Raw genomic sequence first — 57,671 nt, 5'->3', positions numbered from 1 at the left:
CCTTTGTAAATTTTAGCCTGTACCGAATCGATCACTTCCTGCACGGTATCCAATGACAAGTCAGGAATTAAACTACAGTAAGGATCTGATTTTAAATCGGAAAGTTCTAATTTGGGGCCGTATTTATTAACTCGCTTACACAGATCGATAATGGCTCTTTCTTTTTTTTCCTGCGTCCACTCTCCTGTTCGGTAATAAGCATCAATACTATCGTCAAGTTTAACTCCAGAACTTTTGGTAATATAGAACCTGCTGTTTGGAAGATTCTGCAATACTGTTGCCGGATATAAAACCGAAGGATCACTTTCGAGAGCATTTTTCACCACTGGTGCCTTCGCTTCTCCTGCAGCAAATATCAATGCCACTGCTTCCTTGTTGTAGGTTATTGATTCAAGACCGATGGAGATCACAAGTCGATTTTTGGAGATTTCTATCCCCCCCAAATCGCCTGCCGCCTGCGCCTGAGTTTCGAAGTTTGTTTTGGTAAGGCGTGTGGTCGAATAATGATCAGACCCCCGGGTGTTAAAAGCAATATGTCCATCGGGACCTATTCCTCCAAGAAAGAATCCTATTCCCCCTTTTTCCCTGATTTTACGCTCGTATTTAACACACCAGTCGTCAATCATAAAGATAGACGCCTGTTGTTGCTTTTCTTTTTTAGTTTTTGCTTCGCGATAACGCAATGACAAATCAACAATACTATCCGGGAAAACCTCTGAAAAGGGTTTCCCTTCGGCCAATGGAATTTCGTCGCAATTAATCAGCAAGGCACGTTCCGGGTCCAGCCCAAAACCTTTGATGTAATATTCATTTACATAGTGGTAAAAACTGTTTTTTTGAGTAGAACTGATTGGATAAAACTCGTCAATCTGCACAAAGTGCAACTTGCTTAAATCGGGTTTCTTTTCCACTTTTAACCCATTCTCCTCCCTAATCTTTTTACCTTTAGCGTTGTTCCAGTTTTCCAGCAGGTATTGTGTCCAACGGATAAAGTATTCAGGGGTTTTACCGGTGGGTAAACTGATCACCCCTTCAGGATTTTCGGCAACCCATTCCAAAAACCTTAACGCGGTAAACATTCCCAGCTGTGGAAAGTTATCCACGGCGATATAAGGTATTTTGGCACTCATTTTTTTTACGCCTGATTTCTGAAAATAGAAATCTTCAACGGGCGATAAAGTAGTTTTCATTATAAATGATAGTTTTTTTTTGGTTGTTAATTTGAATCAACGGTAAAGGTTAAAGCAGTTACTATTTCAGATGCCGCACCTGCAGTGCCGGTTCTTTATATTCAACACACCTAAGGTAAACACCCCAGGCTTTTATAAGTTGAATTGTAAGAACAATTAATTTTCTTACAACTCCTGATAGGCATTATTGCTTTAATTTGAAATATAGCTCTCCCCCACTCATTACCTGTTGATGGGTGATAGTTAGCCCTTTGAGCGGTGTTCCGTTGAGCGTTACTTCATCAATTAGCGCATTCCCTTTCCCAAAGTTATCGGTTTTTATAGTAAATTTCTTTCCATTTGGCAGGTTTAAGGTTGCCCCCGACATCCACGGGGAAGTGATATGATAAACGCCATCAGCCGGATTTACCGGGTACATGCCTAAGGAAGACATCACCAACCAAGCCGACATCTGCCCACAATCCTCGTTACCACAATATCCGTCCGGCTTGTCGGTATATTGAGATTCTATGATCCTTCGCACTGTTGTTTGGGCTTTCTCCGGTTGGCCTATCTGATTGTACAAATATGCCACATGATGGCTTGGCTCATTGCCATGCGCATATTGCCCTATCATCCCTGTTGAGAATATGGGCAACTCTTCGTCGGGATCATCGTAATACGTAAACATGGAATCCAATTTGGCAGCAAACACCTCTTTTCCTGTAGTTTCAATTAATCCCGGAATATCGTGCTGTACATGCCAGAAATATTGCCAGGCATTACTTTCGCAGAAAAACTCTGTGTATTCCTTTGCCACAAAGTGCTTAATAAACTGACCGTCCTTTGCCCTGGGGCGGAAGAATGTTGAATTCTTGTCGTAAAGATTCTTCCAATTATCCGCTCGTTTGCTGAAATAATGGTAATCATCTCCTTTTCCTAATGCCTTTGCCATCTCAGCAATACACCAATCGTCATAAGCATATTCTAAAGTTTTGGAGACGCTCCAATGCCCTTTATCTTTATCGTTCAGAGGTATATATCCATATTTCTTATAATCCGGCAGGCTCCAGGCATCGCTCATCGCTGTAGCTTTGCATGCTTCATAAGCTTTTTCGGCATCCATAGCGATTCCTTTAAAATAAGCATCGGCGATGACCGGTACGGAATGATAGCCAATCATCATATTGGTTTCGTTTCCTGCGAAGCTCCATACCGGCAACAATCCCGTTTCGTTATAATGGCTTAGGAACGAGGCGACCATATCCTCTACTTTGTCAGGAACAACTAATGTATAAAAAGGATGTGCCGTTCTATAGGTATCCCAAAGTGAGAATGTTTCCAGTTTATCATAGCCCTTAGCCTGGTGCATTTCTCCATCCGCTCCTTTGTACCATCCATCTATATCGGAATGTAAGGATGGCGTTAAAAAGCAATGATACAGGTTGGTATAGAAAACTGTTTTTTGATAGCTGGATCCCCGGATATCGATAACATTCAATTGCTTTTCCCATTTTTTATCCGCACTTTCCACCACTTTATCAAAATCCCAATGCGGGCATTCTGCCTCCATGTTTTTTCTGGCTCCTTCGATAGAATATGTGGATAAGGCTACCTTTATCAAGACCTGTTCTTCCTGATGGGATACAAACGAAATTTCAGCTTTCGTTTTCTTAGCTTTTACTTCTCGTCCTTCCACCTTTTCTTCGCCTTTGAAAAACCTGATATCCTTAATTGGCTTAGACATCTTCAAGACAAAATGCTCTCGCTGGTCCGGTGCCCATCCCTTTGAATAACGATATCCAACAATGGTATTTTCGTCTTCCAGTTTAAGATAGGTTTCAGTTGGGTTATCCCAGTTCAGTTTGTAACCTAAGTCTATCAGAATTTTTGATTCTTTATCTTTAGGAAAAGAATATCGGTGCACACCTACCCTTTCTGTGGCTGTTAGTTCTGCTTTTATGCCGGAACTTAACAGGTTTACCGAGTAGTATCCTGGCGAAGCCATCTCTTTGTCATGACTAAACATGGAATACGGACGATAGTCTTCCTGATCCGGCCACAAATCATTGGTAAACCTACTGTTATAAGGCATCACCAAGATATCATATAAATCACCGGCCCCGGTTCCGGTAAGGTGTTTATGACTGAAACCTGCAATGGTGGAATCCTGCCAGAAATAACCGGCTATCCTGTCCCAGCCCGGCAACCCGTTATCGGGACTTAGCTGAACCATTCCGAATGGGACAACAGCACCAGGGTAGGTATTTCCCGGCCCGTCAGTACCGATAAATGGATCGACATAGGACGTGAGCGATTTGGTGTCGTTTACCGCCTTTTTCTTTTGTGTTTGACAAGAGAAGAGAACGGGTATTAATATTAATGCTATGTATTTAACTTGAATCATTGTTCCTTAAAATTAGAATATTATCAATTTAGTTTGGCGAACAAGATTTGATTGATTTCCCTGCCAGCCGTTAGGCTGGCCACGCAATATTTCGTTGGTCATAATTCAACGTACGTGATACGTCGGATAATTTGTATTTAGATACCCGGGAATAATAGCCCGGGTTAAATGATTCTTATATCGAGTTTTTCTTTAGCCACTCGATAATTTCGGGGATACGACCGAAAGCGATGCCTACTACCGTATCGGCAGCACCATAATAAACCGCTACTTTTCCTTCTTCATCGTGCAAGGATGCACAGGGAAAAATTACATTGGGCACATCCCCATTCTGTTCATAATCAACTGCGGGAGCCAACAAATATGGTTGAGAACGTTGCAATACCTTATCCGGTTGCTCCAAATCTAACAATGCAACGCCCATTGAATACCGATATCCGCTGCAAGTTTGGATCACGCCATGATAAAACAACAACCAACCCTCTTCTGTTTTGATGGGTACACCACCTGCCCCCACTTTTAAGCATTGCCAGGCACTGTCTTCGAAAGGGGTTACTTTTAAAACTGAACGATGTTCACCCCAGTAAACCATATCCGGACTATAACTCATAAAGACATCTCCAAAAGCAGTATGTCCGTTATCGCTTGGGCGGCTCAACATACAATACTTACCATTGATTTTTTCGGGAAACAGAACACCGTTTCTGTTAAAAGGTAGGAAGGCATTTTCGCACTGAAAATATTCCTTAAAATCGAAAGTGTAAGCAATGCCAATGGTAGGGCCGTGATAACCGTTACACCAGGTAACCCAATAACGATCTTCGATAAAAGTAACTCGCGGATCGTATTTGTAAGCTGAATCAATCATTTGGGTGTTTCCCGCTTTCATCACGATGGGGTCCGGTTCAATTTCCCAGTTGATACCATCCTTGCTAAAACCGGTATGGATATTCATCTGAACGGCCTTATTATCACATCGGAATACTCCGGCAAAACCATCTTTGAATGGAACTACCGCACTATTGAAAATACTGTTTGACGTTGGTGTTTCGTACCGTCCAATAATTGGATTTTTGGAATAACGCCACATTACGTCGGTACAAGCTTCCGGTCTTTCTTCCCAGGGAATTGTATTTTTACTTATCATATCTCAAAACTTTAGTATTGTTTATATTTCTTTAATTTCTTTTTCTGGTTCGTTATAGGTAAATGGCACAAAGTAAGCAGCCAGCAAGGCTGGTATAGTTGCAATAAGTACCCAAATAAAGAATATTTTATACCCTAACCAATCACTTAAATAACCACTCAACATAGAGGGTAACATAAAACCGAGATTCATGATACCTGATGCGAATGCATAATGTGCTGTTTTATATTTACCCGGTGCTATTTGTTGCATCATAAACAGCATAAGACCCACAAAACCAAATCCATATCCAAAATACTCCAAGATAACCGCAACGGAAATCACAAAGATGCTATCGGGCTGGTTCATGGCCAGATATGAATAGACCGCAAATGGCACATTAAAAACCAGTGCCAGTTTGAAAAGTGTGTGTTTTAATCCTTTGGCAGAAATATAGTACCCGCCCAATATGGAACCTATTACAAAAGCTCCAGCTCCGAATGTTCCGTACACCAGCCCAATTTCGGAGGTTGTCATTCCCAATCCTCCCTCGGCCTGCGCAGCTTTAAAAAACAGGGGGGCAATTTTTATGGCAAAACCTTCCGCAAATCGATAAAGAATGATAAAAACAATATACCAGCCAATGAATTTTTTCTGAAAGAAAGTTTTGATGACATCCCATAAAGTGTCAAACCCCTCCCGAAGGGATTTAACTTCAGAAGCTTCGCCTCCTCGTGGTAGCATGCGGATATGGTATAGGCCCAGAATAAACATCACGACCCCATATGTGCCCATAACAACCATCCACGCATGTTTGATGCCCATGGTCTTTTCGAGTTCTCCGGCCAGATAAACAAATCCGCCAGCAGAAACAATTTTCGCAATATTATAAGCGGCACCTTGCCATCCAATGTATTTGGCTTGTAACTTTGGCGATAATACACTTAGATAGACCCCGTCGGTGGCTATATCGTGCGTAGATCCGCTAAAAGCTATAATTGCCAGCAGTGCTATAGAGTAGGTGAAGAAATTATGTAAGGGTAATGAAAGCGCCACCAATGCAAATAACATTCCTGTAACCAGTTGCGTTGCCACAACAAAGTGCTTCTTGGTTTTAAACATTTCCAGAACCGGACTCCACAACGGTTTTAATGTCCACGGTAGCATGACCAATGAGGTCCATAACGCAATTTGTGTGTCGCTAATCCCCATGTTTTTGTACATGATAGCCGAAGCTTGCGCAATGGCCACAAAGGGTAAACCCATGGCAAAATATACAGTAGGCACCCAAAGTGCAGGATTCTTAAAATTCGATTTTATTTCAGTCATTAGTTTTAGTGTTTTCTCTTATTAATTATTCTCCATCGAATGATTTATATAGCCAGGCCTGGGATTTATCCTGTATATAATGTTCGGGATCAAAACAGACTATTACCGATACACTTCTTAGGTTACCCGCCCGCGCCGCATAGGAAACTAGTATACTATTTAGTATTATATGCGCAGAGCATTGCCTACGGTTACTATGCAAAGCCTCCAAATTATATTCGGAACAGTCTATTCATCACTTTATTTCCTGTTAACCTCTTTTTCCAATTTTTCTATTAAACATCTAATCCTTTTTTTACTTGAAGTTTTAAACTGATTCTCGGGCAAATCATTTGTACCGTTAAACTTTACCTCATCTCTCCAAAAACAAGGTTCCTGTGAACAAACATCTCTTAACGAGGCATGAAAGGATTTCACACCCGTCTTCTCGGCAAGTTCTACAATATTGTGTTCATTGATTCCGCCACCGGGCATAATTGTCAACTTATCCCCCGTCATTTCATGTAAACGGGTTATTAACCCGGCTCCTTCCGTAACTGTGAATTTTTGGCCGGACGTCAACAGTCTTGATATTCCCAATGACATCAAGGTATCCAAAGCTTCAAACGGTTCCTTGCATTGGTCAAAAGCACGATGAAAAGTAACAGGCAATCCGTTGGCAGCTTCTATCATTCGTTGACATTGATCAATATTGACAGAACCATCCTTATTCAATGCGCCAATTACAACACCGTCTGCGCCAGCAGAAATCGCTTCCTTAATATCCTGCAACATAATTCTTAGTTCCAACTCATCGTACACAAAATTCCCCCCTCTTAGTCGAATGATTGGAAAAATATCAATATTTGAAACTTTTTTTGCCATGGCAATCGTTCCACCAGAAGGGGTAGTTCCTCCTTCAATGAGGTTGTCGCATAACTCTACCCTATCGGCACCTCCCTTATCGGCTTCAATAACCGATTGGATATTGCCTGCACAAATTTCTATTTCAAAGTCGTTTCTGTTCATTATTTTTTGTTCACGAATCACACGAAATAACACCAAATGGTTTTTCTGGGGAAAACACATTATTTCCGAATCGGATCACATCTATTTACTTTACAATCCTATACCCTTCAGAATCTATCAAGCAGTTCCCCGAACGCTTTTAAATCCAGGTTAACGCGAGTTTATATTCTGATGGGGATATAAACGCAGGATCAGTTCCTATCTGCCCAAATAAACCTCTAGTCTACCTCCTTTAACCATGTCGTGGTGGTTGATAAAAAATGAATGGGTTGATTTTTCATTCCACTTGATATCCTTTATAAATCCTTTTTTCTCTTTTTCGTGTTTTATAATCTCCAACTTTGTATTGGAATAAAAGCGATCATCCAGCTCAACGGTTACTTTGTCGAAAACAGGTGCTGTAACGGTATAATTCATATCGCCCGGGCAAACGGGATAAAAACCCATCATAGCATAAACCACCCATGCACTCATAGTTCCGCAATCATCGTTCCCGGGAATACCGTCGGGCGTGTTTTTAAAATAGGTATCAATCAATCTTCGTGTTTCCTTTTGTGCTCTCCATTCCTGCCCTTTCACATAGTTGAATAAAAATGGATAGTGCATATCCGGTTCATTGGCCATATCGAAAAGTCCATCCTCAAAGACTTTTTGAAGTTTTTGGGTGAACTTGTTACCTCCTCCATTGAGTTTTATCAGACCTTTGATGTCATGCGGAATACCAAATGTATATTGCCATGCAGTTCCTTCGTGGAAACCATGAACCGGTTCAAAGTCCTTTCCTTGCAAAGGATCAAAGTCCTGGATAAAAGTGCCGTCTGCTTTTTTAGGGCGGAGCATCTTAAATCCCTTTTTATCGAAATAATTCGTATATCTTTTGGATTGCCTATCGAAACGTTTATAATCCTCATCCTTTCCCAGTTCTTTCGCCAAGACACCCAGGTTCCAATCCGCCAGATACAATTCCAGGGCAATGGAAACCGAATTGTCATACTCTTCGGCAAAGGGCACATAACCGTTTCGCAAGTAAAAATCATTGTTGGTTCTTATCTTATTTTCCTTCTCAGGTGTGGTCGCAGATTTCAGCATGGCCTCGTAGGCAGCCTGAACATCGAAATCTTTTAATCCCCGAAGATAAGTGTCGGTTATCACAGGGAAAGCAGGATCACCGTTCATGGTGTAAGTTTCTTTGCTGTTTAGTTCCCATTTTGGCAGCCATCCGCCTTCTTTGTACATATCCACCATAGACCTAACCATATCCAACTGCTTTTCAGGATACAACAAACTCATCAAAGGGTGGAAATTACGGTAGGTATCCCACAAAGAAAAGACGGTATATCGGTCTCTGCCTTTGACTTCTCCAATACCAAACGATTCCATCATGGGGTATTGACCGTTCACATCGTTAATGATGTTTGGATGTATATTCATATGGTAGAGCGCAGTGTAGAAAACTGTTTTCTGATCCAAAGTACCACCTTCAACTTTCACTTTAGAAAGAACAGATTCCCATTCTTGCAGAGCTTCTCTCCTGGCTCTTTCAAAATCAAAACCTACAGACTCAAAATCAAGGTTTTGTCGCGCGTTTTCGATACTTACATAGGAAACACCAACCTGAACCATTAGGGCTTCGTTCTCCTCTGTTTCGAATGAAAAGTATGCACCGATACTATCTCCGGCCACAGGGTGTAGAAATTCTTCGTAGTACTTGAACTTTCCTGATGTTGCAGACCAGTCCTTTTCCGCCTTCATTGGAGGCATTTTTTTAAAGGCACCAAATGAAGTTGCCGGTTTGCTAAAACGTGCCACAAAATACACCGGTCGCTCGGAATGGCCATGATAACAAAAATTACCCGTCATACGCGAGCCTTCCACTTCCTGATTGCTGATTACTTTGAGGCAAGCACCGGATTCGTTGGTTAGGCTATTGCCTAAATCAATCAGGATATTTGATTGTCCTTTGGGAAAGGTAAATTTGCTTAATCCGGTTCTTTGGGTTGATGTTACCTGGGCTTTTATTCCATATTTATCCAGCATGCAGCTGTAATATCCCGGTTCCGCTTTTTGGGCAGACATATTGCTTCCAAACTCCTTCAAGGAGGCATTGACCTTACCCGTAGTTGGCATCACCATGATAACGCCTAAATCCGGGCATCCAACCCCGCTGAGGTTCACGTGTGAAAAACCTGTCAGGAATTTGTTATCCCACGAATACGGTGTAGACCACCAACGGGCATCTTTATCCCATTTGTTATCATCGGAACCCGTTACATTAAAAGGAACAACCGAAACCATTCCTTGTGGCACTATTGCACCGGGATTCGTGGTGCCAAAATTGGTTGTGCCAATAAAAGTATTTACGTATTGGGTATAATGCTGGCCGTAAGCCGATACCCCAAATACCGCCAATAAAATCGCTATATGTTTAAGTTTTATCATACTTGTTACATTTTGTAGGTTACAACCCTATTGCTTTTGCTTGCTGTCAAGGCCAAAGGGGAGAACCGTTGCCACTCTTATAATATACCTGTTAGTTGCTAATTGATTAATATTTCATCAACAAACAGCCAACCTTTATGACCTGCTGCGGCATGCCAATCCGGCACCAACCCAAAATTATTTACCTTAACCTTTAAGTATCTAGCTTCCGTTCTACCCAATTGGAAATCTTGCCTCCTTAAAAAAGGTTTTCCCATCTCTTCCTGCGAGAAATTAAGTTTTTGATAACCAATCGTATTATAATTATCATTATCCATTGAAACGGAAATTCTCACTGATGAAGGAGGAAAAATCCACACTCCTGTATTTGACAGATATCCTATGCTTACATTATTAATGGAAATTGGTTGACCAAAATCGATAGTTGCAACCATATCCTCACCATCAAACCCTGTCCATCTGCTATCATTAAAACTTTCCGATCCAATTTCCAGGTCCAACAGCATACTTCCATCCGCATCGCCAAACTTCTTTGATTCATTCAGCAACGTAATTTTAGGAAATCCCTTTTCCAGTTCTGCAAACCTTCTCCCAGCATAATAAGTACGCTCGTATATAAAACTTTGCTCCATTCCATTGGCATAAGCAATCGCTTTTAAATTAGATGTTTTACTAATTATGATAGGCTTTTTATACGCCCCGCTTCTTTTGTTTGGAGTCCTTCCATCCAGGGTATAATATATTTTAGCATTCGAAGTATGGCACGTAAGCTCAATCCTCCTAGACCCTTCAAATACCTCACTGTTATCTTTATCATAAGGTTTATAGGTTATCTTGGGCAGAGCGCTTTGGTTTTTATTTAAATCCACTTTTGCGTATGGCAGATCACCCTGTTTTGTACCCCAATCCTTATTGGGCGTTGACCCCATAATACATATCAATTCCCCGCCATCCATGATTTGATCATGCGTAAGATAGGTCTTTGTATAAGGTTTACCGTTTAACATAACGGACTGGATGTAGATGTTCTCCTTTGGTTTATTTTTGGCTTTTACCTTAAACTGTTTCCCGTTCTCCAGGTTTAATACCACCTCTTTAAACAACGGGGAACCAATAATGTATTTCATATCTCCCGGACAAACGGGGTAAAAGCCCATCGAGCTGAAAATATACCAGGCCGACATTTGTCCCAGATCATCATTATTGACAAGGCCATCCGGTAAATCGAAATAAAAATCATTTATTACCTGACGCACCTTCTCCTGGGTTTTCCATGGTTGACCAGCATAATTATACAAATATGGCATATGTTGCGATGGTTCATCACCATGCCCGTATTTTCCAATAAAGCCGGAGATATCCACATGGGTATGCCCTCCAATTTGGGTGGTATCCGCAAAAATATCATCCAACCAGAGCGCAAACACTTCTTTTCCGCCCATGAGTTCTATCAAACCGTTGACATCATGCGGTACATAAGCCGAATAGCCCCAAATATTTCCTGACACATAATTGGCGATTAAGTCATCCCAAACTTTCGGATTCATTTCGCGCCACTCACCCGTTGTATATTTAGAATATAAAAACTTTTTTACGGGGTGATAAAGATTTTTGTAACCCATACTTCTTTCGGCAAAAAGTGCTGCATCGTTTTGATTCCCCAACTTTTTTGCCAATTGCGAAATACACCAATCGTAATAGTTTTGTTCGGTTGTTTTGGAGACTGCACAGTTTAATTCCGCCGGAACATAGCCCAGCCTGATATATTCTGCCATCCCGTTTTTGTCGTAATTGGGAGAATGTTTTTCCAGGGACATGGCCGCTGCACGAACAGCCTGATATACTTTTTCCTTGTCAATTCCAGGAATATCTTTTAAGGCTGCATCAGCCAACGGTGAAACCGCATTGTAACCAATCATGCAAACATTATCGTGACCCAGGCATTCCCAAACGGGCAGCCCTACTTTTGTTTCAGTATATCGGCTCGTCAGTGAATTGACAAACTCAGCGGTTTTTCCCTGCTCTATAATGGTAAATAAAGGATTTAATGCCCGGTAGGTATCCCAGGTAGAATAGTTGGAATATTGGGGTATTTTCGATGGATAGGCTTTCCCCTCCAACCAATATTTTCCATCTACATCCGAAACTAAATTGGGCGAAATAAAGGAGTGATACATTCCTGTATAGAAAATTCTTTTATCAGATTCCGATGTACCCTTCACATGAATCTTGTTTAGTTTCTCGCTCCATTTATGCTTTGCTTCAGCAAGGGTTTCTTCAAATGAATTACCTTTTACTTCCGCTTCGTAATTAGCTTTAGCCCCTTTGTAACTCACAAACGATAAGGCTACCTGAACTTCTAGCGCTTCATCCGACTGAAGGTCAAACTGTACAAATGCCTTCGTATTATTACCATTGAGCTTAAAAACCTCCGTTATTATTTCATCATCCTTCGCCAAGCCATAACCGGATACCGGTTTTGAAAATTTGGCATAAAAATATACGGTACGCTCCCCCGCTTCCCCATCACATTTTTTGTATCCTCGAAATTCCGTTTCCGAAAGAAATTCCACTCCTGTATCTAATACCTTTTCCATGATATTGTGGGTAGGGTCGATAATTACATTTAATCGACCTTCTTTACCCAAGGTATATCTATGGCAACCTACCCGTTCTGAAGCTGTCAGTTCCACATGGACATCATAATCATCCAACACAACCGAATAATAACCTGCGGATGCTTTTTCCCTGTCATGCGAGAACCGGGAGCGATAACCAGATTCAGGATCCTCCTCTGTTCCAGGATTTAATTTTACTTCCCCTACCATTGGCATCAATAAAATATCCCCCAATCCTGCCAATCCTGCTCCGCTAATATGGGTATGTGCAAATCCTTTTAAAACACTATCGGAATAATGATATCCTGAGCACCAGTTCCATGATTTAAAATCGTTGGATGGGCTCAGCTGTACCATTCCAAAAGGAACCGTTGCTCCGGGAAAGGTATGGCCAATACCGTCGGTACCAATCATAGGATCCACATAATCGATGGGCCGTTGAGATCTGTTTTGGCAGGCCCAGAATCCCAGGATTAATGTGCTAAATATTATAATGTTTTTAACGTGCATACATTCTTCTTTAAAAGAAATCTTAATAAAATATAACTTGAATCACCCCCATCCCTCCATGTTTAATGGATTACTTCCTCCTTAATGTAAGGGTCAAAGGAAAGAGCTATTCTACCATGTAAAAAAACTAATATAGGGCAACCTTAATTTCACATAACACGGATGACTATTGACCAATAACTATTTCGACATCGAATAAGGTGCAGCTTTTTTGCTAACCCCTCTTTCTTTATTTGGGGTCGATGACATCTCAATTGTTATTTTACCACCATTTTGCAATTCTTTATGTGTATAATAATTGCGATCGATTGACTTTCCATTAAAATTAATATGGTTAACATACATATTTTCTTCGCTATTATTATTGGCTTCAATACATAGTTCCTTTCCATCTTCCAGGATTACGGTAACCTTATTGAATAATGGTGCTCCAATTACATACTGATCGGTTCCCGGGCAAACAGGATAGAAACCGAGCGAACTAAACACATACCAGGCTGATGTTTGTCCGTTATCCTCATCCCCACAATATCCATCAGGATTTGGTGTATATAACTTGTTCATCACCTCACGCACTTTCTCTTGGGTTTTCCACGGTTGGCCGGCATAATTATACAAATAAAGCATATGCTGTATCGGTTGGTTACCATGTGCGTAATTACCCATTCCCACAATCTGCATCTCACGGATTTCATGAATAGTAAAACCATAATATGAATTATCAAAAATGGGTGGTAAATTAAATACGGTATCCAATTTGCTCACAAAGGCATTTTTTCCGCCCATTAATCCAATCAATCCTTCCACATCCTGGAATACGCTCCAGGTATAATGTACACTGTTTCCTTCGGTAAAAGCATCGCCCCATTTAAAAGGATTAAATGGAGATTGAAAAGTTCCATCCTCGTTGCGGCCGCGCATCCAGCCTGATTCTTTATCAAACACATTCTTATAATTTTGTGCGCGTGACTTGTACAGATCAATTTCTTCTTGTGGTCTGCCTAATGTCTCTGCTAGTTTCCAGAGGCAGAAATCGGCATAGGCATATTCCAATGTACGTGCCGTGTTTTCATTAATATCCACATCGTAAGGAATGTACCCCAACGTGTTATAATATTCGTGACCATATCGTCCTACAGAATTAATTTCATGGTGCACATTGGCACTGTTTTTAACAATGGCTTCATATAATTTTTCAATATCATAGCCTTTTATTCCCTTTAAGTAAGAATCGGCTATTAAAGAAGCAGAGTTAGATCCAATCATACATCCACGGTGACCCGGGCTAGCCCACTCCGGCAGCCACCCACTCTCCTCGTAAGTATTTACCAGACCTTCCATAATTTGGCTATTTAGCTCCGGATACATCAACGTAAAAAATGGGAAAACTGCCCGGAAAGTATCCCAGAAACCATTATCCGTAAACATATATCCCGGTCGCACTTCTCCGTTATACGGACTGTAATGAACTATTTTATGATCCCTATCCAGCTCATAAAATTTACGTGGAAACAGCAAAACGCGGTATAAGGTAGAATAGAATGTTCGTATTTGATCTATATTATCGCCTTCTACTTTTATCCTGCCTAATTCTTTATTCCACTCATTCTTACCATCATCTTTGATTTGGGCAAAGGTTTTATTACCTAGTTCACGGTCCAGGTTTAACTGTGCCTGTTCCGGAGATATAAATGAAGAAGCCACTTTTACATTTACTTCTTCTCCTGCCTCAGTTTTAAAGCCAACAACAGCTCCTACATGGTCATCCTCGGCAAAAGTTTTTCCCCTCAACAGTGTAGAATCTATCCAGGTATGAACGATTTCAAAATCCTTGTCGAACTCAGCCACAAAATAGTTATGAAAATTCTCCGGTACACCTCCGCTATTATTTCTGCAATAGCCAATAATCTTTCTTTCTTCCGGGATTATCTTCACCATCGACCCTTTTTTAAATCCATCCAATAAAACAAAAGACTGTTCGTTCTTGGGGAAAGTAAACTTAAAGGCTGCTGCTCTTTCGGTTGGAGTTATCTCTACTTTTGTATCATAATCAGCCAGATAAACACTATAGTAATAAGGCCTTACTTCTTCTGCTTTATGAGAGTACCACGAGGCTCTTTTCTCTTCTTGAAATTGTAAGTCTCCCGTAACGGCCATTAAGGCAAAAGCAGCATAGTCATTTATCCAAGGACTTGGTTGATGTGTCTGTTTGAACCCTTTAATTTGGTAATCGCGATATTTATAGGTCCAGCCGTCACCAAAATTGGCCGTCATGGGTGTCCAGAAGTTCATTCCCCATGGACGTGCAATCGCCGGATAGGTATTCCCGTTTGAAAGGGAAAACTCGGAATCGGTTCCCATTAAAGGGTTAACATACGCTGCATAATCGATACTTGATTTGGGAATTACATACCCTTGTGCATATCCGTTTAAAACAAGCACAATCATGGTCGAAAAGAACAATAAACTCTTCATCATTTTATATTTAACACGCAAATTATTTTTCCTCCACCGCCTCTAGAATTCCGATGGCAGTTGTTTCCTTTAATTTGAGTTCAAAGTTAAATCTAAACAAAGAGCAGTGCAAAAAGATGTGTTATGTCGCAACTGACATTTATTGTGCTATTCCGTTATATCTCGGAGGCGATTAAAAGCCAAGCATTTTACGCCATCATTTCTTTACATGACAAAATAAAAACCTCGTTTTAACAAATGATGTTAACATTTGTTATTAAAATAGGAAATTTAAAAATGATAGGATTAACATTTTATATATATTTGATATATAAAGCTAAAATAGCAGAGCTTAACTTAATTGTGAAACACTGTACACTGTAATGACACCTGAAAATAATATCAGAATCAGTCTGCCATCTTTTTTGATTGAGCCGGGTGATGTTTTTCATATTGTTAGAAGAACAATAACGGCAGATGAAAACCTGGATTACCACGACCATGATTATGCCGAAATATTCTGGATCAAGGAAGGTACCGGTATTCACTATATCAATGGAGAAAAACACCCCATCGAGAAAGGGACATTAGGTTTAATACGTCCTTCAGATACACATACTTTTGTATCATCAGGTAACAATACCGGTTTGGTGGTTACCAACATTGCCTTTTATTTGGAAAGCTTAAAACTTTTTAAGGATAGATATTTTCCGGATTCGGAAACATTTTTTTGGACCAAGGATAAAATGCCATACATGGTTCACCTGAACGCCGACCAGATAAACGAAATTTCATCGCTGACCGATTACACGCTTTCTAAAAAACGGGACTATCTTCATCTGGACATCATGATATTACAGATATTTAAAATGTTGACTGAGTCATTTGAAGCCAAAGCCAAGGGCATCCCCCATTGGCTGGCACTTGCATTGGAACAATATAATTCGCCGCAATTATTCAGGGAAGGAGTCCCCGGTTTTGTGGCACTCACCAACCGTACCACGGATCACGTGAATAAAATAATCAAACAACACCTTAACCAAACTCTTACCGAAACCGTTACAAAAATTAAGATGAGTTATGCCGCACAAAGGTTAACCATGACCAATGTGCCCATCAAAACCATTTGCTATAACTGTGGATTTAACGCGATCGGGCATTTTTACAAAGTATTTAAAAAATACAATGGCATGACACCCAATGAATATAGAGCAGTAAACCATAGGGTGTTTTAATCAGCCTGCAGTGTGTGATTGGCTAGTGTTCGTTAATCGGTGCATTGGCACAATGGTTTCGGTATTCAGTAAAATTGTATCCGTTCAGTTTTCGAAATTAGGTGTGTCCAAGGTGCAAATCTCCAACTTCACCAAAAAATATATCATACAATTCGGGTATTCTTTTTTGAATATACACTAATGACTAAAGGCTGCTGCCTGATAAAGAAAAAACCGCAAGCCCCTCAAAGACGAGAAACTTGCGGTGACGAAACACAGTCAACCTCTTTAGGATGACATTATGTACAACCTTTTATTTTAGTCTGCACTTACGGCAGCATTCCACGAAATACCTCTCATATCACCCATATAGTTTCCTGTTTCATCGGCAAACTTAACGCCTTTAACTCTATCTAATGGGAAATAAGCATTCAAACCTGTTTCATCCCCAGTAATATCTGCGTCAAGCTCCCCAGGGGCGCGAACGACATCCCAAAGACGGAAATCCTTCATGTAACCATCCATTTTACCCCAGCCATTACCTAGCCACATTTCTCCCCAACCAGAATTGTTTGGAGCACCTATGTCTTCAAATACTGCTTCTTCAACTCCATCAACAAATATCTTAGTTGTGCGGGCAGTATTGTCATGTACTAAAGCAACATGTTGCCACACTCCGGTTTTCATCACCAACGGGTCTGTTTTTGGACCTTGCCATCCTGCACCTGCATTTGTAAAGTTCCAAAGACCGCCTGAACCCAATACGTTTTCTTCTGTAAGTTCATCATATCCATAAACCCAAACACCATATTCTCCGTTATTAAAGAATTCGCCGGTTCCATAACCGAATAAAGACTTAACTTTCACATTAAATTCAACGGTATAATCTCCTTGAGGCGTATAGTTAGGCGTAATACGCAAACCTACTGCACTTGACAAATCACGATCAATCAATATACCATCGGCATCACCCACTAACATTGAGTTGATTAAAGCAATATTTTCATCAACAGTAGTAGCATAGTCATCCAAAGCAGACTGACGGGTCTCATTTTCAAGTTTATCATTACCGTCAGCGATAATCTCGTCAATAAAATCTAAAGTTCCTATTGGGTAATCTCCATCTTGTTCTCCTTCCGTAACCGTAGCTCTGAAATCAGTAATTTTAGTGATAGCTGCATTAATATTATCGTAAACCAATACTATAACAGGAGGTTCTGCAACCCATTCAATACTACCTACCGTGGTAGCAGTATAATTACCGGTAACATCGGTGAATTCTGAACCTAAATCAGATCCGAACGGGAAATAACAAACCAATCCAGACTCAGCACCTGTGATGGTAGCTGTTCTGTTAGCTTCAATTGTAGCCGCATCCAGCACTGACCCCCACACTCTAAAATCTTTAACCAAAGTGTTACATACGCGGTCGGTCCACATAGGACTATTACCAATCACGAATGGTTTATCAGCTGCTAATAGATGGGTATTTTCATTTTCTGCTAACTTAACACCATTGATATAGAGCTCTTGAACAGAACCGGTATTAGTCATGGTAACATCTATCCATTCACCTGACTTCATTGTACCGGCACCTGCCTGATCTCCTGTATCCACCCAATTATTGTTACCTACAACTACCTGAATTTTACCGTCACTAAAGTATCTAACACCAAAACCACTATCAGGACCTGATTGCTCTGCCGAGAAAAGGTTGTTTGAATAGCCTTTTGTATTTAAGTCGACGACATAACACTTGATTTCAATGGTCCATGCTCCATTTAAAACAGTTTTGATATTATCCGAGATTTGGATATAAGTATCATTTTCCTGCTTAATCCATGGCATGGCAACAGCCACGGTACTTGCTTTAAACAAATCAACAGCAGCCTGCAATTTTATTACCGCATCATCTAAATCGGCTTGCGATCTTGCATTTTCTATTTTCCACTCAACCCAAGATAAGGCGCTCTGAAGTTTATCAATGGAACCTGGCTTATAATATCCGGCATCAATTCCCTCCTCGCTACCGGCAATCAATGTCTCCGCTTCTGTCATTAATCCATCCAACGAAGTATTGGCGAAGCCACCACTTGTTTCGTCATCTTCACATGACACAAAAGAGAATGCCATGAAGATGGATAGAATACCTATTAAAAAGGCATTATTATATGTTTTTACGTTCATTTCTCTACAATTTAAAAGTTACTGTTCATTAATCCAGAAGTCTTATCCTTCGTATCGGCCACATCCCACCACAACCTAATATCCATTCTATCTGATTCAATCGTATTTTTGGAGCTGGGCATAAGTTCCGAATCAAATTCATGAGCATTGTCGGGATAACGAATACGTTTTACCCATGTTCCTGAAGCTACACTCGCGCTTCCGCTTACACCATCAATTGGCAAAGTAATATCGGGATAATCCGTTCTTCGGAAATCAGCCCAGGCTTCTATTCCATTCGGAAAATTAGATATCCATTTATGCGTAATTATTTTCTTCAACTTCTCTTCATTAGACCCATCAAGTGCAGATACACCATCAATATACGCCTGTGCATCCGCAGCATCAACTCCCACATAATCCATTGAAGCCTGAATACCTTGACGCATTAAATCATCAGGGTCACCACTTCCCCATCCTCTCAATGCAGCTTCAGCTTGTAAAAACAACACTTCGGTATAGTACATAATTGGCATATACACAATGGGATCGTTACCTAAGTCCTTTGCAAAATCAATAAAAGTTCCCGTCATATTTATGGTAGCAAAATCAGAAGCATCATCAGGAAGCACATCATAACCGTTTTCAACACCCACAATTTTTGAACTACCAAATAAAGGCGAACTTTCCTTATAAGTAAACCATCTCCACGCTCTAGGGTCTTCATTTACTGTGGACTGATTATATAAATAGTTGGTAAAAGTTTTAGAAGCTCTGATATTGTTCCAGTCCCAAGCCATTTTGTCAAGGTAATCGAACCATGTGTCTTTCTGAAAAGGTATTCTGGCTACATCATCATTACTTTGCATTACCCCTCCGGCTATTCCTTTCTTAACTTCTTCCTCTGCCTTGGCAGGCGCTACATTTGCCAAACGCATTCCTAATCTTAAACGAAGAGAATTACCAAACCTTTTCCACTTTTCTACATCACCATTAAAAAACAGATCTGAACTTCCGTAACTATATTGAGAAGCATCACCGGCGTCTAATGCAGCAATAGCTACATCTAGTCGGTCAAATAGATCATCATAGATTTCCTCCTCCGTATTATAAGGGACCTGAACTCCATTTCCTGCGTCGAAATAAGGAATATCACCATATGTGGCGGCCATCCTGGCCCATTCATGCACCATCCATATCTCACTAATATTCACAGCATTCGCAAATGCCGGATCGTCTCCGAAGTTACTTTTGATAAAATTCGCATCTACCAATTCCTGTGTATAAAACTCAATCCACTGGTTACCTATCCAACCATTCACATATTCATATCTGGGCGATTCAAAACCGCTTACTATATTTGACCAATACTGGGCATAAAAGTCATCATACAAGTTCGTATTTCTTTGATAATTTTGTCTCGGTGTTTGTAACATCTGCACAAACAACCAGGCAGGCTCACCTGAATTAACCACACCATCTTTTGTATCTATTGCCTCAAAGTCATCAGTACAACCCACAAAGCATGCAGATAATAATAAGACCGATAAACCAATAATTATATTTTTCATATTCGTTGTATTAGAAATTAATGTTTAATGAACATCCTATTGAACGGGTTACCGGTACCGGAGAAAAGTCAAAAGCTTGCGCTCCATAACCATTGTTACCTGTTGAGCTAAATGCACTAGCGTCAGGCACTGTTCCAGGAGTATCCTTATACAAATAAAATAAGTCTCTACCTACAATTGCAAATCTCGCACTGGAAATAAAAGTTCCAGGTATTTTATCTAACATATATTTGGGGATATTATACCCGACAGAAATTTCTCTTAGTTTCACATAAGAAGCATCATACATAAACTCTTCATCAACACCCGCAACTTTTCCAAAATATGCCTGAGCAGAAGTAAGCGTTGTGTTAGAAGCTCCCGTTTCCGTTACTCCGTCCACATAAAAATCTTCCCTTTCATTTCCATTTCCGGTATCAAGTGTTCGCATTGAGTTACCTGAACCTGTGACAGAAGCCTCTGTCATGGAGAAAATATCACCGCCAAATTGCATCCCGAACAAAGCGTTTACAAACAATCCTTTATAGGAAGCATTTAGGCCTAACGAACCCGTAAAGTCGGCTTGGATATTCCCAAGCTTTTCTTTTTCCTGTGCGATGACCGGCAATCCTTGAGAATCCACAATAATATCACCATTTTCATTTCTTTCGTAAACAGTTCCATAGATATCGCCTAGCCTTTTTCCTTCATAACCTCTCACCTCAACAGACTGTGTATTATCAGAATAGAATTTAAAAGGTGCATTTTCTTCATCGCCTTGTTCTTTTGTTAAAAGCCAATCAATTTCACCTATGTTTTTAGAAAAATTAAGCGTTATGCCTAAATTAAAATCGTTGGTTCTAATTGGTGTGATAGTCGCTAAAGCTTCAATACCTTTGTTTAAGATTAATCCGGTATTTGTTTTATAATATCTATAACCCGCAGATTGAGGGTTTTCAACAGTTACGATCTGGTTTTCCGTTTGCTCATTGTAGTAGTTGGCTTCAACTTTTAATCTGTTGTTAAATGAACTAAACTCTACACCGAACTCAATTACCGTTGATAATTCAGCTTTAATATTAGGATCTACAATATTGTTAGGAATATTTAATGTGGTTAAACCATTGATACCGGTTCCTAAACTCAAATCAACATCTGTAAAATATGCATCAGGATCTTTACCTACCTGTGCCCAGGAAGCTCTTGCTTTTAAATAATTGATCCAACCAGGCAACTCTACCATTTCTGAAATAATACCACTTAAACTTACCGAAGGATACGAAAAATAGTAGTTACCTAAAGGTAAACTCGAACTCCAATCATGACGCGAAGTTAAAGTTAAATAAGCCATATCTTTATACCCAAGATCCAATGAGCCATATAACGATTGAATCTCTTTTTCCTCAAACGATTCGGTAACATTCATATTATTACTGTTTTCTGCTCCGGCTAAGAAGAAATAGTCTTCTCCAATCAATTTACCAGAATTAGCCGTCATCGTCTCTGTATATCTATGTAACTTATTGCCACCAAATGTAACTCCCAGGTTTAAGTCTTCATTAAAATCTTTATTATAGCTGAACAAAAACTCATAATTTTCCTCTTCAAAGAATTTTTCTCTTGAATTATAGGTAGGTGTGACCGATATCTGATCTTCATATTTTGTTCCCCAAACACTTCCATATCTGTAAGAATCCAAACCATATTTCAGTCTTAATGACAAATCCTTCATTAAATTAACATGGGCTGCAAAATAACCAAAGTAACGGTTACGCTCGTCATTGTTCACTCTTTGCTCCTGCAGGAAATATGGGTTTCTTGAATTCGCACTTGGGTTTTCGGTAATCACACTACTTGAGCCATACAGATATTCAACATGTTTGTTATCCTGAATAACATAACCTGGAGCCAAATCATTCAACCTTATATTGGTTGGCATGGCGTTTAAATATGAGGTGTAACTATAAAAACCAATTTCCGGTCGGTTAGCACCCTCGTTTTTAATGTACGATAACTTTGTATCTATCTTTAACCATGGATTAATTTGGTAAGCAGCCTTTAAATCGAAGTTGAGCTTATCTACTTCGTGACCTTTAAATATCCCCTCTGATTTATTTTTTCCAATAGAAACCCTATAGTTTCCTTCTTCATTGCTGTTAGCAAACGCAATCGAATTATTATAACTCAATCCGGTTTGAGCAAACTTTTTTACCTTATCACCTTCTCCAACATATGGTAACATTTCCCCATTCCATGCTTCCCGCAATTCACCATCGTATTTTGGTCCCCAGGCTGAAGAGGCAGTGGAAGAATATACTCCTTCTGTTCCCTGACCATATTGATTTTGCGTTTCCAACACATATGCTACATCTGAAACTGTTACATTGCCTGAATAACTAATATTAAGACCTTTAGAATCACTACCATCCTTTGTAGTAATCATTATTACACCGTTTGCACCTCTGGATCCATATAAAGCAGCAGCCGGACCTCCTTTTAACACAGATATATTTTCTATATTCTCGGGGTTGATATCGAGCAAACCACCTCCATTAGAAGTACCACCCCAGATACCACCATTACTTCTCTCTTCTCCTGAGAACGGTACTCCGTCAATAACCCAAAGTACGTTATCATCTCCAAGCAAAGAACTTGTACCCCTAATATCTAATCGTGAGTTACCTCCTACACCGCCGCTTGTTGTGATATTAACACCTGCAACTTTACCTTGTAAAGCACTTGTAACATCCGGGTTCGCTGATACGTTCAAATCTTCCGAATTAACATCCTGGACAGCATAACCTAGTGCTTTCTTTTCCCTTTTTATACCAAGGGCAGTTACCACTACCTCATCTAAACCTGTTACATCTGCCATCAATGTAACATTTATAGTGTTCTGACCAGCGATGGCCACTTCCTGAGGTCTAAATCCGATAAAAGAAAAAGTTAAGGTTGACTGATTACTTCCAACCTCAAACGTATACACCCCATCAAAGTTGGTAATTGTACCGTTCATATTATTTTCTTTTTCAATTACGTTAACTCCAGGTATGGGCTCCCCGGTTTCATCTATAACTTTACCTGTAATTTGATGCTGCGCAATAAGTGTTGCGGAAGCAAAAAACACAAGTACAAATAGACTTAAAAAACTTTTCGTCATGGTTCTCATTTTTATTAGTTTTTCTTCAATTTAGAGACACTTTTTCTTGTTTAATCATTCCTACTACATACCGATTTAATTGACAGTTTACTTGATATCAAGCTAGAAGAGCTGTCATAACGTATCATTTTGTCTTCTCCATGGAATTTGATTTAAATTTAATATATACTGTTAATTTTTGTATGTTTTCATTAATTTTTGTCAACACCAAAAGTAAGCCTATACCAAACCATAATCAAATTTATTGATTACTCTAAAACGGTTTTTTATTACCTTTCAACGTTAAACCCGCAATATGCATTAGAAAATCTATTACACATTGAAATTGTTTCAAAACAAGACACTCTGCTGCTTCACTTCAACTCACCATAACGATGCTATGCCTCGTTTCAGTAAAGCCTGGTTTTATTGCACTTTCAATGTTCACGACGAAGTTCTAATGCGTAATCCGGGTTAAAACTTAAAAAACAAGTGAACAGGAATTATTCATTATAAAAACCAGCTATAGGAAAAAAGCTATTGCTGTAAATATTATTTAGTGCCGGCAAGAAAAGTCGCTTTTTTTACAAAGTGGACAAATCCAAGCTGATTTATTTCAATATTAAAAGAGTTGAGCAAGGCTGTTCAAATACTTTTTGTTGACCAAGCGGTTTGTTCCTTTGGTTTTTCCCCATTTTGTAAATAAAAGAGCATAAGCCTCCCTGTCAAAACACTTAATATATTATTATTTAGGATGTATTATGCGGCCAGTCCCCTGTGACTGTTGTTTTTTTCGGAGGCACGCATTTCCGCAATAAATTGCTCTCCTATTTTCCGGAGGTTGTATGCGCTAACCGATAGGCTTACGTGCCCTCATTTTGTTTTTCAGGTCACCGCGCCAGTTTTTTATCTTTCTCCAACCCGGAAGGTTGTTCCTTTCCTGAAGTCTGGTGACCATGTCGATGCATTTGCGGGCGCTGTCCCACAGCAAGTTGTAATCTGTCGGGAAATGCACGTTGCTTTCCACCACAAAGCTATCGGTTTTTAAGCACAATGCTTCCTCCTCTTTTTTTTTAAACACCTCGTGCCCGAACTTAACAATAATCCCGTTAAGTTCTTTTACGGTTTCGTCGGACAAAAGCCCAACATTATCGATAATGCTCTGGTAACCTATTTCTATGCGCCCATGGCCGAAACCGTTCTCGATACCCATCAGTTGCCTGATCAGCGAGTCGTAATTGGCGATGTGATGGAGGTCGTCATAACTAATGTTCTGGCACAGCCTAACCTGCGAAAGTACTTTAGAAACTCATTTCGTACAGTTAGACGGTTGTTTTTTATTCTTAGAATATTATTTCTGCCACTTAGTTAATTATTTCGAATAAATAGAATGTCATTTCGAACACTTCGAAAGTCATTTCGGGCACTTAGCCGGATGTTTTGAGCACTTAGAAGGTGGTTTCAACAACTTAGACAAACATTTTGTCCACTTAGCTACTAATTTCCAACACTTAGCTAAAGGTTTCGGGGACTTAGCTGGAAGTTACTGAAGTTCTATTTTATATTTTGTTGATTTATTTTTACTGTACAAATCTGAAAACGGTATTGTTGAAAATAAACCAGTGCTAATAACGCTTTAATATGATTTTTAAGAAATAAGCCGCAAAGTTTGCCGTATTCATGGGCTACCTGAACTAATTTAGTTAGATTCATTACAAAAATGATGGCATTTACCCATGATTCAGAAGTATCTTGAAGTTTTGCCTTTATATTATTGAGTCCATATCCTCTTTTTCCTTGACCAAACTTACCTTTAACGTGATTCCTTTCTGCTGCTTTCTTCTTCCTATAATGTTTTTGAGCTGATGACACTTTGATTTTGGGAGGCCTACCTAATGGTTTGCCGACAATCTGGATATTATTCAGCTTTAAAAAACCTCTGTTTTCACGTGTTAAATAGATGCCATCGCCAAGAAAGTACTTTGGATATCGGCCATACAGACCTTTAAAATTTTCTGCCTGAAGTTTAAGATCCGTGGGACAGGTTATCTCTTGATCTGCAACAGTAGCGTCTACCTTCAGTGTGCCTTTGTTTCCATCACTGTGGCTATCATCTTTTCTTTTTAACCTGGACTGGTGGCTTTATTCTTTCTGACTTCTCTATTACAATCTTGTTAAAGGCATCAAATTCCTTGCCTCCCATTCTTTTCCTGATTTCGACAAACAAACTTGGATCAAAAGCCGAATCTACCGTAAATTCCTTTAGCCCGCAAAAGTACTGTATATAGAGATTTTCAGATATCATATCAAAAGCACCCCCTGTCATCCAGGTTAAGTTTGTGCTTTACAACTAATGCACCAATGACAGTTCTTACATCTACACTTTCAGTTAGCGTTACCACAAATTATAAAACTGCTTTATTAAATATCGGGTCATGGGTACTAGCATACCCTAAAACCTTTTTCAAGTATTTTACTTTTCGATATTAAATATGGTTACTGGAGAAACCGAAAAGCATCGCCCTACTGCTTCAACTCCTATCGTTATTTTTTCGTTTTTTGTTTTGGAAACCGATGGCAGAAAGCAGGCATTAGATGTTGTTGCTCCCAAAAAATATTTTGAGCCATCACTGTTGATTTTGTATAGCCTATAATAATAGATCCCTTTGTGGTGAGCATCCCATTTTACTCTTAAGTTAATGGTCTCCTCTATTCCAGGGGCTTTTTTAAGCAACTGAATATTGGTGGGTGCCTCTATTCTATCACTTTGCATATCCACGATACCAATACTTCCGATTTTTACGTTTTGTATTTTAGCGTTCTTGGCCGCTACTTTTAAAGCTATTTTTTGTAGCTCCCATCCAATATATTTTTTTAGACTTAAAGTATCCACATACCATTCCCCAGCATTTTTACGATCCCTAATCGACAACTCCTTTTCTTTTCCGTTTGCAAAAGTCAACAATAAAAAAACATCGGATTCTTTGTTTTTCTTTACTGCCACAGTAGCCACCGAATTTTTATTTAATTTTAAACGGGTACTATACAGAGGTATAATATTATCTTCTTCTGATTTCCCGCTTATGCTTAAACAATTTCCGCCATTGTATGCATCCGTAAAATCGTAATCCACCTTTAGTTTTGTACCTTTACTTTTTACAATCCAGCGCCATGTTGGCTGAATATCTTGCAGGGTTAAATTGTTCCAACCGTTTTTCCATGTAGGAGAAGTGATGTCTTTTCCTTTTAAAAAGAATTTTCCACCTTGTCCGGTACAAAAATTCGTTACAAAAGGTATTTGGTTAATTGGAGACTTTGCCGGAACGTAATGGGCTACCCCTTTCCAATTATGATCGGTTTGCGTATCTCTTGGATCTCCTTTCTCCCCAACCCAAAAACGAGCTTCTTTTTTATAAAACTCATCCATGTTGTTAGAACTCGAGTAAGTCCAGGATGGAACGTAAAAAGCCAATGAAGCGGCATGAGGTTTTCCTTCGGGGAACAATACGTCAAAATTGGCTCCTTGCGGATATCGGTAACCGGTCTCCGCCTCATAACCGTTATTTTGGACATCAACTCCACCGTAAACATCATAAATATTTCGGCCAAGCTCTTCAACCGCTTTTTTTGTTGTTTGTAAATTTTTCGACGTATATCTAAAGTCAAGAAACATTTGATCAGACACAAGAGTGTCACCTTTTTGAAAGAACATCTTGTTTTTGTCGTTAATCTCATGCTGCCATTTTACCGTACCATCTTTTAACATGGCATCGTACCATTGAATAGATAAATCAGAATTATTTTTAAAGTACAACATAAATTCCTGCATGGCATTAGCCAAGGATTTATCTTCTTGCACCTTTCCTTTATCTCCGGTTTCCTGGTTAATAAACCAGCCATCAAAACCATAATAATTGGCTACTTCAATTAACTTGTCGGCAACCGGGAAAATACCATCTTGATTCTGTACAAACTGATAAACCCAATCTCTTTTACCTCCATAAACAGATGGCGGAAAGAATACGGTACCATAAACCGGAACACCATGGCGGTGAGCGGCATCAACAACCGGAGCCGTTGGTGTGAGAATAATTCCCTCAAAAGACGAACCTCCCCAGTACACCATTAAATCGCAATATTGCCAGTAGGTGAATGCGTAATAACTTAAACTTAACGAACCTTGCGAAGGATTACCAGATGTGGTAGCAAAAATAGGTAACACCTCCACATTTGCTTCGTTGGCACGAGCATGAGCGTTTGATTTAAAACCTGCATTAAAATGTTTTGTTTCTAAAGGCGTAAAACTCCTGTTGAATATAGCATCAACATCGTTGCCGGGTGTCCATTCCAGGAGTTCATCAACAAACCAGAATGGAGCATAGGGTTGTAAAGTGTCAGTCACCTGAGCATTTCCAAAACGAAAAGTATTTAGCAACACTACTAAAAGCAGCGCATATTTCGCTGTACCATTATTCTGATTCACCATTTTTTTGATGTACTTAAGTTTTTGATTTCAAAAATACAACCCGATGTTATTATAGTCAAACATATCTTTTATTTGAAAACATTGTTTTAGTGCGCTATTCCGTTATTTGAAAAATAACGTTACCTTTAATAAGAATTTACAAACGACCCATAATACCTACACTAACAATCCCTACACCCCCAACGCTTTGCAAAAATCATATTCCAGAACATCAATTTATTACGGTATAGCGACATTCTGAATGACCTGATTTTTATATTAGTATAGGTTTTCCAAACTTTGTGCAAAACCAACATAAATACACTTTAAATACAAAAAATGAAAGCAATTGGATATTCACTAGTTTTTATCGCCCTATTTCTTCACACTTCATGTGCTGTAGAAAGTGAAACCGGTAAAAAATTAAGTATAGATGTAACCGCCTACGTAAACCCGTTCATAGGAACCGACTTCCATGGGCATACATACCCCGGCGCTACCGTTCCGTTTGGCATGGTGCAATTGAGCCCGGATAGCAGAACCAAGGGGTGGGACGCCTGCTCCGGATATCACTATTCCGATTCGGTTATTCTTGGTTTTAGCCATACACACCTGAGCGGAACGGGAATTGGCGATATGGGAGATGTTTTGATGATGCCATTTAACGGACAAGCTGCATTGAACTCAGGTGAAGCTCAACCAAGAGGCATAGGCTACAAATCATATTTCAGAAAAGAAAATGAACAGGCCCGCCCCGGATACTACAGTGTATTCCTGGACGACCCTAAAGTAAAAGCGGAGTTATCAGCAACCACACGTGCAGGTATTCATAAATACACCTTCCCTAAGTCGGAGAATGCAGGAATAATTATCGATCTGGCACATAGCATCCATCAACATAAAGTTACTGAAGCCGACATACATATCATAAGCGATACAGAATTATCCGGATATAGAAAAACAAAGGGGTGGGCAATTCATCAATATGTATATTTCAGAGCCAAATTCTCGAAACCATTTAAAGTTGAATTATACAAAGATGATAAGTTGGTTGAGAAAACTGCAAATGTTGACGGCACCAACTTAAAAGCCATTCTTACATTTGACACTTCCGAAAACGAGGAAGTATTTGTGAAAGTTGGTATTAGCCCGGTAGATAAGGAAGGAGCTGAAAAAAACCTGAATGCTGAAATTCCAGATTTTAATTTCGATAAGATTGTAGACGACGCCAGCCAGGCATGGGAAAAAGAACTAGGTAAGATAAAAGTAAAGGGCGGCACGGAGGATGAGAAAACAGTTTTTTACACTTCTCTGTATCATTCTAATCTTTCCCCAATTATTTATAGCGATGTGGATGGACGTTACAGGGGAATGGATCAGAAAATTCACACTACCAAACATAAAAACTATACAATTTTTTCTTTGTGGGACACCTACCGCGCCCAGCATCCATTGTTTACGATTATTAAACCCGAGTATAATCAGGATTTAATCAGGGATCTTTTACGTAAAAGTCAGGAAGGCGGTATTTTACCGAAATGGGAACTTGCGGCGAACTACACAGGTACCATGATTGGTTCCCATGCAGTATCTGTTATTACGGATGCCTATATGAAGGGGTACAGGGACTTTGATGTTGAGTTGGCACTTACAGCGATGATAGAAGCCGTGGAATATGATTCTGTTAGACATATCGAATATCCAACACCTGCGTTTATCCCTGCACTAATGCCTAAAGCAAAATTGTATGACAAAAAATATGGCTATATCCCTAACGATTTAGAAGGCTCTTCAACATCTAAAGGATTGGAATTTGCTTACAACTACTGGTGCATAGCTGTAGTCGCAAAAGATATGGGTAAGGAAAGCATAGCACAGCATTATTTCGAAAGGTCGCAACATTATAAGGAATACTTCGATAAGGAAACTGGATTTATGAGAGGCAAGAACCTGGATGGCAGCTGGAAAGAGCCCTTTAACCCACGTTTTTCGGCCCACTGGAAAACCCCCTATGTAGAAGGTAATGCCTGGCAATGGACTTGGTATGTTCCTCATGATGTAGAAGGATTGATGAATTTATTTGGAAGCAAAGAAGATTTCGCCGTAAAGCTGGATTCTTTATTTACTATTACTTCCGAGGTATTGGGCGAAGAAAAATCGGCCGATATTACCGGACTGATCGGTCAATATGCACATGGGAATGAACCCAGTCATCATATTGCTTATTTATATAATTATGCAGATCAACCGTGGAGAACCCAGGAAGTGGTTAACCAAATACGTTCCGAGTTTTATACCAACACGCCTGACGGTTTATGCGGCAATGAAGATTGCGGTCAGATGTCGGCCTGGTATTTGCTAAATGCAATGGGCTTTTATCCGGTTTGTCCTGGTAGTAATCAATATTCGATAGGATCCCCGGTATTCGATAGAATAGAGATTGAAGTTGAAGGAGGCAAAACTTTTAAAGTATCAGCGAAAAACAAAACTGCAGAGAACAAATACGTTCAAAAGGTATATCTAAACGGCAAGCCATTGACAAACCATTATATTCTTCATTCGGATATTGTAAATGGAGGAGAGATGATTTTTGAGATGGGTAAGGAAAAACGTGTTTTCTGGAACTAACTTTATTATATCCTCTCTATCTAAAACATATAGAGGGGATACAATCTCCCACATAAACCATTACCGGATTAAACCCGCCATATGCATTAGAAATTCTATTACACATTGAAATTACTTTAAAACAAGGCACTTCGTTGCATCACTTTCAACTCACCAGAACGATGCTCCTGAAAGTAATCGGGACAAGTTATGCCTCGTTTTATTGTACTTGCAATGCTCATGACGAACCTCCAATACATAATCCGGATTAAACTGCTGTATACAGGAGAAAATCTTTTATCATAGTAGATAATTTCTGTAGAGGTATATAAAATGCAGCATTTTCTAATTACTATGGGCCTCCTCCTAAATTTTATGCCTATATAAAAGTTTTATGGAACCCAAATAAAAGGGATTGATTTCACACACCAATACTATGTGATTACAGCAGCGGAAGAACTAGTCGAAATTTATTTTAATCCCTTTTTACCCTTTATAAAAAACAAAACCTCTTGATTATTAACTAATCAAGAGGTTTATCTGTACCCAGAGCCGGACTCCTCCAAACCCATGTGATGCGCTTATATTCTATTAATTACAAATTGTCCAAATCCTTGTTCCCGTTTTTGGCACCAGGCAAAACACCTCCTTTGAAGCTGGTAATCAGATAAATATAATGTTTTTAACTTTTATTTCCAAAAATCCCGAATTGGAATCGAACTATAATCACATACACTCCTGATATAGTGATCTATAGCTATTACGAAACGACCGATTAGGAGAACAACCAAAACCTCAATAAATCTTCCTATTCTTGAAACAACCTCAAGTATTCTGAAAAAACATATTTCTTTTTTCTTTTTCCTCCGGTGATTTCTTTTAAAATTTCAAGATCTTCTAATTCCGAAAGCAATTTATATGCTGTTGGGGCAGATAAACCAGTGATTTCTATCGCAGTTCGCGGATTTATTAACGGTTTCTGATATAAAAGCTCCATAACTTTTAAAGCATGATTTAATCTTACTCCTAGAGTAGATATCAAGAGCTGGTTAGAGTGTAATTTTACATCTAAAAAAGAAACAAATTTGAATATTTAAATTACTAAAGATGTTACATTTAAGCAGGTAATTAGATAACCAATGGGCAACAATTACCCTTTGATAAAAAAGTAGTACTAAACTAAAGGATCATAAACCTCTTATATGAATTGATTTCATGGAAATACATTCTAAGATTCTTCCAGACTAGTTGTCTTCCGAAAAATAATTTTAAAATAATGAGTTCATTCAGTGGTTTCAAGCATCGTTCGTTTTGAGAGATTAGCAGCAACAAATAGTATGTCTATATACATTACCCTAACTCTGCCTTTTTGATATTTTTCTAGACCATTTCCCTATAATCACTTGGTGACATTTCAAACTGATCCTTAAAACACTTTGTAAAATAAGATGGTGTTGAAAAACCAACTTTATATGCAATTTCTGCAATGGTACTTTCTGAGTTTTTAAGTAAGATTAATGACTCTTTTAGTTTTGTTTGAGTAACAAATTCACTTACAGATACTCCTGTTATTTTTTTAATCTTTCGGTATAAATGAACTCGGGATAAACCCATTTGTTTACTTAACTCTTCAACATTAACTTTAGAATCATACTTATTTTCAATGATGAGATTGCTTATCCTGGAAAGAAATTTTTTATCCATTCTGCTCATTCCTTTCTCCTCTTTCTTTAATTGCAGAGGTTCCTGGTATTTTTCCCTTATTTTCTCCTGAGCCTCTAACAGTTTTTTTACCCGCAATTGTAAGTGCTCTTTGTTAAACGGTTTCGCGATATAACTATCTGCCCCTTCTTCCAAACCCTCAAGTAAATGTTCTAAAGATGACTTGGCTGTTAATAATACAACAGGAATGTGACAGTAGCGAATATCTTCTTTTAACTTTCGGGTTAGTTCTAAACCATCCATTACAGGCATCATAACATCAGAAATGATAATATCAGGACCTTCTGTTTCCACTAATTTCAACCCTTCACTTCCATTTTTAGCCTCTAAAATCGAATATAATGATGGCGAAAAACATGATCTGATATATTTTCTGATATCAGGTTCATCTTCCACAATAAGTAGCAATGGTTTATCACTCTCTGCAATACTTGTTTCTAATTCTATTGTTATATCTTCTTTTGGCTCATCTATTTTCTCAAACTCAGTAGAATCAAGCATTACAGGATGCTCTTTCATTTTACTATCAGACAGCATATCTTTTTGAGTAAAATGATTTTTACCCAATGGTAAAAATATCTTAAAGCAGGTTCCCTCTCCTAATTTACTTTCTACAGTAATTTTTCCCTTATGCAACAAAACCAGCTCTTTTGTTAAAGATAAACCAATTCCTGTTCCTTTATATGAAACAGTGGAATCTGCCTGATAAAACCGATCAAATACTTTTTCTACTTCATGCTGAGGTATTCCTTCACCATTATCTTTCACCTCAATCTTTGCATACTCCTCATTTTCATCATCACACAGGCGATCTAAAGTAATTTCAATCCTTCCTCCTTTTGCTGTATACTTAAAAGCATTTGACAGTAAATTAAACATCACTTTATCCATTTTATCCCAATCAAACCAAAGCGATAGTTTTGCATTTTTACTGACAACCTCAACATCAATTTGTTTTTCTGTAGATAAATTGAGAAATGCCTCTTTTATACTATGCATAAACTCATCCAAATTATAATGGCCAACCTTTAATCTCATTTTGGCTGTTTCAATTTTTCTAAAATCCATTATTTGGTCTACTAATCGTAATAAGCGTAAAGAGTTGCTATAGATGGTACTTAACTCTTTTTTTAAAACTTCATCTGTGTTATTTGTCTTGATTATATTTTCGAGAGGACCAACAATTAAGGTTAACGGAGTTCTGAATTCATGCGAAATATTCGTGTAGAACTGCATTCTGGCCTGAGTAGCTTCCTGAAGTTGCTCAGACATACGTTTGAGTTCATCATTTTGAATGGATATGGCTTCCTTTTGTTCTTCAAGACGTATATTTGCAATTTTTTTATTCTTAAAAGCTATAAACAGTAGAAATATTAGAATAACGACTAATGCTAAAGAAAATAAGGTGATAAATAGTAATATCTGCTGCTTTTTAAATCTTCCTCCAAGCAGATCCAGCATCCCTTTAGATCTGGCAATATCATTCTGCAGGTTTTTAATGTTATTGTATTGTAACCGGGTTATCTTAACATTCCGATCATCAATTAGGGTTGTGGGCAATAAATTTATTTTTTTAAACGGACTATCTGATAATATTTTCGATGCGATGACTATGGCCTCCTTTCCGCCTGTAGGGTAAATTAATGTAGCATCAATAATACTGTTTTCAACCAATTCAACCCCTCCACCTGCACTAGGAGAACCATCAACACCAATAATTTTAATCTTCCGATCCAAAAATTCTTTACTAATAACCTCACTGGCAGCAGCTGCTAAAAAATCAGCATGTGCAAAAATCGCATCTACATTAGGATTTGAATGTAAAAAATACGATAAACTATCCAGTACCGTTTGATTATTCCAATTTGAATAGATTCTATCAACAATAGATATTCCTGAATATTGAGATAAGGCATCTTCAAAACCATTCATTCTTTCCTTAGCAGGAGAAGAACTTAATGCACCTAATATTTCAATAACATCACCATGTTTATTCAAAACATCAGCGATATACGTTCCTGCGGTATATCCAATTAAAAAGTTATCACCTCCAACATACGCAGTATATTGATCTGACTCAATCTTTCTATCAATTAAAACAACAGGAATTCCTTTTTTATATAATTTTTCTACAACTGGTTGAACTGCTTCAATTTCAATGGGTGCAATAATTAATAAATCAATCCCCTCATTCAGCAACTCATTAATTTGCTTAATTTGGAGCGAAGTGTTATCTCCTGCATACTTTATTGTCAAGGCTATATCAGGATGAAACATTAACTCCTGATGCATCTCCTTCTCCATTTGTTGTCGCCAGTCACCACCCGAACATTGAGAAAAACCAATTCTATGTGTTTTTTGAGCAAATGACGTTAATGAAATTAATATCACCACTAAAACGAGGATAGACTTTTTCCACATAGAAAGCTATTTATAGATTATGTTATAAATATAATCAAATGCAGCAAGAAAAACACTTTCTGTATCTGATATAAGAGTTCATTAGGGATTTCTGCTGTTTTCATAACAACATTCTCAAAAAGAAGCATTGCATTTATTTATAGAACTCTGCATCCAGAGAATCAACTCTCTTCCTTTCTTAGGAACTAATACCACAACTACCAAACGAAAGAAAAGATTATTTTAATTCAAAACAATGCCCTTTGCCCTTTACTCTAAGCCTACCCTCTATGCTCTTTTCCATGTTCCCTGCTCCTTGCTGCCTGCAAATCGCTCTACGCCCTACGCCCACTACTCCACATTAAAAAACGTAGCTGATTCCACCTCTACTGATCCTAAATTTGAAAAAAGCGACAACTTATTAAAAGATGAATCGGGAAATAGAATATTAGTCATAGCTAGTTTTCCTTCATCTACAAATACTTCTACCGAAGAAGCATCAATGATGATTTTCATTTTAATTACATCACCAATGGTATATGGAGCTAAATCTTCACTTAAATAATTAGAGTCTGTAAATTGGGTATTAATCTTTGTTCTATCGATAAACACATGTTTTGACAACATATTATAGCCAATTTTCAACTCCTCATCTGCATCATTTTTTAATAACAAACCAAAGGCTGTTGTATGGCCATTTAATGATCCTTTCTGCGGTTTAAAAACAAAGTTTAATTCGCAAGAACTCAAATCCAAGTCAATATTATTAATATCCGACTTTCCTGAAAATAGCATATTATTTATCTGCATTTTCAATATTTTTGAGTCTTCAAATTCCTTAACAGGAAAGGTTGTAAGTTTATACTGATTATCTTCCTTTACGAGTTTTATTTCACGAGGTAAAGTCATAGCACTTCTCCATGATTCTGTTGGAACAATTTGTGCATAAATCCAATTACTCATCCATCCAATAAACAACCTGCGACCATCTTCTTTTGGAATATCTGACCATGTAACACCGGCATAATTATCTTTTCCATAATCCAACCAATCACTCTCATTCTTTTCGGGTATAAAAGTCTTTCCATCAAAGTCTCCTATAAAATACTGAGTTGCAGAACCTCCATTTGGACCACCAGGATTTATACTCACCAACATCACCCATTTCATAATATTAGTCCCTCCAACATGAATTGGAAATAAATCCGGACATTCCCAAACACCTCCATGAGCGCCTATTCCCATTCCAAAGTCACTTTCAAAAGACCAAGTTTTCAGATCTTTAGATGAATATATTTTTGCTATATCCCCGGCAGCCAATATCATTATCCATTGCTTTGATTCCTCATGCCATATTACTTTAGGATCCCGAAAATCTCTAATACCAGGATTTGGTAAAACAGGATTGTTTTTATACTTCTTCCATGTTCTCCCTTTATCTAAACTATAAGCAAGTGCCTGATATTGATAATTATTTTTCCCTGCTCTTTCTCCATCTATATTATGATATGTATAGATAGCTACCATAGCAGGATTGTCTTTTGATCCAAATCCTGTTGTATTTTGCCAATCAATTACAGCACTCCCTGAAAAAATATATCCAAGTGAATCGGGATATAAGGCTATTGGAAGATGTTCCCAATTTACTAAATCATTGCTTACCGCATGCCCCCAATGCATCGGTCCCCAAACCGTACTATCAGGATAATACTGATAAAACAAATGATATTCTCCCTCATAATAAACCATTCCATTGGGATCATTCATCCAATTTGCCTGAGGTGTAAAATGAAATTGAGGTCGAAACTTTTCCTTTCCTATAGTCTTAATGGAAGTTTCAGTATTCTTACAACTCATTTGTAAAAAAACAATTAAAAAGATAGCTATTATATAAGCTATTTTATTTCTTACTATCATTCTATCGTAACTTTATCTTTTACTTAAATTAAAACACTATCTATATAACCTGAATTCAAAATAACTTTTAAAACCCAGGTTATTAAATAGATTTAAAGGGACTTGTATTAATAAACTAAAACTTCATTAACAGAAAGACTATGGGATTAATTAGTGTATCATTATTTTCTTAACGATATTACTATTTTCAGTTTCTACTTTAATAATATATAATCCGCTACATAGGGATTGTGAATCATCCATAGTTAATTCACTTCCTACATTCTCAACAGTCTTAATGAATTTCAGGTTACCCTGGATATCATAGATACTCACTGTTACAGCTACTGACTCCAATCCTTTTACAATTAATACATTTGAAGCATTTACAAAGATCTCTGCATTATCTATCGCCATAGATTTAGCACTTGTTGGTGTACAGCTGATACACTCACATGACTCCCAGCTTATTGTAGGTAATACTATATCTTCTGTAACTTCGTACCAATGTACATTTGTTTGAGTACCATCCCATGGATTTGTAAAACACGATCCTTCTCCTGTTCCTTCTGCACCTGTTGTTTCATCACGAAATTCACAGTTCCATCCAACTACTCCTCCTGTAACTTCGAAACGATAATCAATCCAGCCTTCTTTTTGAACAGTGGTTGACCATATATTTGTTCCAGGTTCATTTGTTAATGAAAGTGCACCATTCCAACCATTAATGCCTCCTCCCATTACTACGGCATCATAATCAGAGCCTGCATATGAGGTCATATCTATTGAAATGGTGACATTATAAGGTTGTGCATTTACAAAATGACTTACAACAATTAATACAAGGGTAAATATTAGATTTTTCATTTTTTACTTTTTAAAAATTAAACATAGATATTGATGTTAGCTAGCTAATTTGTTTTTACATACTTATAACTAATCTCCTATTTCGTATACAGAGAGATTTGAAACGTCAATTGTTCCGTTGTCTACAAAAATGGTCCATGGATTCTTATCCATTTTGTAAATACGGTTGGTAAAGGCAACGTTATCATTAACATAAACCACACAAATTGACTTTTCAATAACAATCTTTATATCGAAAACCTTATCATCCGAAACAATAAGGGGAGTAAAATTTAATTCGGTTGTATACGAACCTGTTGAATAACTTGACTCTTTATTTAGAAACAGAGATGGCATTGACCATCTGTTAGTAGAAGTCAGATCAAAAGCAACAGAATATACTTCTGATAAATCATCACATGCACCAAAGGAAAATCCAAAATTTGAAGATTGTGATGCATCTATGGTTAATTCAATTTTTACAGGAACTGTATTTCTATTAAATTGTGCATATGATCTTTCATCCTGATAATTGAGAACATACGAACCTTCATCTCCTGCTACATCTCCCTGTGACTTTAACATTGAATATTCTGTGGACGTATTAAATTTATTATACACTGCCTCAGGTATCATTGGATATAACTTTCCGCTTGGTTGCTGAACCAGTTTATGGGTAATTAAACTCCCTGCCCAATCCAGTTCATTATTACCATTCACAGTCTGCCCAGTTGAACACCACCCTGAGATATAACGATCAGTGCCATTTGAAGCTGTTTTTCCTGCATAGAAATACAACCCGTCTATTGTTTCATGGTGACCACTTGCATCCTCACAACGTACCCATGGACCATCAGGACTATCAGATACTCTGTAAAATGTTTTTCGGTGTTCATCCCTGTTAATTCGGGAAAATACCAAATACCATTTATTACCCATTTTAAAAATATCCGGACATTCCAGAATTTCAGCATCGGAATTAAAATCAGTGAGAGGAGATATTAAATCCCAATTTTCAAGATCTGATGATGCATATCGAATCAATACGCCTTTTCCATCCTTTATCGAGGTAACCAACATTACATAAGCAGATCTGGTTGGATCATAGTACACACATGGATCACGGAAATTATTTTTATCATATCCATCAGGAGCTTCAAAAGTAAATGAAGGAACTTTTGTAAATGTCTTCATATCAGTTGAAGTTGCCAGCATTACTTTCTCTGCAGGATATAAACTTCCATTGTGTCCGGTATAAAACCCATATAATTTTCCCTCTGAATTCTTTATAAAACTTCCGGTTCCTAAATACGCCTCCTGCGAATCAGCTGTTTCTGTAGGTATTGCCTCTGCAAAACCAGTAAATGAGCTATAATCACTTGTTGTAGTACTATAGATTGGGTGTTCAGTAGTTGCACCGTTTCTCCAATCCTGCAAATAATACAGGTAGTATTTATTGTCATCCGAATTAAAATATGGCATTGGATCACCAACATACCCACTCTGCGGTTTATAAAATGTTGAATAAGCACCACTCTCAACAACTGACCTACATGTTGTTGTTGTGTCTACAACTATCGGAACCTCCTCTGTATCATCTTTCTCATCCTTAGAACAACTGGTATTAAGGAGTAGAATGAACTGCATTAATAATAGTGGTAGAATCTTCATAATTTCTGTTTTTTTTAGCGAACGGGAAAATCCCGTCCGCATATTTCAATTTTAAACCTGAATTAGATTAAAATTTGAGAATTCAGATTGTAATAAAAAGCTGATATACAAGGCAAATTTTGCAGGGCTAGTGAGACTAGCTCGAAAAATTTAACGCCGTAGATCTGTTTTTTATTCAAAACCTATTATATTCCACTTATAAACAGCAATCTTCTTCCTAAAAATTACTCAAAACAACCCGGTATTCTTTCTTAATTTTCAGTTGAACCTTACTATCTATAAGTGGTCTGAATCCCATATTTTATATCGAACTCAGGTTTTACTCTATTGGATGAGCTTTTACTTCATCCCAATACATGGTCTGTGTTTCAAAACCTGTTTCAGGAGTATGTGGCATAACAAGAATATTATTAATCACAGCAGTACGGCTCTCCGGAATTACAAAGGTTAGCTCTTGCCATTCACCAATATGATCAGCTGAATAATCTGCATGCAACCAATCCTTGTTAAGTTCACCTGCTTCTTGTATTTCAAGCTGTACATCTCCAACAACATCTTTTAATACCATAACTGTTATACTTCCATAAATGGCTGGATCAACATTTACCTGATTCGCATTCCACAACACACCACTTGTCCATGGTCTTCCACCCGCATCAGTTCCATCGTTTGTTCGTAGAAGGGATACACAAGTCGATGTTGTATTAATACCATCTGTAACTGGATTTACTGTTCCATTGTTAACTGAACTTGCAATAGATTCCCATGTTGGAGATACATCTTCACCATTGTAAAGAACAAGAATAGGCGTAGGTTCATCTCCGAGAATGACTGTAACTTCATAATTAAATACAGAACTTAGATAATCAAGTGAATATGTTACAGGACTGGTAAAATCAACTGAGGTTCCAGCTTCAGGGGCCATAGTAGCACCATCTGTATATTCTACAATTGGAATTAATGAGGTAACATCTGTACCTACAGGCAAATAGATTACAATTGTTTTATTTTGCTCATCGATTGTGGCCTCTACTGATCCTATTTTAAAACTTGAGATCTTAGCCCTGGCAACATCAACATTTACAGTATATTTTTGATATAAATCTGAATTTGTTACAGTATAGGTTACATCCAATAAATTTCCATTTGCATCAGCAAAATCAATGGTCTCACCGCTACCTGGTGTTATTTCTGCACTACTTGCAATAGTTATATCCGGAGTTAAACTTGTCAGACCAGAACCAGAAGGAAGAATTACAGAAATAGTTGAGTTCTCTTCATTTATTGTACCCTCTACTCCATTCACAACAAAGGAATGGATACTTGTATCTCCTGAAAAATCAAGGCTTTCTTTGGCATCCTCTTCGCAAGAGTATAAAGCTACTGATAACAGGATAATGATAAATTTATAAATATTTGTCTTCATAACATTCTTCATAATTAAAATCCATAATTTTGCTCATAACTACCTTTACTATAATTAATTTGCTGAATAGGGACAGGCACATACTCATTCTTGTTTTTTTCAAATTCAGCGCCTTGATAATAAGTATGGTCCGTAGCTTCTCCTAAATAGTAAGCATTCATTACCTCATCAGCAATACCCCAACGAACCAGGTCAAAGAATCTACTGCCTTCCATAGCAAGTTCAAGACGACGCTCCCACCTCAAAGCTTGTCTGGCATAGTCCTGCGTCCATACACAATTAACTCCATCCTGATAAGTTTGAATGTCAAGATTAGTTGCAAAACTGGTTAATGAAGTACTTGCTTTTGCTCTTGTTCTAACCTGGTTTATTAATGGTAGTGCATCTGCAAAATTCCCCATTTCAATCAACGCCTCTGCTCTCATCAACAACACATCTGCATAACGAATGATAATGTTATTTTTAGAGTTGGCATACCAAGGTCCTGTTTTAACATAGTAGTCACTTGCAGGATCAATATTCTCTTTTAACGAAGAGAAATAACCATACATATTAGGATTACGAGATTGATTTTCTTCGTAATTGACATCAGTATATTTATATGGTTTCCCGGCAATAGCAACTGTATGAAAAAGTCTTGGATCAACTCTATCTGTACTCTCCGTGTAATTTGCATCATTGAATGTATCAAACATTGGTAAACCATTTGATGTTTTAAAGGCGTTTACCAGGTTCTGACTTGGCTTATTAAAATCTCCACCCGGAGTAGGTGTTGTAAGCGCATTACCCATGTTTAATCTTCCATAAGTTGTTCCATCATCTTGCGAGTATTGAACTGCAAATAAAGATTCTGCACCATTTTCATATTCTCCTGGTAAAAAGTTGTAAGCAAAATCACTTTCCAATTTATAAGGAGATGTCATCACATAGGCAGTTAAATCCAATACCTTTTGTAAATCATCCTGATCTATTGAAACCACATTATGCATCTCGTCCTGTCTGTAAGCTTTGTATAGATAAACTTTAGCAAGGTATGCAGCAGCTGCATATTTGTTAGCACGTCCTACTTCATCCTGTTCTTCAGGTAAGTTATTGTAGCCATATTCAAAGTCATCAGCTATTTTTTGCCATAACTCATCATTTGTATAAGCAACATTTGAAAGGTTTGAAATATCTTCAGCAGACATAGTCTCTTCTACAAAAGGTACCATTTTAAATATGATCTTCTGGATAAAGTGCATATGTCCTCTTAGAAAACGCATTTCTCCTATTCTAACTTTCTTGTTAGACATATCTTCTTCACTGATTTTATTGAGCAGACTCAATGCAAAATTAGCTCTGGAAATGGCCACATAATTCCTGTACCAAAATACATCGGTATACCAGGTTTCATTACCTATTGAAGGAGATGATATTTCAAGAAAGTGCAAAAAGTCACCGTCATTTTGATCATTACCCCCCTTATATGCATCATCAGATCTGACATTACCGTAGTTCCATAAACTTAATGGACGGTTGATTTCATCATTCCCTATAGCTGCATAAGCAGATATCACTTCATTCTCTATTTGCTCAGCACCGGTAAGGTTATCTTCTGTCAATGTTCCGTAAGATGGAACTTCTAAAAAGTCATCACACGACACCAGATTTAAAGCAATTAGTGAAATGAATATTAATTTATATGTTCGTTTCATGATTTTTGATTTTTGATTTAGTTCTTAAAATGAGATGTTCATACCAACTGTAAAAGATGTTGAAATTGGATAAGCCAACGCAGGGTTTTCCGGATCCAATCCTGTGAAATCTTTACTTTTTATAGTCATCAAATTTTGACCGCTAACATAAAGTCTGGCTTTCGACAATTTCATTTTTGATAACAAATCTCTTGGTAATGAATATCCTAGCTGAATAAGCCTCAATTTCAAGTAAGAACCATTCTCTACATAATATGAAGAGGTTCGTTTTTCATTGTTTAAATCACTGTACGAAAGCGCAGGTATATCTGAACCTGTGTTCGTAGGACTCCAGGCATCTAAAACTCTTACTCCCTTATTTGATCCTAACTCATCTACAGCCCAAAAATCTGTAAAACGCTTTACTGAATTATAAACATCAATACCATAAACTCCCTGCAAAAATGCAGTCATATCAAAGCCTTTCCAACCCAATGCTATATTCAATCCATATTCAAAATCCGGATGTGGATTTCCGATCCATGCTCTGTCATTTTCATCAATAACCTCATCATCATTCATGTTTTTATATTTGATTCGGCCAAGTCCTTTTCCTGTTTGTTCAACATAACTATCTACCTCATCCTGTGATTGAAATAATCCATCAGCAACATAACCATAAAAAGAATTGAGAGGTCTTCCTAAAATATTATCGGTAGTTCCGTTACCACCATAACTATTAACAACACTTTCAGGTAGTTTTGTAATTTTATTTCTATACCCGGATACATTGGCCATAATATCATACGAAAAACCATTTGATGATTCATTCCTGTATCCAAGAGATATTTCCAAACCTTTATTCTCCATTGAAGCACCATTAACCCAGTGGTCTCCACCTTCACCAATAGCACCCAGATATGGTGGTTTCACAAGGATGTCCTCTGTGTTCTTTAAATATGCTTCAATGCTTCCGTATAGAGCTTGATTATAAAACCCAAAGTCAAGTCCAATGTTTGTTTGAGTCGTAGTTTCCCACTTTATTTCGTCGTTAGCTCTTTGAGTCAGAGAATAACCAGATGGCAATATTCCGGAGTTAGAACCTGCAATATCGTAAGCCGTTCCTGTATTAATACCTGCTCCGGTTTCTCCAATATAATTCGAATAAATCAAAGTTCTGTTTGCATAGTTATCTATTTCCTGGTTACCTGTTTGTCCCCAACCCACTCTAAGTTTCAGGTTTGAAATGACCCCTTGAGTTCCAGCCATAAAACCTTCCTGATCAATACGCCATCCGGCAGAAAAAGCAGGAAACGTTGCATATCGGTTATCCTTACCAAACCTTGAAGAACCATCTCGTCTTAATGTTATTGAGGCCAGATACTTATCAGCAAAACCATAATCAATCTTACCAAAGAATGAGTTAAGTGTATAACCTGTTGCACTTCCTGTTGCATACATTTCTCCAACACCAGCTGAAGGCCACATGTAATCAGGATCTTCAACTTCGTAGGTTCTTCTTTCTGTAGAAAAGTTTATATCAGAATTATCAATCATTTCTGTACCCAATAAAAATGAGAACCTGTTTTTACTTAGTTGAACTACATAATTTGCAGTATTGGTCCAGTTCCATTTTGTTGAATGGCTTTGTATCATTTTTGAAGAAGTAAGGTCTGAACCTAATCTTCCGGTAAAACTATAGGTAAGAACACGTTGATAATAATTAGAATAATCTATACCAAAACTACTTTTGATATGCAGATTTTTAACCGGCTGGATATCAATGTAAGCATTACCAAATAATCGCCAGTAGTTATACGGGTTATCTTTATTCGCATCCAGAATTCTGGCAGGATTATCTCTGTCTCTCATACCTGATGTTACACTTCCCCAATCTCCATCAACAGTTTTTAAAGCCATCACAGGAAGAGATAATATCGCCAAATCCAGCACTCCACCCGGAGTCTGCAACTCTGATGTATTATTGATAGTCAGGTTTTCTCCAACGGTAATTAAGTCTCCTAATATTTTTCTACTGGTATTAATACGAGAAGAAAAACGTTTAAAGTAAGTCTCATTTACGGTACCTTTATTATCATAATATCCCAATGAAAAGAAATTATTTGATTTATCAGTTCCGTTACTGATTGACAAATTATATGATTGCGCAAATCCCGGACGGGTTATTTCATTAAACCAATCTGTATCAGAGGTCAACATTGTATTCGTTCCATCTCTTGCATCTATATATTTAGGCAATTTCATTCCGTTTAAAACTGCATTGCCATTATTATCGTATTTATAATCATAGACATACCCAATCTGATTGTTATTAGGATCTACACCACTGTTTACCATGGCCTGCCATTGAGCCTGTCCAAATTGTTTTGTATTCAGCATATCGATAATCTCTCCATACTGAGAAAAGGTTTGAAACATATCGAAATTAACACGAGTTTTTCCTTCTTTACCTTGCTTTGTTGTAATGATAATCACACCATTACCAGCCCTTGAACCATAAATACTGGCAGCTGAAGCATCTCTAAGTACCTGTATACTTTTAATATCCGAAGGATTCAGTTCATGCATTCCTCCTTTTGTAGGCACTCCATCAATTACATACAAAGGATCATTGTTATTTAATGTACCAATACCCCTAATTCTAACTGTTGATGATCCACTAGGATTACCATCACCACTAATATTAACACCAGGGATTCGACCTTGCATTGCTTTAATAGGATTATTTTCCCCCTGCTTCATGATCTCGTCAACCTCAACTATTGATACAGCTCCCGTTAAATCAGCAATTTTTTCAGAGGTATATCCAGTAACAACTACTTCATCCAAACCCACTAAATCACTTTTCATATCAACATTGATAATTAATTCATCACCAACAGTAATGGTCTGGGTAACCATTCCAATAAATGAAAATTCAAGTTGGGCACCAGGATTTACCTTAATAGAGAAATCTCCGTTAATATCAGTTATTGTTCCATTTGTTGTTCCAACTTCTACCACCGTAACTCCCGGAATTGCAATATTTGTCCCGGCTTCAGTTACGCTTCCTGTTATATTTTTCTCTTGCGCCATGGCAAGAGTAGAAATAAAAGCTATTAGAAACACTGCAAAAAGTTTCTTAAGCCAATTAATTAAACCATCAGATTTTTTCATTTTTCTTCATTTAGTCGCACCTGCCCTCCTAATCATTCGTTTATTAATAAGTTATGAAAACTTTTATAAACAAACTCTTATCAGAAAACAAAATACTTTTTTATAGTTAACAATTAATTTTATCGCAAATTCTATCTATTTCATAAAAAGGAGTAGCTCCTTTTTTTGTGCACACAAACGCTGATACATTTACAGCCATTTGATGTATTTCAGACAAACGTTTATTCTGTAGCTTCCCTATAATCATTACGCCGGTAAAAGAATCTCCTGCTCCAACTGTATCAGCTACTTCTACTTTTGGTGTTTCTAAATATGAATGTTCATCAGTTGTAAATAAGTAACTGCCGTTTTCACCACATGTAAGTGCTAACATCTCTAATTTGTAATGATCAATAAGAAATTGACATTTTTCAATATCAGATCCCTCCCAACCAAACATATCAGAAAGAATGACCAACTCCTCATCATTTATTTTAAGTACATTACAAAGCTCCAGTGATTTTTTAATAACCTCCTTAGTATAGAAATGCTGTCTTAGGTTGATATCAAATACCTTAAGACAATTTCCAGTAGTATAATTGATCGCTTCTTCGATTGCCTTCCTCGATACTTCATTACGTTGCGCTAACGAACCAAAACAAATGGCATCAACCTTATTCAATTCCTTTTTAGCAGCATCAGAAAGTTCAATCATATCCCATGCAACATTTTCTACAATATCATAAGTAGGAATACCATTATCCTTTAGCGTAACAGCAACAGTTCCTGTAGGGAAATCCACTTTAGATATTAAAGAATCAATATTTAGTTTCTCAATGTTTTCACATATCTCATCTCCCAGAGAATCTTTACCAACAGCACTTAAAATGGCACCTCTGGCTCCCATTTGTTGCGCATTGTAGGCAAAATTTGCAGGTGCTCCTCCAAGCTGTTTTCCATCCGGAAGCATATCCCATAAGAGCTCGCCCATCCCTATTACATAAAATTGCATGTCCATTTTCTTATTTTTTTAAGATTTACTCTTTAATTCAAAGCCAAATCAACTTCTAATTGCTCCAACGTTTTTCCTTTTGTTTCAGGTATATAAATTAATATGAAGATAAAGGCTATAAGGCTAAACAGACCAAAAAAACCAAAGGTATAAGCACCGCCCAAGTTGTTCAACATCCATGGGAAGAACTGCACTGTTAAAAAGGTGCAGACCCAACTAATTCCTGTTGAAAAAGACATAGCAAGGCCTCTTACCCTATTAGGGTAAATTTCGGAAGTAACTACCCACATTACAGGTGCTAATGATGCTGCAAAGAATGCGATATAGCCTAATAACGATATCAAAACTCCATAACTACCAGCTGTTTCAGCTGTAAATGAATATACCATATAGGCAAGAGAAATAGTCATCCCAACAGTTCCCCATAATAAAAGCACTTTGCGCCCTTTTCTATCTACTAACCACAATGCTACAACAGTAAATAAAAGGTTGACGACACCAACTAATATGGACTGTAAAAGAGCTTGATCTTCTCCAACTCCAGCTTGACTAAAAATAGTGGGTGCAAAACTGATAACTGCATTAATACCTGTTATTTGTTGAAAAACAGCTAACAAACTTCCTAACAGAACTACCTTTGCAACTTTACCTTTAAACAGCTCTTTAAAGCTAACCTTATTATTGTTAGCATATTTTACTAGTGATGCAGAGATATTGTCAGACTCCATTTGGGCATATACTTCACCACCAATTCTAGCCAGAAGATTCCTTGCTTCTGTGTTTCTACCTTCTTTTGCCAACCAGCGTGGGCTTTCAGGAAATGAGACCAATAAAAGTAAAAGAAATAGCAAACCAAAAACAACAGGTACAGCCATCATTAATCTCCACCCATTCTGAAGGTCAACAAAAGCAAAATTGATTACATATGAAAGCAAAATACCAATAACAATTGCAAATTGATTATTAGCAACTAACGTACCTCGCTTATTAGCAGGAGCTATTTCTGAAATATATGTTGGAGCTAAAACAGAAACAGCTCCAACTGCTAATCCTGTGATCACCCTGCTTGCTATAAAAAATTCTATTGATTCTGCTAGAGAACATCCAAGTGATGAAGCAATAAATAATATGGCGCCAACTATCATCATTGGTTTTCGACCATATTTATCGCTTAAAGTACCAATGGCTAATGCACCAATTAAACATCCTATCATTATTGAACCGACAGCTGCACCAAGACTAACATCACTTAAAACAAAATAGTCTTGTATAAAAGGAACCGCCCCTGAAATACCAGCCATATTTAGCCCAAAAATTAATCCACTTAATACGGCGATAAATGTAATCCAATATAAATACTTGTTATTTCTCATTTCCTATTTATTAGATAAGACTTGTTAACTGTTTTGGGGTATTAAAAACTCTTATCAAATGTAAAATGGGAAATAAAAAGCATGATGCAATTATGATACAAATGCTATTAAATATAGTACATAAAGCCGTTTGTTTTCAATGAATACTAAATATGTTACATGTATGTAAACTGTGTTACATTAATGCTCTTGATTTATATTAACGATTAGTAGCTTTCGATAAGAAATAACTTTATAATCCTTATTCAACAGTTCGTTAAAGTATCGTATAAAATGCTGAATATCAGCAAAGTAAGTAGCTAATTTATTTGTTTAAACCCTTGATAATCAGCATTTTAATGGTGAATTCTGACAACATCATTAAGGATGACTATCAAGGGAAATAATATTTATAAAACACACATAGAGAACGTGTTATCAAAAATGCCAAATATCAACAATTGGAGGAAAGAGTTTGTAGCAGAGACCCTTATCCTATTTTTATGCATAAAAGGGCGCTTTAACTTTCTGCAGTTGGGGCGCTTTGGTAAGCATAAGGAGCAAAGATACCGACAACAATTTGAAAAACCATTCGACTTTCTAACTTTCAACAAAGAATTAACGCTTTCTCACGGAAGCGGCCGGTATGTCATTGCTTTTGATCCTTCATATATTAGCAAATCAGGCAAACACACACCTGGTGCCGGCTATTTTTGGTCCGGGTGCGCCAATCGTGCCAAATGGGGGCTTAAAATTGGAGGTTTGGCCGCAATTGACATTGACAACCATACGGCCTTTCATTTAGAGGCTGTCCAGACGATGGCCGGTAAAGAACAGTCGCTTTCGGACTGGTATGCCGATATTATTACCGGGCGCAAAACACAGCTGCTTGGGCTATCTTCATACCTGGTGGCCGATGCATGGTTTGCAAAACGTACGTTTGTTGACCAGGTAACAAATGCCGATATGCACTTAATTAGCAGGCTAAGGGACGATGCCAATTTGCGGTACCTGCATCAGGGTGAGCCAACGGGCAAGCGTGGAAGACCCAAAAAATATGACGGGAAAGTCGATAACAGCAATATCGACTTGAGACACTTTGAGCTTGTGTCAAAAGACCAGCGGGCTGTAATCCATAGTGCCATTGTATATTCCATATCCTTAAAACGCAGCATAAAGGTTGTGCATGCCCTTTATTGCAACGAAAAGGGCAAGCAGGTTTATAAACTTTATTTCTCAACAGATATCAATATGGATGCTTCCGATATCCTGTAGTTTTATCAAAGCCGTTTCCAAATCGAATTTCTTTACCGGGACGGAAAACAGCATACAGGCTTAAATGATTGTCAAGCCAGAAGCAGAAACAAATTGGATTTTCACTTTAACGCTTCGCTGACAGCCATTATCCTTGCCTAGGTCGCCCACTGGTTGAGCATACCCAAAGAGCTTAGAAAATCATTTTCGATGACAGACATCAAAACAATAAACCACAATGCCTTACAGTTGAATTTGTTTTTTGACAAGTTCGGTATTAACCCACACTTGCCTAAAAATAAAAAGAAGGCAAGGGAACTATTACATTACGGAACTATTGCCGCTTAAAAGTTTAACGAAGTATTGTTATTATAACTTTTAATAAAAAGTAAGAAGTTTAATTATTCTGAAGTTCATTCATTAAAACGTGCTTAATTTTCGGATGTATAATCAATGGAAAGATACTTTAATAATGAACGAATAAATAGTTATTTAGAATAATTAGCCGCAAGGTGCTTTGTTGTTTAACAACAATATATCTATCCAAATATAAGGCAAGATACAACCACAATCTGAATGGAGGCCATTATTGTCTTCATTCCAAATCCGTTTCATGTTTTAATACTTAAGTGAGAAAACATAAAAAAGTAGAATTATTAATAATTGACTAACAAGCAGATGCAGACACATTGGCACTTCTCGCAGCTATGTGGTCACTGGGCCATTTAGACGCACAATTCTTCATCATTCAACCATGCCTTAACCTGGTTCTTTGCTTTCCTCTGATCCTCTTTTTTAGAATATTTATCTGTTATAGTTTTATTTTATTAAAAATTATCCAACCCTAGGGCAGGTAATTACCTCCTTCAAGATTAATAATCGCAGAGTAAGTTGAATAGGGAGACAAAACGCAGTGGGTACCCTTTTCTATAACTTGCTCTTATCATTAAACAAAATTATCTACAACTAAAATGTTTCTGAAAATCCAGGTCCAATACTTCAACTTGTGAAATATATGGACCTGGATTCGGATTTTGGTTTTCCCCAATTACTAATAGAATATTAAGTGTTATCAGCAAGTCAATATACAGAGAAACTGGCAATTAAGAATCCATAGAAAATGGCAACAAGAATGCACAACTTTAGGATAAACAAATAGACGAAAAAATGGGATTAATTAAAAATGGTTTTACGGTTTTTTATCCGATAACTTTTACCGGACAGGTTAATCACTTCGCAACGATATAAAATTCTGTCGAGAAGTGCCGTTGCCAGCACCTCGTCGTTAAGCATATGTGCCCACTCTTTGGGCGATTTGTTGGTTGTAATAATAAACGCTGTTTTTTCATATTGTTGGTTTATAAAATTAAACAAAGCAATTGCTACCGGTTTATCAAGGGGGAAGAGCATTATATCATCCATAACAATCAGGTTTGCCTTTGACAGCCTGCGATACTCTGTCATTGCAGACTTTGTAATATCTTTTAGTTTAAGCATATTGGTTATATCTTCCATTGTTCTGAAATAAGCTTTATAACCGGCTTTAATAGCGTCAAAGCAAAGGCCTGCCGCTACGTACGTCTTGCCAACCCCGGAAGAACCCATGAGCACTATATTAAAAATCTGGTCGAGCCAGTTTAATTCACGAAGTTGGTTTAAACGCGTTTTGTTTATGCCGTTTTCAAAGCTGTGGTCGTATTGGTCGAGCTTATGGTTGCCTGGCAATTTTGCTGCGCTTATGCGTCTTTCAAAAGCTTTGGTTTCCCGTGTTTGCGCCTCCTTTTCAAACAATTTGATAATGCAGTCCGAGTAACTCATCTGGCTGCTTTGTGCTTCTTGCAACACCGTTTCGATGTGGCAGGCTATCCCGCTCAATTTAAATTGTTTGCAGTAGTTTAAAATCAATTCTTGTTTCATCTCATTATAATTTTAATTTCAAATGCATTCGATGGAACTCCCATGCAATACCTCTCCTGTACGGGTATCATTTCTTATGGGTCGTTTCATGTTAGTTGAGCATTAAATTTTGGTAATCGTCTATGTTTGAAGAGTATGGTTTCATATCGGCCAGGTTTGACAAACTGTCCGGTAGTGTTTTAATATCTAAATCGGTTGTTTCAGAACACGACCCTTCTTTGTTTTCATTGTTTATTTTGTCGGCCACGGATGCAAAATCCGAAGCGCTATAAATACCGCTATCCAAACAATATTGTAGTGTGCTGTCCATTATATCGGTATTATATTTACCGAATGCTTCTTTGATAACAGTGATCTGGTCCCTGATGTAACGTGGTTTATGCTGCCTGATCTTTTCGAGGTATTGTGTAGCCGGGTCATTGTTGCCGAACATTGCCGCCAGCTCTTTAATCAAATGGTCTATCCGTTTGCCTTTATCCCTTTTGTGGTTCCTGTTTATGACTTTCTTGCCTGCGACCATAGATTTTTTATGTCTGCATATCTCGTCACCGTTTTCATTGCAGATAATCACATAAGCACCTTCTTCTTTTATAATGACATTTGTGCCGGGCTTTTGAAATGTGCCCTGGGGGACGGAGTAAAAACAGCTGCCGTAAGAGATGCTGTTGTCGGGCCTGACGATGTACAAAACATTCTCTGGGTCGGGCAGGAAAGTAAGGGGGACATAGGTGGAGAGCTTCTCTTTTTCGGACAGCCAAAGACTGAGCGGGGATTGTTTTGTTGTGCCGTGCGGCATCTGGTTTGCGGTTCTTCCCAACCAGGCAACGGCCTCGTCGTTAAGTGTCTCGAGGTTGAAATAAGTACGGTTGTACAAAAAGCTTTGCTTTACATATTTAACCACGTTTTCTACTTTGCCCTTGGTCTCCGGGTCTGCTTTTCTGCAGAAATAAATACTGAAACTTTGTTGGCTCACATACGACTGGAATTTTTCGACCAATATAAGGTCGCCATGGTTTTCGTTGTTCATAAACACCTTGTCCTGATCGTAAACGATTTCTTTGGGGACACCCTGAAAAAACTTAAAGGCTTTTTCATGGGCGTTTATGGCAAGTTCCGATGTGAACGGCACATCCGTGAAACAAACATATTTATATCTGGACATGGACAATACCATGGTGAAGAAATAAACCTTTGTCCTTTTTCCATTGGAAGCACGCATGTTGTATTCGCCAAAATCCACCTGGGCCTGTTTGCCTTCGGGAAGTTCGTCCACAATAAAATATTCCCTTGCTGTGCTCACTTTGGGAATATTATACTCCTGTCTTACAGACATCACAAAATTATAAACCGTTTTGGGGTTGACTTTAGGAAAATCAGGATAACACTCCTTTAACCAGTCGTGCATCTGTGCAGCGGAAGTATCCGGATAGGCAGTGAGTTTCTCTTTAACGAAATGCCCGTAATCCGATAGTTCTCTTTTTCTTTTGCCCTGAGCTTCGAGGTATGCTTCATGTTCCCTTTCGTCCATCGAAAGGTACTTTTTAACCGTACGCCAGTCGGCAACGATATACTTGGCTATTGATGATACGCTGTGGCCTTCCCTGTGAAGGCGGTGGATTTCATGATACATAAACAACTTGTTAAGATATCTATTCATCTGTTTGCGGTTTTAGAAATTTAAAACCTCTAAAGTTGTTCGTTTTTCTACTAGTTCCAATTGCCCCATGGGGCAATTGGAACTAGTAGAAACTCTGTATTCTTGTTGCCAATTATTCTGTATTCTTATTTGCGAAAAACTCTGTATTGTTATTTACCGATTAGAATTAAGTTGTGAAAGAAAGTGAACAAGAGCACTTTCTTTAATATTGTATGTAAGAAAAAGTGAACTTAAAACCACTTAGGACTTCAAGTTGACTCTAGTTTTAGACATAAATTTCCCTAAAACTTGTGTTTTTTTCCCTTATACCTAAGCATTATGTTCCGTTTTTAGGCTGAAAAAACGTATTTATTGATTGAAAAAATGAAGTGCCATAAATCTCGTCGGAGAATATGTTGTTTTAATATAACTCAAAACACAACTGCTTAATTATTTAAAACCATGGCTGAATTATCTAGAATAGAAATAGTTAAACTTATTGCCACTCCAAATAGAAGAGGTAAGGAGCATCAAATTAGCCTTTCTGGTGTTGATTTATCAAATATTGATTTAACGATGTGTGTATTCGTAGGAACAAACTTTGAAGGAGCAAACCTTAATGATGCAAACCTTAAAGGAACAAACCTTGAAGGAGCAATCCTTGTACGTGCAGACCTCGAAGGTGCAAACCTTACCAATGCAAACCTTACTAAAGCAGACCTAATCTCTGCAATCCTTGAAGATACAAACCTTGACAGAGCAAACCTTAAATATGCAAACCTTGTAGGAACAAACCTTAAAGGGGTAAACCTAGAAGGTGCATACTTTGAAGGAATTTCTAAAAATAAAATAATGGAAAGAAAGTTTTGGATTTAAACCTGAATCAAAGTTTTACTAGGCATGTATGTTTACATCATATTCAAATTACCACTAATGTTATAAAATGATATTGATTTTAAGGAGAGGGAAACCTCTCTTTTTTTTCTTACACGTTTATAAATCTCCGTATTGGAATCTATTTAAAGGAGATTGTACTTAATTGTAATAAATCCCTTTTTTGTCAGTTTGAATCAATGTGGGGGAAATATGGGGATAAAAAGAAACCCGAACTACCTAAGCAGTTCGGGTTCAGATACTTTGATTTCTCAAAAGTACCCAGAGCCGGGATCGAACCGGCACGGGTTGCCCCACTGGTGTTTGAGACCAGCGCGTCTACCAATTCCGCCATCTGGGCAAATGCTATTTTTAACATTTTGCGGATGCAAATATAGGCAAAACGGTCATGATTGCAAATGATTTCTTAAAATATTTCCGCCAGTCGTTTATAAGTGCTTCATATAATCCTACCAACCAGGCATATAGAAGGTGATTGTACCATAAGAAAAGCATTTTTATACCTACATTAACCACTTTAGATTATCCTGTACAATTCACAAATGTTAATGAACATATAATTTTGGTTACGTCAGGATAAAACAATTATCTTCATGCACAAAATCGTATAATACCGATTGATATTTAGACTGAGCCCTAAACTTCGCTCCGCTTTTTTAAGGCTGCTAAACATACATCGGCATATACCAACATTGAATAGTGCTAATTTTAATATTTAAATGGTATAACATGCGTTTCTTACATAGGGTATCGCTATTTCTATTATTATTTGTGGCTTTGGGATGCACTAATTTATTGTCTCAAAACGGGCTTCTTTTGGGCGGCGGAATATCGGCTTTGGTACCTAGCAATGGTTTTGAAAATGATAATTTTGGTTTTAACGATGTGGCTAACATAGGCGGCGGGATAAACTTCAGCTCTCTCTGGTTTTTTAACCCTCGGCTGTCCCTGGGCTCCGGGTTAGGATATACTTATTTTCCAAAAGATGAAGATACCTGGAACCAAAGCAGGAGAGGAGATATTAAAGTGAATTATCAGATGATGAACCTCACGGCCCAAGGCAACTTTTATTTTAACGAAGAAAAGATAAGACCTTATCTGGGCGTAGCTTTCGGTCTCTATTATCTGCGTAATATGGTCGATTTCGATTCCAACTATACAGGTACAAACAACGATGCATCCGTAAGCTATGTAAGCAATACATTTCAGGCAGGTTTTGGACCCGAGGTGGGCTTACTGATAAAAATAATTGGAGAACAGTTTGCCACATTAAGTGTGCGATACACTGTTATCCCCAATATCGAAGCCGAATATTTTCCCGAAGATGATGTAACCATAAACCCCCACGGCAAACAAAACCATTGGGGGTTACAAGCAAAATTATATTTCGGAAAAAAATGATCTTTTAAAACAGTCCATTTACATGAGTGTCAACCTTATCGATGATTGAACTTAAATCCGTTTTGTTTTTGATGAAGTTGTATTCATCCACATTAACTATCAGCAGTTTGCCTTGCGTATATTGTTCAACCCAAGCCTCATAGCGCTCATTCAGCCGTTTTAAATAGTCAAGACGGATACCACTCTCATAATCGCGGCCACGACTTTGGATTTGTTCAACCAGTTTAGGAACCGAAGCCCTAAGGTAAATCAATAAATCGGGTGCCTGAACCAGACTGCTCATTAATTCAAATAAGGAAGCATAGTTGTCAAAATCGCGCTTGCTCATCAAACCCATGTCATACAGGTTGGGTGCAAAAATATAGGCATCTTCGTAGATCGTTCGGTCTTGAATCACGGTCTTGCCCTTTTTTCGAATATCGTTCACCTGCGAGAAACGACTGTTCAAAAAATAAACCTGAAGATTGAACGACCACCGTTGCATATCCTCATAAAAATCGGCCAGGTAGGGGTTGTCATCTACTTCCTCATAATGAGCCTCCCATCCATAATGTTTTGAAAGCAAAGTGGTAAGCGTTGTTTTTCCTGATCCTATATTTCCTGCTATCGCAATGTGCATTTACTATCGATTTTTAGTTAAATTGGGTTCAAAAGTATAAAAATAGGCGCAAAAAAACGTTAATTTCTATCTATGATTCACCTTTCTTGATTGATGGCAATAAGTTCTTCAATTAAATCCCTGTTATTGGTAAGGCGTGGCACTTTGTTTTGACCGCCAAGCTTGTTGTGTTTTTTCAGCCAATCGAAAAAAAGATTTTTTCTGGCGACTTCTATTTTAGGAAACTCCAGCGTAATGTCCCTGTATCTTTTGGCTTCGTAATCAGAATTAATAGCTTGAAGTTCTCGATCTAATTCCTGTGAGAACAATTTAATATCGTTAGGTTCTTTTTCAAACTCTATGATCCACTGATGCTTGCCTTTCTCATCGGTGCTCATATACATTGGCGCGGCGGTATATTCTTTAATGATGGCACCGGTTTTTTTGCAAGCATGGTCAATGGCTTTGTCGGAATTGTCAACAATAATTTCCTCACCAAAAGCATTGATAAAATGTTTGGTTCTGCCAGTGATCACTAATTTGTGCGGATATTTCGAAGTAAACTGCACCGTGTCGCCAACCGCATAGCGCCACAACCCACTATTAGTAGAAATAACAATGGCATAATTGGTATTCAGTTCAACATCCTCAATGGTTAATGCTTGTGGGTAGTCTTTCCCCCATTCTTCCATAGGTATAAATTCGTAAAAAATACCGTAATCCAACATTAACAGCATAGAACTGGAAGCAGGGTCGTCTTGTATAGCAAAAAAGCCTTCAGAGGCATTATAGGTTTCCATATAATGCATATTATCCGAAGGAATTATTTTTTTGTATTGTTCGCGGTAAGGCCCAAAGTTTATGCCACCATGAATAAAAAGTTCGAGGTTTGGCCATATTTCCAGCAGGTTATCTTTTCCCGAAAACTGCAATAAATGTTTTATCAGGACCAGAAACCAAGAGGGCACACCGGTCAATGAGGTAACATTTTCGTTGATGGTGGCTTCGGTCATCTTAACAAGTTTCTCTTCCCACTTATCCATTAGTGCGATGGACTGGTCCGGGGTTCGGATAAAATTTACCCAAAACGGCAGGTTACCAATCAAAATAGCAGACAGATCGCCATAGAAAGAATCCCGGTTGTACTGATTCAGTTGCTGACTGCCACCGAGCGTTAAGCCTTTTCCCGAGAACATTTCCGTTTCAGGATACAACTTATTGTAAATGGCCAAAACATCTTTTCCGCCCCTAAAGTGGCAATCTTCCAAGGCTTCTTTTGAAACGGGAATAAATTTACTTTTTGATGAAGTTGTCCCCGAAGATTTGGCAAACCATTTAATCTCACCCGGCCAAAGCACGTTTTTTCCTCCATGGCGGATTTTATCAATTGATGATTCTATCTGCTCATACTTTTGAACCGGGACACGATTTTGAAAGTCTATGACGGATTTTATGGAGGCAAAATCATAGTATCTACCCAACTCCGTGGCACTCGCCTTTCGTATTAGTTCCATCAGTTGATCTTTTTGAACCTCTTCAGGATTTGATTTAAAATGATCTATTTGTGAAAGCCTGCGAATATTTACTAATGATATGATGGAATTCAGAATTGGCATACGGTTATATTTTAATGGATAAATATAAATATTTTCCCGAAGAAATAAGATGGGCATTTAGGTAATATTAAACGACTCTTTTGTTATTTTAGCAAATGAAAATTATAAACGCATGAATTATTTTGATATTGTTATCGGCATCATATTGGTAATAGCTATTATTAAAGGCTTTAGGAACGGTTTAATAATAGAGTTTGCGTCGTTGGCAGCTTTAGTCCTTGGCGTGTTGGGGGCTATTAAATTCTCAAGTATTACCGAAGATTGGCTGGTGCAACATTTTTCAAGTAATTATATCGGTATCATTTCCTTTTTGGTGACTTTTGTGGTTATTGTGGTCGGCGTTCATCTGGTGGCTAAGCTGGTAGACAGGTTAGTTAATGCCATTGCACTTGGTTTGGTTAACAGGATATTTGGTTCTGCCTTCGCTTTTGTTAAATATGCGTTCATATTGAGCATCCTGCTCGCTATCTTCTCTTCATTTGACAGAACCTTTAACCTTATTCCGGAAGAAACCAGGGAAAGTTCCATTATTTATCAACCTCTTTCCGAGTTTGCTCCAAGAGTTTTTCCTTACCTAAATTTCGACCAGGAGAAAATAAAAGAAAAAGTAGAGGATGCAACGCATGCTACCACGTAGTTATTTAATCAATCCAACATTAAATCGTTTGCCATAATACACACTATAACGCACACATACCATTGTCGGTTACACCGTAAGTTAAAGTGATACCCAATCCATACGTGCCGGCCGATGAAATTCATGATGGCTTTAACCCGCAATATGCATTAGAAATTCTATTACACATTGAAATTACTTTAAAACAAGCCCTTCGTTGCATCACTTCAACTCACCAGAACGATGCTCCCGAAAGTAATCCATAGCCGTTAACTTAAGGGAACCTATTGGTACAAAAACACATACACAGACGGACTTCCCCAATGAGGAAGTTTATAAGTTTTTTCTCCATATCTGTATTTATTTTATTTATGATAAAAAGGC

General features: G+C 37.9%; 35 protein-coding genes and 1 tRNA gene (1 of these 36 running past the window's edge). 6 read left to right on the top strand and 30 right to left on the bottom strand.

The window, feature by feature from the left end:
• The 8 genes from ACRD64_RS04825 to ACRD64_RS04790 form a co-directional block, all read right to left on the bottom strand.
• A protein-coding gene (locus tag ACRD64_RS04825) for a glucosamine-6-phosphate isomerase (protein ID WP_430932089.1) crosses the window boundary here: on the bottom strand, positions 1 to 1,190 show its 5' portion. Its footprint begins 1,126 nt before the window's first position; 1,190 of the gene's 2,316 nt are visible here — the first part of the coding sequence; its start codon is at positions 1,188 to 1,190; its stop codon lies beyond the left edge, outside the window.
• A gap of 184 nt (positions 1,191 to 1,374) precedes the next feature.
• Positions 1,375 to 3,576 (bottom strand): GH92 family glycosyl hydrolase, encoded by a 2,202-nt coding sequence (locus ACRD64_RS04820; RefSeq protein WP_430932088.1) that lies wholly within the window; start codon positions 3,574 to 3,576, stop codon positions 1,375 to 1,377.
• A 175-nt stretch (positions 3,577 to 3,751) separates the two neighbouring features.
• Positions 3,752 to 4,723 carry a glycoside hydrolase family 130 protein gene (locus tag ACRD64_RS04815; protein ID WP_430932087.1) on the bottom strand — a complete coding sequence of 324 codons (972 nt, stop codon included), beginning with the start codon at positions 4,721 to 4,723 and terminating at the stop codon, positions 3,752 to 3,754.
• Between the two features lie 21 nt (positions 4,724 to 4,744).
• Complete coding sequence (locus tag ACRD64_RS04810; RefSeq protein WP_430932086.1) at positions 4,745 to 6,031, bottom strand: MFS transporter; 1,287 nt, start codon at positions 6,029 to 6,031, stop codon at positions 4,745 to 4,747.
• A 240-nt stretch (positions 6,032 to 6,271) separates the two neighbouring features.
• Positions 6,272 to 7,039, bottom strand: coding sequence for a copper homeostasis protein CutC (locus tag ACRD64_RS04805; RefSeq protein WP_430932085.1), 768 nt, complete (start codon positions 7,037 to 7,039; stop codon positions 6,272 to 6,274).
• A 198-nt stretch (positions 7,040 to 7,237) separates the two neighbouring features.
• Positions 7,238 to 9,478: a GH92 family glycosyl hydrolase gene (locus ACRD64_RS04800; protein WP_430932084.1), complete on the bottom strand. Its 2,241-nt coding sequence runs from the start codon at positions 9,476 to 9,478 to the stop codon at positions 7,238 to 7,240.
• Positions 9,479 to 9,576: 98 nt separating this feature from the next.
• Complete coding sequence (locus tag ACRD64_RS04795; protein ID WP_430932083.1) at positions 9,577 to 12,606, bottom strand: GH92 family glycosyl hydrolase; 3,030 nt, start codon at positions 12,604 to 12,606, stop codon at positions 9,577 to 9,579.
• A 180-nt stretch (positions 12,607 to 12,786) separates the two neighbouring features.
• Positions 12,787 to 15,084 carry a GH92 family glycosyl hydrolase gene (locus tag ACRD64_RS04790; protein ID WP_430932082.1) on the bottom strand — a complete coding sequence of 766 codons (2,298 nt, stop codon included), beginning with the start codon at positions 15,082 to 15,084 and terminating at the stop codon, positions 12,787 to 12,789.
• A 359-nt stretch (positions 15,085 to 15,443) separates the two neighbouring features.
• Between ACRD64_RS04790 and ACRD64_RS04785 the strand changes: the two genes are divergently transcribed.
• On the top strand, positions 15,444 to 16,295 hold the full coding sequence (locus ACRD64_RS04785) for an AraC family transcriptional regulator (RefSeq protein ID WP_430932081.1): 852 nt from the start codon (positions 15,444 to 15,446) through the stop codon (positions 16,293 to 16,295).
• 297 nt (positions 16,296 to 16,592) lie between these two features.
• Here the strand turns inward: ACRD64_RS04785 and ACRD64_RS04780 are convergent, their stop codons facing one another.
• The 7 genes from ACRD64_RS04780 to ACRD64_RS04750 form a co-directional block, all read right to left on the bottom strand.
• Positions 16,593 to 18,461 (bottom strand): LamG-like jellyroll fold domain-containing protein, encoded by a 1,869-nt coding sequence (locus ACRD64_RS04780; protein ID WP_430932080.1) that lies wholly within the window; start codon positions 18,459 to 18,461, stop codon positions 16,593 to 16,595.
• A gap of 11 nt (positions 18,462 to 18,472) precedes the next feature.
• The gene (locus tag ACRD64_RS04775) at positions 18,473 to 20,011 is read right to left on the bottom strand and encodes a SusD/RagB family nutrient-binding outer membrane lipoprotein (protein WP_430932079.1); all 1,539 of its coding nucleotides are present in this window, start codon (positions 20,009 to 20,011) and stop codon (positions 18,473 to 18,475) included.
• 10 nt (positions 20,012 to 20,021) lie between these two features.
• Positions 20,022 to 23,150: a SusC/RagA family TonB-linked outer membrane protein gene (locus ACRD64_RS04770; protein ID WP_430932078.1), complete on the bottom strand. Its 3,129-nt coding sequence runs from the start codon at positions 23,148 to 23,150 to the stop codon at positions 20,022 to 20,024.
• An 829-nt stretch (positions 23,151 to 23,979) separates the two neighbouring features.
• Positions 23,980 to 24,342: a hypothetical protein gene (locus ACRD64_RS04765; protein WP_430932077.1), complete on the bottom strand. Its 363-nt coding sequence runs from the start codon at positions 24,340 to 24,342 to the stop codon at positions 23,980 to 23,982.
• Positions 24,343 to 24,683: 341 nt separating this feature from the next.
• Positions 24,684 to 25,091 carry a transposase gene (locus ACRD64_RS04760; protein WP_430932189.1) on the bottom strand — a complete coding sequence of 136 codons (408 nt, stop codon included), beginning with the start codon at positions 25,089 to 25,091 and terminating at the stop codon, positions 24,684 to 24,686.
• A gap of 148 nt (positions 25,092 to 25,239) precedes the next feature.
• Positions 25,240 to 25,455 (bottom strand): transposase, encoded by a 216-nt coding sequence (locus ACRD64_RS04755; protein ID WP_430932076.1) that lies wholly within the window; start codon positions 25,453 to 25,455, stop codon positions 25,240 to 25,242.
• A 147-nt stretch (positions 25,456 to 25,602) separates the two neighbouring features.
• Positions 25,603 to 27,615, bottom strand: a complete 2,013-nt coding sequence (locus tag ACRD64_RS04750; RefSeq protein WP_430932075.1) for an endo-beta-N-acetylglucosaminidase — start codon at positions 27,613 to 27,615, stop codon at positions 25,603 to 25,605.
• Positions 27,616 to 27,933: 318 nt separating this feature from the next.
• Between ACRD64_RS04750 and ACRD64_RS04745 the strand changes: the two genes are divergently transcribed.
• On the top strand, positions 27,934 to 30,222 hold the full coding sequence (locus ACRD64_RS04745; RefSeq protein WP_430932074.1) for a GH92 family glycosyl hydrolase: 2,289 nt from the start codon (positions 27,934 to 27,936) through the stop codon (positions 30,220 to 30,222).
• A 787-nt stretch (positions 30,223 to 31,009) separates the two neighbouring features.
• Here the strand turns inward: ACRD64_RS04745 and ACRD64_RS04740 are convergent.
• From ACRD64_RS04740 to ACRD64_RS04695, 10 genes are all read right to left on the bottom strand, one after another.
• Positions 31,010 to 31,198 (bottom strand): hypothetical protein, encoded by a 189-nt coding sequence (locus tag ACRD64_RS04740; protein WP_430932073.1) that lies wholly within the window; start codon positions 31,196 to 31,198, stop codon positions 31,010 to 31,012.
• Positions 31,199 to 31,581: 383 nt separating this feature from the next.
• Positions 31,582 to 34,344 carry a hybrid sensor histidine kinase/response regulator transcription factor gene (locus ACRD64_RS04735; protein WP_430932072.1) on the bottom strand — a complete coding sequence of 921 codons (2,763 nt, stop codon included), beginning with the start codon at positions 34,342 to 34,344 and terminating at the stop codon, positions 31,582 to 31,584.
• Positions 34,345 to 34,674: 330 nt separating this feature from the next.
• Entirely contained in the window at positions 34,675 to 36,240 is a 1,566-nt protein-coding gene (locus tag ACRD64_RS04730) for a glycoside hydrolase family 32 protein (RefSeq protein WP_430932071.1), read from the bottom strand.
• 150 nt (positions 36,241 to 36,390) lie between these two features.
• A complete protein-coding gene (locus ACRD64_RS04725; RefSeq protein ID WP_430932070.1) occupies positions 36,391 to 37,086 on the bottom strand; it encodes a T9SS type A sorting domain-containing protein in 696 nt (231 codons plus the stop codon).
• Positions 37,087 to 37,155: 69 nt separating this feature from the next.
• Entirely contained in the window at positions 37,156 to 38,736 is a 1,581-nt protein-coding gene (locus ACRD64_RS04720; protein ID WP_430932069.1) for a glycoside hydrolase domain-containing protein, read from the bottom strand.
• A gap of 319 nt (positions 38,737 to 39,055) precedes the next feature.
• Entirely contained in the window at positions 39,056 to 40,174 is a 1,119-nt protein-coding gene (locus tag ACRD64_RS04715) for a hypothetical protein (protein ID WP_430932068.1), read from the bottom strand.
• Between the two features lie 2 nt (positions 40,175 to 40,176).
• On the bottom strand, positions 40,177 to 41,856 hold the full coding sequence (locus tag ACRD64_RS04710; RefSeq protein ID WP_430932067.1) for a RagB/SusD family nutrient uptake outer membrane protein: 1,680 nt from the start codon (positions 41,854 to 41,856) through the stop codon (positions 40,177 to 40,179).
• A 24-nt stretch (positions 41,857 to 41,880) separates the two neighbouring features.
• Positions 41,881 to 45,012 carry a SusC/RagA family TonB-linked outer membrane protein gene (locus tag ACRD64_RS04705; protein WP_430932066.1) on the bottom strand — a complete coding sequence of 1,044 codons (3,132 nt, stop codon included), beginning with the start codon at positions 45,010 to 45,012 and terminating at the stop codon, positions 41,881 to 41,883.
• Positions 45,013 to 45,118: 106 nt separating this feature from the next.
• On the bottom strand, positions 45,119 to 46,009 hold the full coding sequence (locus tag ACRD64_RS04700) for a carbohydrate kinase family protein (RefSeq protein ID WP_430932064.1): 891 nt from the start codon (positions 46,007 to 46,009) through the stop codon (positions 45,119 to 45,121).
• Positions 46,010 to 46,035: 26 nt separating this feature from the next.
• Complete coding sequence (locus ACRD64_RS04695) at positions 46,036 to 47,376, bottom strand: sugar porter family MFS transporter (RefSeq protein WP_430932062.1); 1,341 nt, start codon at positions 47,374 to 47,376, stop codon at positions 46,036 to 46,038.
• A gap of 366 nt (positions 47,377 to 47,742) precedes the next feature.
• Here ACRD64_RS04695 and ACRD64_RS04690 point away from each other — a divergent pair, with 366 nt between their 5' ends.
• Complete coding sequence (locus ACRD64_RS04690) at positions 47,743 to 48,630, top strand: hypothetical protein (RefSeq protein ID WP_430932061.1); 888 nt, start codon at positions 47,743 to 47,745, stop codon at positions 48,628 to 48,630.
• Positions 48,631 to 49,782: 1,152 nt separating this feature from the next.
• Here ACRD64_RS04690 and istB read toward each other — a convergent pair.
• A complete protein-coding gene (istB, locus tag ACRD64_RS04685; protein WP_430932060.1) occupies positions 49,783 to 50,526 on the bottom strand; it encodes an IS21-like element helper ATPase IstB in 744 nt (247 codons plus the stop codon).
• Between the two features lie 91 nt (positions 50,527 to 50,617).
• Complete coding sequence (istA, locus tag ACRD64_RS04680; RefSeq protein WP_430932059.1) at positions 50,618 to 52,183, bottom strand: IS21 family transposase; 1,566 nt, start codon at positions 52,181 to 52,183, stop codon at positions 50,618 to 50,620.
• Positions 52,184 to 52,624: 441 nt separating this feature from the next.
• Here istA and ACRD64_RS04675 point away from each other — a divergent pair, with 441 nt between their 5' ends.
• Positions 52,625 to 53,038, top strand: coding sequence for a pentapeptide repeat-containing protein (locus ACRD64_RS04675; protein ID WP_430932058.1), 414 nt, complete (start codon positions 52,625 to 52,627; stop codon positions 53,036 to 53,038).
• 276 nt (positions 53,039 to 53,314) lie between these two features.
• On the opposite strand, the gene ACRD64_RS04670 is transcribed toward ACRD64_RS04675, so the two are convergent.
• Positions 53,315 to 53,396 (bottom strand) — tRNA-Leu (locus ACRD64_RS04670).
• A 389-nt stretch (positions 53,397 to 53,785) separates the two neighbouring features.
• Here ACRD64_RS04670 and ACRD64_RS04665 point away from each other — a divergent pair.
• Positions 53,786 to 54,457 carry a hypothetical protein gene (locus ACRD64_RS04665; RefSeq protein ID WP_430932057.1) on the top strand — a complete coding sequence of 224 codons (672 nt, stop codon included), beginning with the start codon at positions 53,786 to 53,788 and terminating at the stop codon, positions 54,455 to 54,457.
• A gap of 4 nt (positions 54,458 to 54,461) precedes the next feature.
• Here ACRD64_RS04665 and ACRD64_RS04660 read toward each other — a convergent pair whose 3' ends face one another.
• Together ACRD64_RS04660 and ACRD64_RS04655 are read right to left on the bottom strand one after the other, a co-directional pair.
• Entirely contained in the window at positions 54,462 to 55,076 is a 615-nt protein-coding gene (locus ACRD64_RS04660; protein ID WP_430932055.1) for a deoxynucleoside kinase, read from the bottom strand.
• A 77-nt stretch (positions 55,077 to 55,153) separates the two neighbouring features.
• Positions 55,154 to 56,671 (bottom strand): GH3 auxin-responsive promoter family protein, encoded by a 1,518-nt coding sequence (locus tag ACRD64_RS04655; protein ID WP_430932054.1) that lies wholly within the window; start codon positions 56,669 to 56,671, stop codon positions 55,154 to 55,156.
• A 112-nt stretch (positions 56,672 to 56,783) separates the two neighbouring features.
• Between ACRD64_RS04655 and ACRD64_RS04650 the strand changes: the two genes are divergently transcribed.
• Positions 56,784 to 57,308: a CvpA family protein gene (locus ACRD64_RS04650; RefSeq protein ID WP_430932053.1), complete on the top strand. Its 525-nt coding sequence runs from the start codon at positions 56,784 to 56,786 to the stop codon at positions 57,306 to 57,308.
• Positions 57,309 to 57,671 lie beyond the last annotated feature (363 nt).

The sequence above is a fragment of the Saccharicrinis sp. 156 genome, assembly GCF_050589685.1.
Lineage (GTDB): Bacteria > Bacteroidota > Bacteroidia > Bacteroidales > Marinilabiliaceae > Saccharicrinis.
The sequence above is the reverse complement of the archived record's forward strand: the minus strand, read 5'-3'. Positions and strand labels throughout refer to the sequence as shown.

Bases quoted from the DNA above. Each gene is read 5' to 3' on its own strand.
- ACRD64_RS04820 (WP_430932088.1), bottom strand. From the start codon at position 3,576: ATGATTCAAGTTAAATACATAGCATTAATATTAATACCCGTTCTCTTC.
- ACRD64_RS04815 (WP_430932087.1), bottom strand. From the start codon at position 4,723: ATGATAAGTAAAAATACAATTCCCTGGGAAGAAAGACCGGAAGCTTGT.
- ACRD64_RS04810 (WP_430932086.1), bottom strand. From the start codon at position 6,031: ATGACTGAAATAAAATCGAATTTTAAGAATCCTGCACTTTGGGTGCCT.
- ACRD64_RS04805 (WP_430932085.1), bottom strand. From the start codon at position 7,039: ATGAACAGAAACGACTTTGAAATAGAAATTTGTGCAGGCAATATCCAA.
- ACRD64_RS04800 (WP_430932084.1), bottom strand. From the start codon at position 9,478: ATGATAAAACTTAAACATATAGCGATTTTATTGGCGGTATTTGGGGTA.
- ACRD64_RS04795 (WP_430932083.1), bottom strand. From the start codon at position 12,606: ATGCACGTTAAAAACATTATAATATTTAGCACATTAATCCTGGGATTC.
- ACRD64_RS04790 (WP_430932082.1), bottom strand. From the start codon at position 15,084: ATGATGAAGAGTTTATTGTTCTTTTCGACCATGATTGTGCTTGTTTTA.
- ACRD64_RS04785 (WP_430932081.1), top strand. From the start codon at position 15,444: ATGACACCTGAAAATAATATCAGAATCAGTCTGCCATCTTTTTTGATT.
- ACRD64_RS04780 (WP_430932080.1), bottom strand. From the start codon at position 18,461: ATGAACGTAAAAACATATAATAATGCCTTTTTAATAGGTATTCTATCC.
- ACRD64_RS04775 (WP_430932079.1), bottom strand. From the start codon at position 20,011: ATGAAAAATATAATTATTGGTTTATCGGTCTTATTATTATCTGCATGC.
- ACRD64_RS04770 (WP_430932078.1), bottom strand. From the start codon at position 23,150: ATGACGAAAAGTTTTTTAAGTCTATTTGTACTTGTGTTTTTTGCTTCC.
- ACRD64_RS04765 (WP_430932077.1), bottom strand. From the start codon at position 24,342: ATGGGTATCGAGAACGGTTTCGGCCATGGGCGCATAGAAATAGGTTAC.
- ACRD64_RS04755 (WP_430932076.1), bottom strand. From the start codon at position 25,455: ATGACAGGGGGTGCTTTTGATATGATATCTGAAAATCTCTATATACAG.
- ACRD64_RS04750 (WP_430932075.1), bottom strand. From the start codon at position 27,615: ATGGTGAATCAGAATAATGGTACAGCGAAATATGCGCTGCTTTTAGTA.
- ACRD64_RS04745 (WP_430932074.1), top strand. From the start codon at position 27,934: ATGAAAGCAATTGGATATTCACTAGTTTTTATCGCCCTATTTCTTCAC.
- ACRD64_RS04740 (WP_430932073.1), bottom strand. From the start codon at position 31,198: ATGGAGCTTTTATATCAGAAACCGTTAATAAATCCGCGAACTGCGATA.
- ACRD64_RS04735 (WP_430932072.1), bottom strand. From the start codon at position 34,344: ATGTGGAAAAAGTCTATCCTCGTTTTAGTGGTGATATTAATTTCATTA.
- ACRD64_RS04730 (WP_430932071.1), bottom strand. From the start codon at position 36,240: ATGATAGTAAGAAATAAAATAGCTTATATAATAGCTATCTTTTTAATT.
- ACRD64_RS04725 (WP_430932070.1), bottom strand. From the start codon at position 37,086: ATGAAAAATCTAATATTTACCCTTGTATTAATTGTTGTAAGTCATTTT.
- ACRD64_RS04720 (WP_430932069.1), bottom strand. From the start codon at position 38,736: ATGAAGATTCTACCACTATTATTAATGCAGTTCATTCTACTCCTTAAT.
- ACRD64_RS04715 (WP_430932068.1), bottom strand. From the start codon at position 40,174: ATGAAGAATGTTATGAAGACAAATATTTATAAATTTATCATTATCCTG.
- ACRD64_RS04710 (WP_430932067.1), bottom strand. From the start codon at position 41,856: ATGAAACGAACATATAAATTAATATTCATTTCACTAATTGCTTTAAAT.
- ACRD64_RS04705 (WP_430932066.1), bottom strand. From the start codon at position 45,012: ATGAAAAAATCTGATGGTTTAATTAATTGGCTTAAGAAACTTTTTGCA.
- ACRD64_RS04700 (WP_430932064.1), bottom strand. From the start codon at position 46,009: ATGGACATGCAATTTTATGTAATAGGGATGGGCGAGCTCTTATGGGAT.
- ACRD64_RS04695 (WP_430932062.1), bottom strand. From the start codon at position 47,376: ATGAGAAATAACAAGTATTTATATTGGATTACATTTATCGCCGTATTA.
- ACRD64_RS04690 (WP_430932061.1), top strand. From the start codon at position 47,743: ATGACTATCAAGGGAAATAATATTTATAAAACACACATAGAGAACGTG.
- istB (WP_430932060.1), bottom strand. From the start codon at position 50,526: ATGAAACAAGAATTGATTTTAAACTACTGCAAACAATTTAAATTGAGC.
- istA (WP_430932059.1), bottom strand. From the start codon at position 52,183: ATGAATAGATATCTTAACAAGTTGTTTATGTATCATGAAATCCACCGC.
- ACRD64_RS04675 (WP_430932058.1), top strand. From the start codon at position 52,625: ATGGCTGAATTATCTAGAATAGAAATAGTTAAACTTATTGCCACTCCA.
- ACRD64_RS04665 (WP_430932057.1), top strand. From the start codon at position 53,786: ATGCGTTTCTTACATAGGGTATCGCTATTTCTATTATTATTTGTGGCT.
- ACRD64_RS04660 (WP_430932055.1), bottom strand. From the start codon at position 55,076: ATGCACATTGCGATAGCAGGAAATATAGGATCAGGAAAAACAACGCTT.
- ACRD64_RS04655 (WP_430932054.1), bottom strand. From the start codon at position 56,671: ATGCCAATTCTGAATTCCATCATATCATTAGTAAATATTCGCAGGCTT.
- ACRD64_RS04650 (WP_430932053.1), top strand. From the start codon at position 56,784: ATGAATTATTTTGATATTGTTATCGGCATCATATTGGTAATAGCTATT.